This is a genomic window from Flavonifractor sp. An306, from assembly GCF_002159455.1.
In the GTDB taxonomy this organism is placed as follows: domain Bacteria; phylum Bacillota; class Clostridia; order Oscillospirales; family Oscillospiraceae; genus Flavonifractor.
In genome coordinates this window covers 1-56,399 of the sequence record NZ_NFIQ01000021.1, presented here as the reverse complement: position 1 = coordinate 56,399, position 56,399 = coordinate 1, and the positions used below count along the sequence as shown (strand labels likewise).

Annotated in this window: 49 protein-coding genes and 1 pseudogene; 22 read left to right on the top strand and 28 right to left on the bottom strand. The window is 64.4% G+C overall.

The genetic code is table 11. From position 1 onward, the window contains the following. The 4 genes from mutL to miaB all read right to left on the bottom strand — a co-directional run. Positions 1–1,176, bottom strand: a 1,176-nt coding sequence (gene mutL, locus B5F88_RS07280; RefSeq protein ID WP_242959677.1) for a DNA mismatch repair endonuclease MutL, incomplete at its 3' end; no start/stop codon positions are given. Positions 1,177–1,335: 159 nt separating this feature from the next. Beyond that, positions 1,336–2,034: a type II CAAX endopeptidase family protein gene (locus B5F88_RS07275; RefSeq protein WP_242959675.1), complete on the bottom strand. Its 699-nt coding sequence runs from the start codon at positions 2,032–2,034 to the stop codon at positions 1,336–1,338. Positions 2,035–2,067: 33 nt separating this feature from the next. Beyond that, positions 2,068–4,668, bottom strand: a complete 2,601-nt coding sequence (mutS, locus tag B5F88_RS07270; protein ID WP_087343622.1) for a DNA mismatch repair protein MutS — start codon at positions 4,666–4,668, stop codon at positions 2,068–2,070. A gap of 41 nt (positions 4,669–4,709) precedes the next feature. Then, on the bottom strand, positions 4,710–6,116 hold the full coding sequence (gene miaB, locus B5F88_RS07265; protein WP_087343619.1) for a tRNA (N6-isopentenyl adenosine(37)-C2)-methylthiotransferase MiaB: 1,407 nt from the start codon (positions 6,114–6,116) through the stop codon (positions 4,710–4,712). A 153-nt stretch (positions 6,117–6,269) separates the two neighbouring features. Between miaB and B5F88_RS07260 the strand changes: the two genes are divergently transcribed. The 6 genes from B5F88_RS07260 to B5F88_RS07235 are packed head-to-tail and all read left to right on the top strand — an operon-like array spanning position 6,270 to position 11,762. After that, positions 6,270–7,337 (top strand): alanine racemase, encoded by a 1,068-nt coding sequence (locus tag B5F88_RS07260; protein WP_087343615.1) that lies wholly within the window; start codon positions 6,270–6,272, stop codon positions 7,335–7,337. Between the two features lie 26 nt (positions 7,338–7,363). Beyond that, positions 7,364–7,807 carry a D-aminoacyl-tRNA deacylase gene (dtd, locus tag B5F88_RS07255; RefSeq protein WP_087343612.1) on the top strand — a complete coding sequence of 148 codons (444 nt, stop codon included), beginning with the start codon at positions 7,364–7,366 and terminating at the stop codon, positions 7,805–7,807. A 17-nt stretch (positions 7,808–7,824) separates the two neighbouring features. Further along, on the top strand, positions 7,825–8,430 hold the full coding sequence (locus B5F88_RS07250) for an MBL fold metallo-hydrolase (protein WP_087343610.1): 606 nt from the start codon (positions 7,825–7,827) through the stop codon (positions 8,428–8,430). 29 nt (positions 8,431–8,459) lie between these two features. Then, complete coding sequence (gene hemZ, locus B5F88_RS07245; RefSeq protein ID WP_087343607.1) at positions 8,460–9,947, top strand: coproporphyrinogen dehydrogenase HemZ; 1,488 nt, start codon at positions 8,460–8,462, stop codon at positions 9,945–9,947. A gap of 3 nt (positions 9,948–9,950) precedes the next feature. After that, positions 9,951–10,898, top strand: coding sequence for a nucleoside kinase (locus B5F88_RS07240; RefSeq protein WP_087343604.1), 948 nt, complete (start codon positions 9,951–9,953; stop codon positions 10,896–10,898). A 33-nt stretch (positions 10,899–10,931) separates the two neighbouring features. After that, positions 10,932–11,762 (top strand): Mrp/NBP35 family ATP-binding protein, encoded by an 831-nt coding sequence (locus B5F88_RS07235; RefSeq protein ID WP_087343601.1) that lies wholly within the window; start codon positions 10,932–10,934, stop codon positions 11,760–11,762. Positions 11,763–11,973: 211 nt separating this feature from the next. Here the strand turns inward: B5F88_RS07235 and B5F88_RS07230 are convergent, their stop codons facing one another. Beyond that, on the bottom strand, positions 11,974–12,306 hold the full coding sequence (locus tag B5F88_RS07230) for an AzlD domain-containing protein (protein WP_087343599.1): 333 nt from the start codon (positions 12,304–12,306) through the stop codon (positions 11,974–11,976). Further along, entirely contained in the window at positions 12,300–13,010 is a 711-nt protein-coding gene (locus tag B5F88_RS07225; RefSeq protein ID WP_087343634.1) for an AzlC family ABC transporter permease, read from the bottom strand. Before B5F88_RS07225 ends, B5F88_RS07230 begins: the two co-directional genes overlap by 7 nt. A gap of 161 nt (positions 13,011–13,171) precedes the next feature. Between B5F88_RS07225 and B5F88_RS07220 the strand changes: the two genes are divergently transcribed. The 3 genes from B5F88_RS07220 to mnmA are packed head-to-tail and all read left to right on the top strand — an operon-like array spanning position 13,172 to position 16,893. Further along, on the top strand, positions 13,172–14,065 hold the full coding sequence (locus B5F88_RS07220) for a YegS/Rv2252/BmrU family lipid kinase (protein WP_087343596.1): 894 nt from the start codon (positions 13,172–13,174) through the stop codon (positions 14,063–14,065). A gap of 8 nt (positions 14,066–14,073) precedes the next feature. Next, the gene (mnmG, locus tag B5F88_RS07215) at positions 14,074–15,879 is read left to right on the top strand and encodes a tRNA uridine-5-carboxymethylaminomethyl(34) synthesis enzyme MnmG (RefSeq protein WP_087343592.1); all 1,806 of its coding nucleotides are present in this window, start codon (positions 14,074–14,076) and stop codon (positions 15,877–15,879) included. A 9-nt stretch (positions 15,880–15,888) separates the two neighbouring features. Further along, entirely contained in the window at positions 15,889–16,893 is a 1,005-nt protein-coding gene (gene mnmA, locus B5F88_RS07210) for a tRNA 2-thiouridine(34) synthase MnmA (protein WP_087343589.1), read from the top strand. A gap of 55 nt (positions 16,894–16,948) precedes the next feature. On the opposite strand, the gene B5F88_RS07205 is transcribed toward mnmA, so the two are convergent. The 4 genes from B5F88_RS07205 to B5F88_RS07190 form a co-directional block, all read right to left on the bottom strand. Next, positions 16,949–17,722 carry a hypothetical protein gene (locus B5F88_RS07205; RefSeq protein ID WP_087343587.1) on the bottom strand — a complete coding sequence of 258 codons (774 nt, stop codon included), beginning with the start codon at positions 17,720–17,722 and terminating at the stop codon, positions 16,949–16,951. Between the two features lie 271 nt (positions 17,723–17,993). Beyond that, complete coding sequence (locus tag B5F88_RS07200) at positions 17,994–19,250, bottom strand: competence/damage-inducible protein A (RefSeq protein WP_087343584.1); 1,257 nt, start codon at positions 19,248–19,250, stop codon at positions 17,994–17,996. A 37-nt stretch (positions 19,251–19,287) separates the two neighbouring features. Continuing rightward, positions 19,288–20,454: a tRNA uracil 4-sulfurtransferase ThiI gene (gene thiI / locus B5F88_RS07195; RefSeq protein ID WP_087343582.1), complete on the bottom strand. Its 1,167-nt coding sequence runs from the start codon at positions 20,452–20,454 to the stop codon at positions 19,288–19,290. 50 nt (positions 20,455–20,504) lie between these two features. Next, positions 20,505–22,022, bottom strand: coding sequence for a YifB family Mg chelatase-like AAA ATPase (locus B5F88_RS07190; RefSeq protein WP_087343579.1), 1,518 nt, complete (start codon positions 22,020–22,022; stop codon positions 20,505–20,507). Between the two features lie 445 nt (positions 22,023–22,467). Here B5F88_RS07190 and nifJ point away from each other — a divergent pair, with 445 nt between their 5' ends. Continuing rightward, positions 22,468–26,034, top strand: a complete 3,567-nt coding sequence (nifJ, locus tag B5F88_RS07185; RefSeq protein ID WP_087343574.1) for a pyruvate:ferredoxin (flavodoxin) oxidoreductase — start codon at positions 22,468–22,470, stop codon at positions 26,032–26,034. A 58-nt stretch (positions 26,035–26,092) separates the two neighbouring features. On the opposite strand, the gene B5F88_RS07180 is transcribed toward nifJ, so the two are convergent. Beyond that, the gene (locus tag B5F88_RS07180) at positions 26,093–27,022 is read right to left on the bottom strand and encodes an AEC family transporter (RefSeq protein WP_242959673.1); all 930 of its coding nucleotides are present in this window, start codon (positions 27,020–27,022) and stop codon (positions 26,093–26,095) included. A 138-nt stretch (positions 27,023–27,160) separates the two neighbouring features. On the opposite strand from B5F88_RS07180, the gene B5F88_RS07175 reads away from it, so the two are divergent. Beyond that, a complete protein-coding gene (locus tag B5F88_RS07175; RefSeq protein WP_087343571.1) occupies positions 27,161–28,915 on the top strand; it encodes an ABC transporter ATP-binding protein in 1,755 nt (584 codons plus the stop codon). A gap of 33 nt (positions 28,916–28,948) precedes the next feature. On the opposite strand, the gene B5F88_RS07170 is transcribed toward B5F88_RS07175, so the two are convergent. Continuing rightward, entirely contained in the window at positions 28,949–29,932 is a 984-nt protein-coding gene (locus tag B5F88_RS07170) for an MBL fold metallo-hydrolase (RefSeq protein ID WP_087343568.1), read from the bottom strand. 92 nt (positions 29,933–30,024) lie between these two features. Between B5F88_RS07170 and B5F88_RS07165 the strand changes: the two genes are divergently transcribed. Together B5F88_RS07165 and B5F88_RS07160 are read left to right on the top strand one after the other, a co-directional pair. Then, positions 30,025–30,822 carry a YlmH/Sll1252 family protein gene (locus B5F88_RS07165; RefSeq protein ID WP_087343565.1) on the top strand — a complete coding sequence of 266 codons (798 nt, stop codon included), beginning with the start codon at positions 30,025–30,027 and terminating at the stop codon, positions 30,820–30,822. Continuing rightward, positions 30,822–31,028: a DUF896 domain-containing protein gene (locus B5F88_RS07160; RefSeq protein ID WP_087343562.1), complete on the top strand. Its 207-nt coding sequence runs from the start codon at positions 30,822–30,824 to the stop codon at positions 31,026–31,028. Before B5F88_RS07165 ends, B5F88_RS07160 begins: the two co-directional genes overlap by 1 nt. 54 nt (positions 31,029–31,082) lie before the next feature. On the opposite strand, the gene B5F88_RS07155 is transcribed toward B5F88_RS07160, so the two are convergent. Together B5F88_RS07155 and B5F88_RS07150 are read right to left on the bottom strand one after the other, a co-directional pair. After that, positions 31,083–32,414 carry a trypsin-like peptidase domain-containing protein gene (locus B5F88_RS07155; protein ID WP_087343558.1) on the bottom strand — a complete coding sequence of 444 codons (1,332 nt, stop codon included), beginning with the start codon at positions 32,412–32,414 and terminating at the stop codon, positions 31,083–31,085. Between the two features lie 99 nt (positions 32,415–32,513). After that, complete coding sequence (locus B5F88_RS07150) at positions 32,514–33,341, bottom strand: MerR family transcriptional regulator (RefSeq protein WP_162612137.1); 828 nt, start codon at positions 33,339–33,341, stop codon at positions 32,514–32,516. 77 nt (positions 33,342–33,418) lie between these two features. Here B5F88_RS07150 and B5F88_RS07145 point away from each other — a divergent pair, with 77 nt between their 5' ends. Then, entirely contained in the window at positions 33,419–34,765 is a 1,347-nt protein-coding gene (locus B5F88_RS07145; protein ID WP_087343553.1) for an MATE family efflux transporter, read from the top strand. 50 nt (positions 34,766–34,815) lie between these two features. Here the strand turns inward: B5F88_RS07145 and B5F88_RS07140 are convergent, their stop codons facing one another. The 5 genes from B5F88_RS07140 to B5F88_RS07120 all read right to left on the bottom strand — a co-directional run bounded on the left by B5F88_RS07140 (position 34,816) and on the right by B5F88_RS07120 (position 39,043). Next, the gene (locus B5F88_RS07140) at positions 34,816–35,385 is read right to left on the bottom strand and encodes a polymer-forming cytoskeletal protein (RefSeq protein WP_087343550.1); all 570 of its coding nucleotides are present in this window, start codon (positions 35,383–35,385) and stop codon (positions 34,816–34,818) included. A gap of 157 nt (positions 35,386–35,542) precedes the next feature. After that, on the bottom strand, positions 35,543–35,824 hold the full coding sequence (locus B5F88_RS07135) for a DUF1294 domain-containing protein (RefSeq protein ID WP_204246212.1): 282 nt from the start codon (positions 35,822–35,824) through the stop codon (positions 35,543–35,545). After that, positions 35,818–36,453, bottom strand: a complete 636-nt coding sequence (locus B5F88_RS07130; protein ID WP_242959671.1) for a hypothetical protein — start codon at positions 36,451–36,453, stop codon at positions 35,818–35,820. The genes B5F88_RS07135 and B5F88_RS07130 overlap by 7 nt, the downstream gene beginning before the upstream one ends. Position 36,454: 1 nt before the next feature. Beyond that, the gene (ychF, locus tag B5F88_RS07125; RefSeq protein ID WP_087343547.1) at positions 36,455–37,564 is read right to left on the bottom strand and encodes a redox-regulated ATPase YchF; all 1,110 of its coding nucleotides are present in this window, start codon (positions 37,562–37,564) and stop codon (positions 36,455–36,457) included. A 123-nt stretch (positions 37,565–37,687) separates the two neighbouring features. After that, entirely contained in the window at positions 37,688–39,043 is a 1,356-nt protein-coding gene (locus B5F88_RS07120) for an MATE family efflux transporter (protein WP_204246211.1), read from the bottom strand. Positions 39,044–39,350: 307 nt separating this feature from the next. Here B5F88_RS07120 and B5F88_RS07115 point away from each other — a divergent pair, with 307 nt between their 5' ends. From B5F88_RS07115 to B5F88_RS07105, 3 genes are all read left to right on the top strand, one after another. Beyond that, complete coding sequence (locus B5F88_RS07115) at positions 39,351–39,683, top strand: hypothetical protein (protein WP_087343541.1); 333 nt, start codon at positions 39,351–39,353, stop codon at positions 39,681–39,683. Between the two features lie 311 nt (positions 39,684–39,994). Then, positions 39,995–41,161: an alpha/beta fold hydrolase gene (locus tag B5F88_RS07110; RefSeq protein WP_162612135.1), complete on the top strand. Its 1,167-nt coding sequence runs from the start codon at positions 39,995–39,997 to the stop codon at positions 41,159–41,161. Further along, complete coding sequence (locus tag B5F88_RS07105; RefSeq protein ID WP_087343535.1) at positions 41,095–42,078, top strand: hypothetical protein; 984 nt, start codon at positions 41,095–41,097, stop codon at positions 42,076–42,078. The genes B5F88_RS07110 and B5F88_RS07105 overlap by 67 nt, the downstream gene beginning before the upstream one ends. Before the next feature lie 62 nt (positions 42,079–42,140). Here B5F88_RS07105 and B5F88_RS07100 read toward each other — a convergent pair whose 3' ends face one another. Both B5F88_RS07100 and spoIIID read right to left on the bottom strand, forming a co-directional pair. Further along, positions 42,141–45,569 carry an S-layer homology domain-containing protein gene (locus B5F88_RS07100; RefSeq protein ID WP_162612134.1) on the bottom strand — a complete coding sequence of 1,143 codons (3,429 nt, stop codon included), beginning with the start codon at positions 45,567–45,569 and terminating at the stop codon, positions 42,141–42,143. A 226-nt stretch (positions 45,570–45,795) separates the two neighbouring features. Continuing rightward, a complete protein-coding gene (spoIIID, locus tag B5F88_RS07095; RefSeq protein ID WP_087343529.1) occupies positions 45,796–46,044 on the bottom strand; it encodes a sporulation transcriptional regulator SpoIIID in 249 nt (82 codons plus the stop codon). Between the two features lie 124 nt (positions 46,045–46,168). On the opposite strand from spoIIID, the gene B5F88_RS07090 reads away from it, so the two are divergent. From B5F88_RS07090 to asrC, 4 genes are all read left to right on the top strand, one after another. Beyond that, positions 46,169–47,050, top strand: a complete 882-nt coding sequence (locus tag B5F88_RS07090) for a LysR family transcriptional regulator (RefSeq protein ID WP_087343528.1) — start codon at positions 46,169–46,171, stop codon at positions 47,048–47,050. Positions 47,051–47,232: 182 nt separating this feature from the next. After that, positions 47,233–48,270 carry an anaerobic sulfite reductase subunit AsrA gene (asrA, locus tag B5F88_RS07085; protein ID WP_087343525.1) on the top strand — a complete coding sequence of 346 codons (1,038 nt, stop codon included), beginning with the start codon at positions 47,233–47,235 and terminating at the stop codon, positions 48,268–48,270. 15 nt (positions 48,271–48,285) lie between these two features. Next, on the top strand, positions 48,286–49,077 hold the full coding sequence (gene asrB, locus B5F88_RS07080) for an anaerobic sulfite reductase subunit AsrB (protein WP_087343523.1): 792 nt from the start codon (positions 48,286–48,288) through the stop codon (positions 49,075–49,077). An 18-nt stretch (positions 49,078–49,095) separates the two neighbouring features. Continuing rightward, complete coding sequence (asrC, locus tag B5F88_RS07075; protein WP_087343520.1) at positions 49,096–50,163, top strand: sulfite reductase subunit C; 1,068 nt, start codon at positions 49,096–49,098, stop codon at positions 50,161–50,163. Between the two features lie 48 nt (positions 50,164–50,211). Here the strand turns inward: asrC and B5F88_RS07070 are convergent, their stop codons facing one another. Then, a complete protein-coding gene (locus B5F88_RS07070) occupies positions 50,212–51,081 on the bottom strand; it encodes a DegV family protein (RefSeq protein ID WP_087343517.1) in 870 nt (289 codons plus the stop codon). Next, positions 51,078–51,554 (bottom strand): MarR family transcriptional regulator, encoded by a 477-nt coding sequence (locus tag B5F88_RS07065; RefSeq protein ID WP_087343515.1) that lies wholly within the window; start codon positions 51,552–51,554, stop codon positions 51,078–51,080. The genes B5F88_RS07070 and B5F88_RS07065 overlap by 4 nt, the downstream gene beginning before the upstream one ends. A gap of 161 nt (positions 51,555–51,715) precedes the next feature. Between B5F88_RS07065 and B5F88_RS07060 the strand changes: the two genes are divergently transcribed. After that, complete coding sequence (locus B5F88_RS07060) at positions 51,716–52,876, top strand: stage II sporulation protein P (protein WP_087343512.1); 1,161 nt, start codon at positions 51,716–51,718, stop codon at positions 52,874–52,876. A 44-nt stretch (positions 52,877–52,920) separates the two neighbouring features. On the opposite strand, the gene B5F88_RS07055 is transcribed toward B5F88_RS07060, so the two are convergent. The 5 genes and pseudogenes from B5F88_RS07055 to B5F88_RS20635 form a co-directional block, all read right to left on the bottom strand. Beyond that, complete coding sequence (locus B5F88_RS07055; RefSeq protein WP_087343509.1) at positions 52,921–53,673, bottom strand: exodeoxyribonuclease III; 753 nt, start codon at positions 53,671–53,673, stop codon at positions 52,921–52,923. After that, on the bottom strand, positions 53,670–54,128 hold the full coding sequence (locus B5F88_RS07050) for a methylated-DNA--[protein]-cysteine S-methyltransferase (protein ID WP_087343506.1): 459 nt from the start codon (positions 54,126–54,128) through the stop codon (positions 53,670–53,672). The genes B5F88_RS07055 and B5F88_RS07050 overlap by 4 nt, the downstream gene beginning before the upstream one ends. 4 nt (positions 54,129–54,132) lie before the next feature. Beyond that, entirely contained in the window at positions 54,133–54,744 is a 612-nt protein-coding gene (gene lexA, locus B5F88_RS07045) for a transcriptional repressor LexA (RefSeq protein ID WP_087343502.1), read from the bottom strand. Between the two features lie 126 nt (positions 54,745–54,870). Next, the gene (locus B5F88_RS07040) at positions 54,871–56,139 is read right to left on the bottom strand and encodes a GHKL domain-containing protein (RefSeq protein WP_087343499.1); all 1,269 of its coding nucleotides are present in this window, start codon (positions 56,137–56,139) and stop codon (positions 54,871–54,873) included. Positions 56,140–56,164: 25 nt separating this feature from the next. Next, positions 56,165–56,399, bottom strand: a pseudogene (locus tag B5F88_RS20635) (helicase); the annotation flags it as partial.

Below are 56,399 nucleotides of genomic sequence, written 5' to 3'. Positions count from 1 at the left end.
GGGGACGGAAACCGCCGCAGGCCGGGCCGCGGGTCTGCTCACAGCGGGGGGAACATAGGGGGCCGCCGTTCTGGTGGCAGCTGTATCCCGCAGGGGCAGGGTAGTCTGGTTGGGGGTCACCGTATCCACGGCCTGTTTGGGGATCAGCCGGGGAGCGGGGGACTCCGCCACGGCAGAGGGCCGGGTGCGGTCGGCCTCCAGGGTGGACTTGACGGCGTAATACACCGCGTCAAATACCTTTTTGTCGCTGCCAAACTTGACCTCCTGCTTGGTGGGGTGGACGTTCACGTCCACCGCGTTGAGCCTGGTGGTCAGGTGGAGAACGCAGCCGGGGAATTTGCCCACCATCTTCTGGTTGGCATAGGCCTCCTCCAGGGCGGCCATCATGGTGCGGCTTTTCACATACCGGCCGTTGACGAAAAAGTGCTGGTAGCCCCGGCTGCCCCGGCAGCAGGTGGGCAGGGAGACAAAGCCGGTTACGCTCATGTCCTCCCCGGAGCCCTTCACCGGGGTGAAGCCCAGGGCCATGTCCCGGCCCAGCACGGCGTACAGGGCGGACTTGAGCTGGCCGTCGCCGGGGGTGAGCAGCTCCTGTTTGCCGTCCCGGAGGAATTTCACCCCCACCTCCGGGTGGGACAGGGCCACCCGCTGGACCATGGCGAAGCAGGCCGCCCCCTCGGCGGAGTCCTTCTTCATGAATTTCAGCCGGGCAGGGGTGTTGTAAAACAGGTCCTGCACCACCATGGTGGTGCCCAGGGGGCAGCCCGCCTCCTCCTGGCTCACCACCACGCCCCCCTCCAGGGACAGGGCGCAGCCCAGCTCATGGGCCTGGGTGCGGGTGAGCAGCTCCACCCGGGATACGGCGGAGATGGCCGCCAGGGCCTCCCCCCGGAAGCCCAGGGTGCCGATGGCCTCCAGGTCATATTCCGTGCGCAGCTTGCTGGTGGCGTGGCGGAGGAAGGCGGTGGCGGCCTCCTCCGGGGCGATGCCGCAGCCGTTGTCGGTGACCCGGATGAGCGCCATGCCGCCGTGCTGGATCTCCACCGTCAGCTTGTCCGCCCCGGCGTCGATGGCGTTCTCCATCAGCTCCTTCACCACGCTGGCGGGCCGCTCCACCACCTCGCCGGCGGCGATCAGGTCGGCCACATGGGAGTCTAGTTGTTGAATGTGGGGCATAGAAGTACCAACTTTCTACCGGGAAAATGGGGCCCCCGCGGGAACCCAGCACAGCGGTTCCCGTGGGGAGAGGAGGCACAGCGGAACGAGAGAGCGTTCCCGTTTACGGGGACGCGAGGGATGTGGAGCATAAACCTACCAACTTTCTAACCGGGGGCCTTACAGGGCCCGTACCAGGGTAACGGCGTTGATGACCATGTGCAGGGCGATGGGGCTCCAGATGGAGCCGCCGTTGTCGTAGCACCAGGTCAGGGCCAGGGACATGGGCAGATACTCCACCATCAGCAGCAGGTAGCGGAAATCCACCGTGCCGTAGGCGTAGACAAACTGCCACACGCAGTACAGGGCGTACACCAGAGTGGAGAGGAGATAGCCCAGAATCCGGCTGTACCGGCGGCTGGTGCCGAAGAGCAGGCCCCGGAACAGGGGCTCCTCCACCACCGGCATGAGCACCACCAGGATCACCACCGTGGCCAGGGGAGCCAGGGCGTACTGCTCCGGGTAGCTGAGCAGGTTGGGGTTTTCCACCGGCAGGGGGATCAGCCACACCAGAAAGGAGAGCACCGCCCACCCCGCAAGGCCGGTGCCGAAGGCGAACAGGTTCTCCGGCAGCCAGTCCAGCAGCAGATGAAAGCCGTGCTTCAAAAAGGTCCAGAACACCAGGAACACCAGGGTGGCCGACAGCAGGTAGTAGACCACGTTGGCCTCGGCCACCGGCAGCTCCCCGTGGAAGGAGCGCTGGACCCAGCCCATCACCCAGGGAAACAGGAGGACGTACAGGGCAAAAAATACCCAGCCCCGGCCCATTTCGGCCTGGGTCAGCTGGGGCCGCCAGGGGCGGCGCTGCCGGTTGTTCATCACGTTTCCCTCCTTGTCCCGTGGGGTGGGTCCTTATACCATCTGTTTGAGCTCAAAGAGCAGATTCATGGCCTCGATGGGGGTAAGGGTGTTCAGGTCCACCAGCTGCAGCCGCCGGGTGACCTCGCTGCCCCCCATGTCGGCCAGGGTCACCTGGTCGGAGACCGGAACCGCCGGGGCCGCGGGCGCCGCCAGGCCCCCCGCCTCCAGCTCGGCCAGGATCTGCCGGGCCCGGGAGATGACCTTGCCCGGCACCCCGGCCAGCTTGGCCACCTCGATGCCGTAGCTCTGGTCGGCGCCCCCCCGGACGATCTTGCGCAGAAAGAGGATGTCGTCCCCCTTCTTCTTGGCGGCAATATGATAATTTTCCACCCCGGGGATGGCCCCCTCCAGGGCGGTAATCTCGTGGTAGTGGGTGGCGAACAGGGTCTTGGCCCCCAGCTTCTTCTTGTCGGCGCAGTACTCCAGCACCGCCCGGGCGATGGCCATGCCGTCGTAGGTGGAGGTGCCCCGGCCGATCTCGTCCAGAATGAGCAGGCTCTTGGACGTGGCGTTTTTCAAAAGCTCCGCCACCTCGGTCATCTCCACCATGAAGGTGGACTGGCCGGCGCTCAGGTCGTCGCTGGCCCCGATGCGGGTGAACACCCGGTCCACCACCCCCACCCGGGCGGAGCGGGCGGGGACGAAGGAGCCCATCTGGGCCATGAGGACGATGAGGGCCACCTGCCGCATGTAGGTGGACTTGCCCGCCATGTTGGGGCCGGTGATGATGGCCACCGTGTGCGCCCCGCCGTCCATGTGGGTGTCGTTGGGGACAAAGAGGCTGTGCTTGAGCACCTTCTCCACCACCGGGTGGCGGCCCTCCACAATTTCCAGGCAGTCGGACTGGTCCACCTGGGGGCGGCAGTAGCCGTTTTCGGCGGCCACGTTGGCGAAGGAGGTGAGCACGTCCACCTGGGCGGCGGCAGCGGCGGAGTGCTGGATGGCCCCCACCAGGGCGGCCGCCTGCTCCCGCACCTGGCAGAAGAGCTGGAACTCCAGGGCGCAGACCCGGTCCTGGGCGGAGAGGATCTCGTGCTCCAGGTCTTTTAATTCCTGGGTAATAAACCGCTCACAGTTGGTCAGGGTCTGCTTGCGGATATAGGTGTCGGGCACCTGGTCGTAGTAGGACTTGGACACCTCGATGTAGTAGCCGAACACCTTGTTGAAGCCCACCTTCAGGCTCTTGATGCCGGTCTTTTCCTTCTCCCGGGCCTCGATGCCCGCCACCAGGTCCTTGCCGCCCGTGAGGATGCTCCGCAGCCGGTCCACCTCGGCGTCGTAGCCCAGGCGGATGAAGCCGCCCTCCCGGACGGAGAAGGGGGGCTCGTCCACAATGGCGGAGGAGATGAGCTCCCGCAGCTGGGGCAGGTCGTCCAGGGCCCGGCACAGGGCGGACAGCAGCGACGACGCCGAGCCCTCCAGCAGCTCCCGCAGCCGGGGCAGCCTGCCCAGGCCCGCCGCCAGGGACACCAGATCCCGGCCCCCGGCGGTGCCGTAGACAATGCGGCCGATGAGCCGCTCCAGGTCGGTGACCTCCCGCAGGGTGGCACTCAGCTCCTCCCGGCGGATGGGGTCGCCCACCAGCTCCTCCACCGCCCCCAGCCGCTTGCCGATGGCCACGGGGGAGAGGAGGGGCCGCTCCATCCACGCCCGGATCAGCCGGTGGCCCATGGGGGTGCGGGTCTTGTCCAGCACCCACAGCAGGCTGCCCTTCTTCTCCTTGGAGCGCAGAGTCTCGGTGAGCTCCAGGTTGCGCCGGGCGGTGAGGTCCAGCTCCATGTACTGCCCGGCGGCCAGCCAGGTCAGGGTGGTGATGTGGGACAGGTCGGTTTTCTGGGTCTCGTACAGGTAGCTCAGAAGGCCGCCCGCCGCCTGGACCGCCCCCTCCGCCCCCTGGGGGACAGCCTCCAGCCCGGAGGTAAACTGCTGTTCGGCGGCGGCACGGGCGGCATCCGCCCGGAACCGGGCCTCCCCTCCGTTTTCACAGCGGCAGTCCAGCTTCTGGGTCAAAAAATCCACCAGGGCGGTGTCGCTGTAGGCCCCGTCGGACAGCATGGCCTCCCGGGGCCCGATCCGGCCCAGCTCGTTGTACAGGCGCTCCTCCCCCTCCGCTCCGGCGGGGAAGAAGGCGGCGGAGAGCTCGCCGGTGGACACGTCGCACACGCACAGGCCGGTGCCGGCAGAGTCCCGGTAGATGGCGCAGATGAAGTTGTTCCGCCCCTCCTCCAGCATGGAGGCGTTCATCACCGTGCCGGGGGTGACGATGCGGATGATGTCCCGGTCCACCAGCCCCTTGGCGGCGGCCGGGTCCTCCATCTGCTCGCAGATGGCGATTTTGTACCCCTTGGCGATGAGCCGGGCGATATAGGCGTCGGCGGAGTGGTAGGGCACCCCGCACATGGGGGTGCGCTCTTCCGCCGGCTTGTTCCGGTCCCGGGTGGTGAGGGTGAGGTCCAGCTCGGCGGACACCAGCTTGGCGTCCTCCTGGAACATCTCGTAAAAATCCCCCAGCCGGAAAAACAGGATGCAGTCCGGGTGGAGCTGCTTCATCTTCACATATTGCTTCATCATGGGGGTCAGTTCCGACGGCATAGCGGTTCTCCTGTTCTAAGCATTGAAATGGGGGGCGGCCCTTATTCCGCCGGCTCCCCGGTGAGGGACCACTTGTTGGCCCCGGTGATCTTCACGTTTACAAACTGGCCGATCAGGGACTCATCCCCCGTCAGCCGCACCAGCCGGTTGCTGGGGGTGCGGGCGGTGAGGCCCTTGTCGTCGGCGCCGTCCACCAGGCAGCGCACCGTCCTGCCGATATAGGCAGCGTGCTTTTCCTCGGAAATCTGGTCCTGCCGCTCCACCAGCCGCTGGAACCAGGCCGCCTTCTCCTCCTTGGAGACCGGGTCCTCCATCTTGGCGGCGGGGGTACCCACCCGGGGGGAGTAGATAAAGGTGAACAGGGCGTCAAAGCGCACCTCGTCCAGCAAGGTCATGGTCTGCTCAAAATCCTCGGCCCTTTCCCCGGGAAATCCCACGATCACGTCGGAGGTGATCACCACGTCGGGGATGGCCTCCCGCAGCCGGCGCACCTTGTCCAGATAGCCAGCACGGTCATATACCCGGTTCATGGCCTTGAGCACCCGGTCGCTGCCCGCCTGGAAGGGCAGGTGAAAGCAGGGGGCGATCTTGGGGGAGGAGGCCATGGTGTCAAAGAGCTTCTGGGAGGCGTCCTTGGGGTGGCTGGTCATGAAGCGCAGCAGAAAGTCCCCGGGGATCTCAGCGGCCGCCTTCAACAGGTCGGCAAAGTCCATGGGCTCCTCCAGGTCCTTGCCGTAGGAGTTGACGTTCTGGCCCAGCAGGGTGATGTCCTTGTATCCCTCTTCCGCCAGGCCCCGGATCTCCTCCAGGATCACCTCCGGCCGGCGGGAGCGCTCCCGGCCCCGGACGTAGGGCACGATGCAGTAGGTGCAGAAGTTGTTGCAGCCGTACATGATGGACACCCAGGCCTTCACCCTGTCCTGCCGGGCCACCGGGATGCCCTCGGCGATGGAGCCGGGCTCGTCGGTGATGTCGAAGATCCGCCCCCGGCGGGTCACCAGCCGGTGCAGCAGCTCGGGGAACCGCCACAGGGCATGGGGGCCGAACACCAGGTCCACCTGGCGGTAGCTCTCCTTGATCTTCTGGGCCCGGTGGGGCTCCTGGGCCATGCAGCCGCACACGCAGATGAGCTGGCCGGGCTTGGCCCGCTTGGTGTGGACCAGGGCCCCCACGTTGCCCAGCACCCGCATCTCGGCGTGCTCCCGGATGGCGCAGGTGTTGATGAGGATCAGGTCAGCCTGGGCCTCGCTGTCGGTAAATTCATATCCCATCTCCCGCAGGTAGCCCCGCAGCCGCTCGGAGTCGGCCTCGTTCTGCTGGCAGCCGTAGGTGTCCACAAAGGCCAGCGGCGGGGTGGGCCGGGCGGCGTTGCGCTCGTGGATCTTCTGGCAGAATTCCCGCTGCCGCTCCACTTCCTGGGGGGTGATGATTGTGGTCTGTTGGTTCAAAGCAGTTCCTCCAAATGATAGGGTCTTAATTTAAAATGATACCACTTTTCCCGGGAAAACACAAGCGGCAAGCCCTTTTCATTGACGGAAACTTTGCCAGCGTATATAATAGAGGCACTTGGAATTTCCCAATGGAGAAAGGCGGCGGACGGCTTGAAAACACTGGTCATCGAGCGGGACGCGCTCAAACACAATATCTCGGTGGTAAAGGAGCGGGCGGGGGAGGCCGTGATCTACGCCGTGCTCACCGGAGACGGCCAGGGGGCCGGTCTGGTGGAGCTGGCCCGGGTCCTCCGGGAGGAGGGCATCGGCCGCTTCGCCGTCAGCGAGGTGGCGGAGGCCGCCGCCCTGCGCAAGGCGGGCTTTGTGGAGGAGGAGATCCTCATGCTCCGCCCCACCACCGACCGGGAGGAGCTGGAGCAGTTCCTGGACCTGAACGTGGTGTGTACCATCGGCTCGGTGGACACCGGCCTGGCCCTCAACGCCGTGGCGGAGGGCCGCTCCACCGTGGCCGAGGCCCACATCCAGATTGACACCGGCATGGGTTTTGGCGGCTTTCTGGCGGAGGAGCCGGAAAAAATCCTCTCAGTGTACCGCAACCTGCCCAACGTGGCGGTGTCCGGCCTGTGTACCCAGCTGCACACCTTAAAGCCCAACGGCAAGGATCTGGACGGCCAGCTGGCCGACTTCACCCAGGCGGTGGACGCCATCCGCGCCGCCGGGTTTGAGACCGGCATCGTCCATGCCGCCGGGTCCTACGCCCTGCTCCACTGCGCCCAGGCCCGTCTGGACGGGGTGCGGGCGGGCTCGGCCCTGCTGGGCCGGTGCCGCCGGCGGCGGGGGGACAACCTGCGCCGGGTGGGCTACGGCGAGGTGGGCATTGAGGAGACCCGGTGGCTACCCAAGGGCCACACCGTGGGGGGCGACCACCCTAAGGCCCTCAAGCGGCCCGTCCGGGTGGCGGTGCTGCCGGTGGGCTACCAGAACGGCTTTGGCCTGGTGCGCCCCCGCACCGACGGCCTGTTTGTGGCCTTCCGCCGGTGGCTGGCCCGGCGGAAGCGCACCGTCCGGATCAACGGCCAGAAGGCCCGGGTGCTGGGTGGCATCGGCGCCATCGAGACCATCGTGGACGTCACCGACCTGAAGTGCTCCGCCGGAGACAAGGCGGTGTTTGACATCGACCCCCTGTTCGCCAGGGGTTTTATGCGGGAATACCGCTGAGAACGCTGAGAAAGGAATGTTACGCTATGCGCGCGGTTGTAACCAGAGTGAAAAACGCCTCCGTCACCATTGACGGCAAGGTGAACGGGGAGATCGGCCAGGGCTTTCTGGTACTGCTGGGGGTGGCCCCCACCGACACCGAGGCCCAGGCGGTGAAAATGGCCGACAAGGTGTGCGGCCTGCGGATCTTCGAGGACGAGAACGAGAAGATGAACCTGAATCTGGAGGCGGTGGGGGGGAGCCTGCTGGTGGTGAGCCAGTTCACCCTGTACGCCGACACCAAATCCCGCCGCCCTGGCTTCACCGGGGCTGCCAAGCCGGACATCGCCATTCCCCTGTATGAGAAGTTCATGGCCGAGTGCGCCGCCAGGGGCTTTACCGTCCAGCACGGCGAGTTCGGCGCCGACATGCAGGTTTTTTCCCAGAACGACGGCCCGGTGACCATTCTGCTGGACACCGATCAGATGTGAGAAAGGGGTAAATTCCCATGAAAATTTCCGTGCTGCAGGTGGGGCCCATCGGCACCAACTGCTATCTGCTGGAGGACGAGAGCACCAACGCCGCCGCCGTCATCGACCCCGGCGGGGAGGGGGCCCGCATCCTGGACCGGGCCAAGGCCGACGGGGTGGAGATCAAGCTGATCCTGCTGACCCACGCCCACTTTGACCACACCGGCGGGGTGGCCGAGCTGTGCAGGGCCCTGCCCGGCGTGCCGGTGTACCTCCATCCCGCCGACGCCCAGCTGCTGGGCACCCAGGTGTTCCCCGCCATCGGGGTGGACACCGTGCCCTACGGGGAGGGGGACACCCTCACCCTGGGAAGCCTGACCATCTCGGTGCTCCACACCCCCGGCCACACCCCCGGCGGGGTGTGCCTGCAGGCGGGAGAGGCCCTGTTCACCGGGGACACCCTGTTCCAGGGCTCCATGGGCCGCACCGACTTCCCCGGCGGCTCCTACGAGCAGCTGATGGCCTCCCTCAAGCGGCTGGGCCAGCTGCCCGGGGACTACCACGTGCTCCCCGGCCACATGGGGGCCTCCACCCTGGAGACCGAGCGGAAAACCAACTACTATATGCGGGAGGCCATGGCCTGACCATTTCCCAGGAAAGGATTTTCCACGCCATGAAACTCTATTTTCACGGCCACGACTACAAATACGCCGCCGAGCAGATGTTATTGACCCTCTTTCAAGATCAGCGGCCGGAGTACCCCGCCGGGCGGCCGCAGGAAGGGGAGGACCACCTGATTCTCTCCCTCAGCCTGGGGAACCAGTGGGCCACCGCCACCGCCGCCCTCACCTGGCGGGGGCAATCCTGCCGGAAAACCCGGCGGTGCCCCCTGCCCCGGTCGGAGGACAAGGTGGCCCGGGACCGGGCCTTTCAGCAGATTTTAAAGCTGGCCTTTTACCAGGCGGGCACCGCCCTGCTGGGCTATGAGCCCCCCTGGGGGGCCCTCACCGGGGTGCGGCCGGTGAAGATCCCCACCAAGGCCATGCTGGCCGGAGCCACCCCCGCCCAGGCGGAGCGGGTGCTGAAGGACACCTATCACGTCTCCCCCCTCCGGCGGGCGCTGGCCATGGACTGCGCCAAAGCCTCCCTGGCGGCCTCGGCCTCCTTGCAGCCAAAGGAGGTGTCCCTCTATGTGGGCATCCCCTTCTGTCCCACCCGGTGCGCCTACTGCTCCTTTGTCTCCGCCGACGTGGGCCGGTCCCTGAAGCTCATCGACCCCTTTCTGGAGGCCCTGTCCCGGGAGATCGCCGCCACCGGCAGGGTGCTGGAGGAGGCGGGGCTAAAGGTGCGCACCATCTACTTCGGAGGCGGCACCCCCACTACCCTGACGGCCCAGCAGCTGGACCGGGTGATGGGGGAGCTTTCCGACCGCATGGACCTGTCCGGCTGCACCGAGTACACGGTGGAGGCCGGCCGGCCGGACACCATCACCCGGGAAAAGCTGGCGGTGCTGGCAAAGCGGGGGTGCGGCCGGGTGTCGGTGAATCCCCAGACCATGGAGGACCATGTGCTCTCCGCCATGGGCCGCGCCCACCGCTCGGCCGACATTCTGGAGGCCTTCCGCCTGGTGCGGGAGAGCGGTATCCCCTGCGTCAACATGGACCTGATCGCCGGACTGCCCGCCGACACGCCGGACGGCTTCCGCGCCTCCCTGGACCGGGTGCTGGAGCTGGCCCCGGAGAATATCACCGTCCACACCCTGGCCCTGAAAAAGGGCTCCCGGCTCATGGAGGAGGGCTCCGCCATCCCCTCCGGGGGCGACGTGGCCGCCATGCTGGATTACGCCTGGGCCGCCCTGCGCTCGGCGGGGCAGGCGCCCTACTACCTGTACCGGCAGAAGTATATGTCCGGCTCCTTTGAGAACGTGGGCTGGTGCCTGCCGGGCACCGAGAGCCTGTACAACATCTGCATGATGGAGGAGCTGCACACCATCTTGTCTCTGGGGGGCGGCGGCATGACCAAGCTGGTGGACCCGGCGGCCGGGCGCATTGTCCGCATCGCCAACCCCAAGTACCCCAAGGAATATTTGGAGCGGATCGACGCCGTGTGCGCCGAAAAGGCCCAGGCGGTCCGCTTCTACCAGTCAGAACAGGAGGGATAACGTATGCCCTATCAGCTCAGCGACATCAACCGGGGCCTGGAGACCGACCCCAAGGGCTTTCTGGAGCAGTGTGACGCCGCCTATCAGAGCCGCATCGACGCCGCCGTGGACCGCATCCTGGAGCGGATGAAGGTCAGCCCCATCGTGCTGCTGTCCGGCCCCTCCGGCTCGGGCAAGACCACCACCGCCCTCAAGCTGGAGCAGGAGCTGAAGCGGCGTGGGGTGAACACCCACACCATCTCCATGGACAACTACTTCAAGACCCTCAACCGCAAGACCGCCCCCCGGACGCCGGAGGGGGACATCGACTTCGAGTCTCCCACGCTGCTGGACATGGAGCTGCTGGACGACACCTTCACCAGGCTCTCCCGGGGGGACTGGGTGATCGTGCCCAAGTTTGAGTTCGCCCGGCAGATGCGCAACGACAGCCGGGGCACCCCCCTGAAGCTGGACAAGAACGAGATCGCCATTTTCGAGGGTATTCACGCCCTCAACGACGACATCTTCAGCCGCCATCCCGAGGCCACGGGGCTGTACATCTCCGCCCGCTCCAACGTGCTGGAGGGGGAGGAGATGCGCTTCAAGGGCACCTGGATGCGCATTTCCCGCCGGGCGGTGCGGGACTACAACTTCCGGGGCACCGACCTGCTGGAAACCCTGATGATGTGGTATAATGTGCGCCGGGGGGAGAAAATGTACATATCCCCCTTCAAAAACCGGGCCAACATCATCATCGACTCCTCCCTGCCCTACGAGCCGGCGGTGTTCGCCAACTACGCCGACGTTCTGGGCAAGGCGGTGGACCAGGTGCCTGGGGACAACCCCCGGTACAAGGAGTTCCACGACCTGGTGGATTCCTTCCGGTACTTCGCCCCCCTGGACCCGGCGCTGGTGTCCGGGGAGTCCCTGATCCGGGAGTTCATCGGCGGGGGCAGCTATCACTATTCCTGAAAACCCACCATTTACGAAAGAAGGCAGAACGACATGTCAGAATGTACCCACAACTGCTCCACCTGCGGGGAGAGCTGCGCCGAGCGCACCGCTCCCCAGGACCTCCAGGTGCCGGTGAACGGCCTGTCCCACGTGGGCAAGGTCATCGCCGTGGTCAGCGGCAAGGGGGGCGTGGGCAAGAGCCTGGTGACCTCCTCCCTGGCGGTGGCCATGCGCCGGCTGGGCAAGAAGGTGGGCGTGCTGGACGCCGACATCACCGGCCCCTCCATCCCCACCGCCTTCGGCATCCACACCCGGGCCGAGGGCAGCGAGCTGGGCATCTACCCCGCCGAGACCCGCACCGGCATTGAGATCATGAGCCTGAACCTGCTCACCGAGCACGAGACCGACCCGGTGGTGTGGCGGGGCCCCGTCATTGCCGGGGCGGTGAAGCAGTTCTGGACCGACGTTATCTGGGGGGACGTGGACTATCTGTTTGTGGATATGCCCCCCGGAACCGGCGACGTGCCCCTCACCGTGTTCCAGTCCCTGCCGGTGGACGGCATCGTGGTGGTCACCTCTCCCCAGGACCTGGTGAGCATGATCGTCACCAAGGCGGTGAAGATGGCCGAGATGATGCACATTCCTGTGCTGGGCCTGGTGGAGAACTACTCCTACTTCCAGTGCCCCGACTGCGGCAAGCGCCACGCCATCTTCGGCGAGAGCCGCATTGAGCAGGTGGCCAAAGAGCTGGGGCTGAAGGTGCTGGCCCAGCTGCCCATCGACCCGGCGGTGGCCGCCGCCTGCGACAGCGGCCGCATTGAGGAGCTGGAGCACAACTATTTGACCCAGGTAGCCCAGGCTCTGGCGGAGCAGGAAGGATAAGGGACGGATTTTCACAAATCGTTCACATTCGGTTCAAAACAGGTTCACAGCCGGGCTTTAGGATAAAACCGTGGTCAAAAAGACCACACTCCCTCTCTTTCCTCTCTTCTTTCAATTCCGGAAACACAGGCCCGCGTAGGCGGCGGGCCTGTGTTTCTGCATTTGGGCAAAAAAAGGGCGGGCGGCCCACCGGCCGCCCGCCCTTTTTTCGTTACGCGAACACCGTCTGTACCAGTACCATGTACAGGATGGTGCCGCCGAAGATGCTCAGCAGGTTGTTGTGCTTCCACAGGTGGAGGGCCACCACCGCCGCCACCGAGATGAGCTGGGGGGCCCAGCCCCCCAGGGAGAGGAAGGACAGGTCCTTCAGGCAGTAGATGATGAGCATGGCGATGATGGCGGGGGGGAGCACCCGGCCCAGGTAGAGCACCAGCTTGGGGGGCGAGGAGCCCCGGTCAAAGAGCAGGAAGGGGAGGGCCCGGGTGAGAAAGGTGACGACGGCCATCACTGCGATGGCGGCGATGGCTCCGGCGGTAGTCAGCATGATTTCTCCTCCTTTTCCTCCAGCCGGTCCCGCAGCACCAGCAGCACCACCACGATGACGGCCAGGGAGACGATCAGCATCTGCTGCTGGCCGAAGACCTGCCCCAGGATCATCAGGCATACAATGGTGACGATGCCGCCCAGCAGGGCGGGCAGGTGCCTGGCGTAGGCCTTCCACTGGTCCACGGCGATGACCACGAACAGGGCGGTCATGGCGAAGTCGATGCCCTCGGTGCTGATGGGGAGCACCGCCCCCGCCACCGCGCCGATCACCGAGCCCAGAATCCAGTAGCTCTGGTCCAGCAGGGCGATGGCGAAATAGAAGTTCTTGGGATTCACCCCCACCGGGGCCTGGGCGGAGGACAGCAGGGCATAGGTCTCGTCGGTAAGGGAAAAGATCATATAGAACTTCCGCCAGCCCATGCCCCGGAACTTCTCCAGCATGGACAGCCCGTACACCAGATGGCGGAAGTTGATGAGCAGGGTCATGAGAGCCACGGTACCCAAAGAGGCGGCGGCCGCCAGCAGGCTCACCCCCAGGTACTGCCCCGACCCGGCGTAGATGGTGAGGCTCATGAAAAAGGCCCAGATAAAATTATATCCGATGTCCTGGAGCATGAAGCCGAAGGCCATGCCGATGGCCAGATAGCCCATGAGCACCGGCACCGTCACCGGAAAGGCGGCGGCAAGCGCTTTGCGGTCCATGTTCATCCACTTCTTTCTCTGTTTGGTCGGTGTTCCATTTTACACACTTTAGCTGGGAAAAGCAATACCGGCGGCACAATTTTGTCCCCCTACACAGTGCGCATTGTATTTTCCAGAAAAATCTGTATAATACTCAATAAACCATTCTGAGGAGCGAACCTATGGACAAACTTCTGTTTCTCTACAATCTCCACGCGGGAAAGGGGATGCTGCGGGGCAAGCTGGCCCCGATCCTGGACGCGCTGACCGAACACTGGGACGTGACGGTTCACCCCACCCGGGGCCCCGGAGACGCCACTGACACCGCCCGGGCGCGGGCGGGGGAGTTCAAACGCATCGTATGCTCTGGCGGCGACGGCACCCTCCACGAGGTGGTCAACGGCCTGATGGCCCTGCCGGAGGGGGAGCGGCCGGAGGTGGGGTACATCCCGGCGGGCACCACCAACGACTTCGCCAAAAACCTGAGCCTGCCCGGCACCCTGAACGAGGCCGCCGCGGTGGCGGCGGCGGGGGCGCCCCGGCCGGTGGATATCGGCACCTTCAACGACCAGAGTTTTCTCTATGTGGCCGCCTTCGGAGCCTTTACCGACGTGGCCTACAACACCCCCCAGCAGGCCAAGAATCTGCTGGGCCACCTGGCCTACGTGATGGAGGGGGCCACCCGGCTGGGCTCCATCCAGCCCCACCCCATGACGGTGGAGTACGACGGAGGCACGGTGTCCGACGGCTTCTGCTACGGCATGGTGTCCAACACCATTTCGGTGGGGGGCTTCAAGGGCACTCCCGCCCAGCCGGTTGCCCTGGACGACGGGCTGTTTGAGGTGGCCCTGGTGCGCCAGCCCCAGAACCCCCTCCAGCTCCAGGGCATCTTCAAGGCCCTGGCCAACATGGCCGACGACGAGGGCGGGCTGGTCACCTGCTTCCGCACCAGCAAGCTGCGCATCGTCAGCCAGGAGCCTCTGGACTGGACCCTGGACGGGGAGTTCGGCGGCACCCACCGGCAGGCGGAGATTATCAACCGCAAGCGGGCGGTGACCATTGTACACGGAGCGTAAGAGAGAAGATGGACTATCAAGCGGGACGTTATGACGTGGCGGTGATCGGCGCCGGCCACGCTGGAATTGAGGCGGCCCTGGCCGCCGCCCGGCTGGGCCTCAGGACCCTGTGCTTTACCGTCAATCTGGACGCGGTGGGCAACATGCCCTGCAACCCGGCCATCGGAGGCACCGGCAAGGGCCATCTGGTGCGGGAGCTGGACGCCCTGGGGGGCGAGATGGCCAAGGCCGCCGACCGGGCCTGCATCCAGTACCGGCTCCTGAACCGGGGCAAGGGCCCGGCGGTGTGGTCCCTCCGGGCCCAGGCCGACCGGCGGCGGTACCAGGAGGTGATGAAGCACACCCTGGAAAAGCAGGAGAACCTGTGGGTAAAGCAGGCGGAGGTCACCGACATTCTGACAGAGGACGGACATGTATCCGCCGTGCGCACCGTCTATGGGGCGGTATACCAGGTGAAGGCCGCCATTATCGCCTCGGGCACCTACCTGGGGGGCCGCACCATCGTGGGGGAGGTGGCCCGGGACTCCGGGCCCGACGGCCTGGCCGCCGCCAACGCCCTCACCGATTGTCTGAAAAAGCTGGGGCTGTCCCTCCGCCGGTTCAAAACGGGCACGCCCCCCCGGGTCAACGCCCGCAGCGTGGATTTCTCCCAAATGGAGCTCCAGCCGGGGGACGAGAAGGTGCTGCCCTTCTCCTTTGAGACCAAAATCCCCCCGGAAAATCAGGCGGTGTGCTGGCTGACCTACACCAATGAACAGACCCACGCCGTGATCCGGGCCAACCTGGACCGCTCCCCCCTGTACGACGGCACCATCGAGGGGGTGGGCCCCCGGTACTGCCCCTCCATTGAGACCAAGCTGGTCCGCTTCCCCGACAAGGACCGGCACCAGCTCTTTGTGGAGCCCATGGGGCTCAACACCGAGGAGCTGTACATCCAGGGCTTTTCCTCCTCTCTGCCGGAGGACGTGCAGGTGGCCATGCTCCGCACCATCCCCGGCCTGGAGGAGGCCGAGATGACCCGCCCGGCCTACGCCATCGAGTACGACTGCGTGGACCCCACCCAGCTTCTGCCCACCCTGGAGCACAAAAAAGTGCCCGGCCTGTACGGGGCCGGGCAGTTCAACGGCTCCTCCGGGTATGAGGAGGCCGCCGTCCAGGGCTTTGTGGCGGGGGTAAACGCCGCGCTGAAGATTCTGGGCCGGGAGCCGCTGATCCTGCGCCGGGATCAGGGGTATATCGGGGTACTCATCGACGACCTGGTGAGCAAGGGCACCGACGAGCCCTACCGGATGATGACCTCCCGCACCGAGTACCGGCTGCTCCACCGGCAGGACAACGCCGACCGGCGGCTGTGCCCCATCGGCCACGCCATCGGGCTGGTGAGCGACCAGCGGCTGGCGGAGGTGGAGGCCAAGTATGCCGCCGTGGACCGGGAAATCAAGCGCCTGGAGCACACCGGCACCAGAGACGGGCGGCTGTGCGATCTGCTGCGCCGTCCGGAAAACAGCTACGACAGCCTGGCCGGCGTGGACCCGGGGCGGCCGGAGTTATCCACAGAGATCACCCAGGCGGTGGAAATCGCGGTGAAATACCAGGGGTACATCGACCGGCAGCTGCGCCAGGTGGCGGAGCAGCGGAAGATGGAGGACAGGCCCCTGCCCCCCGACCTGGACTACCTCCACATGGAGGGCCTGCGGCTGGAGGCCCGGCAGAAGCTGGATCAGATCCGGCCGCTGAACCTGGGACAGGCCAGCCGCATTTCCGGGGTCAGCCCGGCGGATATCGCCGTGCTGCTGGTATTTTTGGAGAAGTAAGGAGCAGATATGGAACCCATTGTTTTGGGCCTGTCCGGCGGGGTGGACTCCGCCGTGGCGGCCACCCTTTTGCAGCGGCAGGGCTTTGCCGTCACCGGCCTCTATCTGGACATCGGCCTGGGGGGCTCCGGCAGGGAGGACGCCGCCGCCGTGGCGGACCGGCTGGGCATCCCCCTGAAAATCGCCGACATCCGGCAGGAGCTGGAGCGGGAGGTCTGCGCCCCCTTTGCCGCCGGGTATCTGGCGGGCCGCACGCCGCTGCCCTGCGCCATGTGCAACCCGGCGGTGAAGTTCCCCGCCCTGTTTCGTCTGGCGGAGGAGATGGGGGCCAATTATGTTTCCACCGGCCACTACGCCAATGTGGACAACGGCGTGCTGAAAAAGGGAAGGCCCGCCAACGACCAGTCCTATATGCTGGCCCGGCTCACCAGGGCCCAATTGCAAAAAGTAATCTTTCCCCTGGGAATGTACGAAAAGCGGGAGGTGCGGCAGCTGGCCCGGGAGTTCGGCATCCCGGTGGCCAACAAGCCCGACTCCATGGAAATCTGCTTCATTCCCAGCGGGGATTACGCCGCCTGGCTGGAGGAGCATGGGTTTTCCACACCTGTGGGAAACTATGTGGATAACTGTGGAAAGGTGCTGGGGCAGCATAAAGGGATTCACCATTACACCCTGGGTCAGGGGAGAGGACTGGGGGTATCTGGGCCCCACCGGTACTATGTGTCGGCCATCCGGCCGGAGACAAATGAGGTGGTGCTCTCCGACGGGTCCGACCTGGGCCGGGAGGTGGTGTATGGCGCCCAGCCCAACTGGCTCGCCATTGACGGCCTGACCGGGCCCATGGAGGTGACGGTGCGGCTGCGCCACTCCCGGACGGAGCAGGAGGCCGTTTTGTCCTCCGATGGGGAGGGGATCCGGCTGGACATGAAAACCCCCGCCCGGGCCCCCACACCGGGGCAGCTGGCGGTATTCTACCAGGGGGACGCCGTAGTGGGGTCGGCCTGGATCCTGTAGCAAAACAGAAAAATGGGGCCCATTGCCGTTCAGGCAATGGGCCCCATCTGCTTTCTTACAGCGTGAGCTGTCCGTTCTGTCTGTAGAGCTGATTGGAAATATCCCGGCTCTTGTCGCGGAATTCCCACCAGGTACGCTCCAGAAGCTCCTTGAGCACATATTCCTTGGGCCGGTCGCCGGCCTGGGTGTTTTGGGAGGGGCGGTCATATTTGTAAAAGTAGCTGCTGTCGTCACGGCGCTTGAGCTCGCTGTTCAGCGCGGAGTAGCTGTCCCCGTAGGTCTGCGACAGCTCCTCCACCGCCCCCAGCACCCGGTCAATCTCGCCATAGATATCCTGGGCGTTGGGGTCAATGCGCCAAAAATCCGTGCCCTTTCCAGAAAGGGGGTTGGATTGGCCCAACGCCGCCGAGACCGCTTTATTGGTCAGGTCATAGTCCGCCAGATCCTGAGCAATGGACAAATACCCGTTGACTTCGGCTGCGCCCTTCCGCAAAAAGGTATCCCTGGTCTCTTTGACCAGGTCCAGCATGGCCTGTACCTGCTCCAGGCTCATCTGCTCCGGCAGAGCCGTCTTGCCGTCCAGCATATCCTGATATTCCTGTATGGTCTGGTCAAAGGCGGAGAGCTGATCCTGGTACTCGGTCACCGCCTGCCAGGCGCTGTCGGCCTGGACCTTCATAATCTGCATGAACGACGCATACACTTCCAGAACCCCGGTGGGCAGATTTTCCAGAACGGAGTTCTGCGTCTCCAGAACCGAGGAAAGCCGCAGCTCCACACGGTCCCGGAGGGTGGTCTGATTTTGAGCCTCCTGGAAATTCTCCGCCACCCGGCCAAGCACATCCTGGGCCGGCCAGTTCTTTCTTAACACTTCACTCTGCGAACCGTTTACCTGTATGGACGGGTTACCGCCCCAAGCTCCCTGGGCAAACGGAGTCAGATTGGACACAAACACCGTGTTCACCCCTTCTCATTGATCCTTGGAAATGGAAGATTCTCTCTGTTTATACCATCGGCATATTTGAGAGAAAATTAACGCTTACAGCCCGAAATACATAAAAAGGGCCTGATACAGTTCACCTGCATCAGGCCCCGTTTCGTTATTTCAACTCCAGACCGTTCAGATACCGCCGCGCCAGATCAAAGCCGTGGCTGGCGGCGATGTGGCGGATGCGCTGGCGGCCCATGGACAGGTGGACCTGCCGCACCCAGGTGCCCTCTGGGGTGGCCAGGGCGATGAACACCAGCCCCACCGGGTTGCCCCGCTCGTCAGGGTCGGGGCCCGCCACGCCAGTGGTGGAGATGGCCAGGTCGCAGCACAGCACCCGCCGGGCGCCCTCCGCCATGGCCCGGGCCACCGGCTCGCTCACTGCGCCGTACTGGTCCAGCAGGGCCTGGTCCACCCCCAGGACAGTGTGCTTCACCTCAGTGGCGTAGCTCACCACGCCCCCTCGGAAGGCGGCGGAGGCTCCGGGCAGGTCGGTAAACCGCTTGGCCACCAGCCCGCCGGTGCAGCTCTCGGCGGTGCCCAGGGTGAGACCCTTCTCCTTCAGGCCGTCCAGTACCACCCGCTCCAGGTTGGGCACGTCCACCCCGTACACCAGGGGCCCGAAGTGGGCCTTCAGCTCGGCCTCCACCGGGTCGATGAGGGCGTGGGCCGCCCCCTCGGTGTCCGCCTTGGCGGTGATACGCAGCTCGCACTCCCCCTCCTTGGCGTAGGGGGCCAGGGTGGGGTTGGTCATGGCGTTCATTTTATCCCGCAGCTGGGCCTCCATGGCCGACTCCCCGATGCCGATCAGCTTCAGGGTGCGGGAGGCGATCACCCCGTCGGACAGCTCCTTCAGGTAGGGCACTACCCGGTGGGTAAACATGGCCTTGCACTCCCGGGGCGGGCCGGGCAGCATGATCACCCGCACGCCGTCGGCCTCAAAGGCCACGCCGGGGGCGGTGCCCCAATCATTCTCCAGCACAGTGCAGCCCTCGGGCAGCATGGCCTGCTGGTAGTTGTTCTCGGTCATGGGCCGGTCGGGGTGGAGGTTGCGGAAATAGGCCTCAATCCGTTGGGCGGAGGGCTCATGAAACACCAGCTTTTTGCCAAAGCACGCCGCCAGCACGTTTTTGGTCAGATCGTCGCAGGTGGGGCCCAGGCCGCCAGTGGTGAGGATGATATCCGCCCGGGTTTTGGCGGTCTCCACGGCGGCCCTCAGCCGCTCCGGATTGTCCCCCACCACGGTGTGGTAGTAGACGTTGATGCCCAGGGCGGACAGGCCCTGAGAGAGCATCTGGGCGTCGGTGTTGGCGATGTTGCCCAGCAGAAGCTCGGTGCCCACGGCGATGAGCTCGGCGGTATGAGACATGGGAATGCACTTCCTTTGTTGGATTGGGGAATCGGGGTTACACCTGCACCCGCTCGATGCCGTCCACGGCGGCCTTTACCAGGCCCTCCACGTCCAGGGCGGCCTCGGCGGCCTCCAGCTCCCCCAGCACCGGGCGCAGCCGGGGGTGGCGGGGGGTGAACACGGTGCAGCAGTCCTCGTAGGGGAGGATGGAGGTCTCAAAGGTGTTGATCTTGCGGGCAATGCGGACGATCTCCTCCTTGTCCATGCCCACCACGGGGCGCAGGATCGGCAGGGAGCAGACGGCGGTGGTGGCCCGCATGGCCTCCATGGTCTGGCTGGCCACCTGGCCCAGGCTCTCGCCGGTGACGATGGCTCCGGCGCCACACCGGGCGGCCACCGCCTCGGCAATGCGCATCATGAAGCGGCGCATGAGGACGGTAAACAGCTCCTCGGGGCACTTGCGCCTCAACTCCTCCTGGATGGTGGTGAAGGGCACCACATGGACGGTGAGCCGCCCGCACCAGGGGGTGAGCAGCTTGGCCAGATCCAGCACCTTCTGCTTGGCCTCCTCGGAGGTGTAGGGGTAGGAGAAGAAGTGGACCATTTCCAGGGCAATGCCCCGCTTGGCGATCATCCAGGAGGCCACCGGGGAGTCGATGCCGCCGGAGAGCAGACTCACCGCACGGCCTCCCACCCCCACCGGCAGGCCGCCGGCTCCCGGCTCCGGATCGGCGTGGACGTAGGCGGCGTAATCCCGCACCTCCAGATACACCGTCAGCTCCGGGTGGTGGACGTCCACCTTCAGGTTGGGGTACTTCTCGTCCAGCTCGCCCCCCACGTACTGGGACAGCTGGATGGAGGTCATGGGAAAGCTCTTGTCCGCCCGCTTGGACTCCACCTTAAAGGTACGGGCGGCGGCCAGCTTGTCCCCCAGGTACTCAATGGCGGTACGGAGCATGGCGTCGGCGTCCTTCTCGCAGGAGCGGGCCCGGCTGAGCCCCACCACGCCGAACAGCTTGGTCATGGCCTCCCAGGCCCCGTCCATATCACACTGGTCGTTCTTGGGCTCCACGTACATGGTGGACTGCTTGGAGTACACCTTGAAGTCCCCGTGGGGCCGCAGGCGGCGCTTGGCGTTGGCGATCAGCCGGTCCTCAAAGGTCCGCCGGTTCAGGCCCTTCAGCACCAGTTCCCCCAGCTTCAGCAAAATAATCTCGTTCAATGTTCGTTCTCCTTATCTATGTTTTGATAGATATTTCATTATACGCCGGCTCAGCGCCGCAGGTGGGCGCTCTCCCGGTACTGGATGGCCTCGGCCAGGTGGTCCACCCCGATGCCCGCCGCCCCGTCCAGGTCGGCGATGGTGCGGGCCACCCGCAGGATCCGGTCGTAGCTGCGGGCGGTGAGGCCCAGCCGGTCAAAGGCCCCCTGGACGAGGGCCGAGCCCGCTCCGTCCAGGGCGCAGAATTCCGCCAGCTCCCTGGGGCCCATCTGGGCGTTGCACGCCGGGCCGTCGGCGCCGAAGCGGGCGGCCTGGATGGCCCGGGCGGCATCCACCCTGGCCTTGATGGCGGCGGAGGACTCCCCCTGGCTCCGGCGGGAGAGCTCCTCAAATTCCAGGGGCGGCACCTCCACATACAGGTCGATGCGGTCCAGCAGGGGCCCCGACAGCTTGCCCAGGTACTTTTCCACCGCCTGGTGGGTGCAGCGGCACCGGCTGCCGTAGCCGTACCAGCCGCACTTGCAGGGGTTCATGGCGCACACCAGCATGAACCGGGCGGGGAATTTCTCGCTGCCCGCCGCCCGGCTGATCACCACCTGGCCCTCCTCCAGGGGCTGGCGCAGGGTCTCCAGCACGTCCTTGTGGAACTCGGGCAGCTCGTCCAGAAAGAGCACCCCGTTGTGGGCCAGGGAGATCTCCCCCGGCCGGGGGATGGGGGAGCCGCCGCCGGCCATGCCGGTGGCCGAGATGGAGTGATGGGGGGCGCGGAAGGGCCGCTTGAGCAGCAGGGGATGCTGGGCGTCGGTGAGGCCCAGCACCGAGTGGACGGCGGTGGCCTCCATGGCCTCCCGCCGGGAGAGGTCGGGGAGGATGGACGGCAGCCGCCGGGCCAGCATGGACTTGCCCGACCCCGGCGGGCCCACCATGGCCAGATTGTGCCCGCCGGCGGCGGCGATCTCCAAGGCCCGCTTGGCGTTGTCCTGGCCCTTCACGTCGGCAAAGTCGGGGGAGTTCAGCTCCTCCGCCCCGGGGATCCAGACCTGGGCGGGGGAGAGGGGGGCCTCCCCCCGCAGGTGGGCGGCCAGCTGGCCCACGTCCTCCACCGGGTACACCGTCAGTCCCCCGGCCAGGGTGGCCTCGGCGGCGGAGGGGGCGGGCACATATAAGGTGGTGATCCCCGCCGCTTTGGCGGCCAGGGCCATGGGCAGCATGCCGGGCACCGGCCGCAGCCTGCCCGACAGGGACAGCTCCCCCACAAAGGCGCTGCCCGGCTCCGGCGGCTTGAGCTGGCCCCCGGCGGCCAGCACCCCCACCAGGATGGGCAGATCGTACATGGTGCCCCCCTTTTTCCGGTCGGCGGGGGCCAGATTTACCGTAATGCGGGACACCGGAAAGGTGAAGCCGCAGTTTTTGACGGCAGAGCGCACCCGGTCCCGGGCCTCCTTCACCGCCGCGTCTGGCAGGCCCACAATCTCAAAGGCGGGCAGGCCGGCGGACAGATCGCACTCCGCCCGCACCTCGTAGCCCGACACCCCGGACAATCCCAGAGAGCGCACCTCGCACAGCACAACATCACCGCCCTTTTTCCAGTATACCGCTTCCTGATGGTTGATTATACCACACTTGCGCTCCGGTGGAAAGGGCCTGACCGGCGGCCCCGGAGGGCCCTTGTCCGGCCGCAGCTGACCCTGTGATCAGGGGAACTTCTTAAACTGGCTGTTTCAGTACCTCTGGTTTTATTTTTATTCGCTCCCCACCCCCCTTGTTTGGCCCATTTTTGTGGCAAAAGGCACAAATTCCACCTGGCTTTTGGAACAGAACAGAAAATTTTTGTTTTAAAGTAAGAATGGATTTACAAACGGGAGGGATGGTGATAAAATGAAGGCGTTTTAGGAGTATATTCCTGTAAACAAATGGGAACTGCCAGGGTAATGGGAATCAGGCCCGGTCTGTTGTGGGGACGGGGACAGATTCCCATTGCCCTGGAATAACGAACAAGGAGGAATCGTTTCTATGGCGAGAAAGCTGAAAACCATGGACGGCAACACCGCTGCCGCTCATGTGTCCTACGCCTTCACCGAGGTCGCGGGCATCTACCCCATCACCCCGTCCAGCCCCATGGCCGACAATGTGGACCAGTGGGCCGCTCAGGGCCGCAAGAACATCTTCGGCACCACCGTCAACGTGGTGGAGATGCAGTCTGAGGCCGGCGCCGCCGGTACCGTCCACGGCTCCCTGGCCGCTGGCGCTCTGACCACCACCTACACCGCCTCTCAGGGCCTGCTGCTCATGATCCCCAACATGTACAAGCTGGCCGGCGAGCTGATGCCCTGCGTGTTCCACGTGTCCGCCCGTACCGTGGCCACCCACGCCCTGAACATCTTCGGCGACCACTCCGACGTCATGGCCTGCCGCCAGACCGGCTTTGCCATGCTGTGCGAGTCCAACCCCCAGGAGGTCATGGACCTGGGCGCCGTGGCCCACCTGGCCGCCATCAAGGGCCGCGTCCCCTTCCTGAACTTCTTCGACGGCTTCCGTACCTCCCACGAGATCCAGAAGATCGCCATCTGGGACAACGACGACCTGGCCGATATGGTGGACATGGACGCTGTGGAGGCCTTCCGCAAGCGCTCCCTCAACCCCGAGCGGCCCGTCATGCGCGGCTCCCACGAGAACGGCGACATCTTCTTCCAGCACCGTGAGGCCGCCAACAAGTACTACGACGCCATCCCCGGCATCGTGGAAGAGTACATGGGCAAGGTCAACGCCAAGCTGGGCACCAACTACCAGCTGTTCAACTACTACGGCGCTCCCGACGCCGACCGGGTCATCGTGGCCATGGGCTCCATCTGCGACGTGGCCGAAGAGGTCATCGACTACCTCAACGCCCACGGCGAGAAGGTGGGCCTGGTGAAGGTCCGCCTGTACCGACCCTTCCGCGCCGACAAGCTGCTGGAGGCCATTCCCGCCACCGCCACCAAGATCGCCGTGCTGGACCGCACCAAGGAGCCCGGCGCCCAGGGCGACCCCCTGTACCTGGACGTGGTCACCGCCTTTGCCAACGCCGGCCGTCAGGCCACCATCATCGGCGGCCGCTACGGCCTGGGCTCCAAGGACACCCCGCCCAGCAACGTGTTCGCCGTGTATGAGGAGCTGACCAAGCCCCAGCCCAAGCGGCAGTTCACCGTGGGCATCGTGGACGACGTGACCTTCACCTCCCTGGAGGAGAAGCCCGCCCCCAACACCGCCGCCCCCGGCACCATCGAGTGCAAGTTCTGGGGTCTGGGCGGCGACGGCACCGTGGGCGCCAACAAGAACTCCATCAAGATCATCGGCGACCACACCGACAAGTACGTGCAGGCCTACTTCCAGTATGACTCCAAGAAGACCGGCGGCGTGACCATCAGCCACCTGCGCTTCGGCGACGAGCCCATCCGCGCCCCCTACTACATCAACAAGGCCGACTTCGTGGCCTGCCACGTGCCCGCTTACATCGTCAAGGGCTTCCCCATGGTCCGGGACGTGAAGGACGGCGGCGTGTTCCTCATCAACTGCCAGTGGAGCGACGAGGAGCTGGATCACCACATGCCCGCCGTGGCCAAGCGCTACATCGCCGAGCACAACATCCAGGTCTACACCATCAACGCCATCGACCTGGCCATCGAGATCGGCATGGGCAAGCGCACCAACACCATCCTGCAGTCCGCCTTCTTCAAGCTGGCCAAGGTCATGCCTGAGGCCGAGGCCATCGGCTACATGAAGGACGCCGCCACCCACTCCTACCTGAAGAAGGGCCAGGACGTGGTGGATATGAACCACAAGGCCATCGACATGGGCGCCACCGCCTTCCACAAGTTCGAGGTCCCCGCCTCCTGGGCCACCGCCGAGGACAAGGCTCAGACCGAGCACCTGGAGGGCAACGCCGCTACCGTGAAGATGGTGAAGGAGATCATGGAGCCCGTGGGCCGCATGGACGGCGACAGCCTGCCTGTTTCCGCCTTCGCCAACGGCCACGAGGACGGCACCTTCTGCCAGGGCGCCGCCGCCTACGAGAAGCGTGGCGTGGCCGTCAACGTGCCCAAGTGGGATTCCACCAAGTGCATCCAGTGTAACCAGTGCTCCTACGTCTGCCCCCACGCCACCATCCGTCCCTTCGCTCTCACCGAGGAGGAGGCCAAGAACGCCCCCGCTCAGTCCAAGATCGTGGACATCAAGGCCGGCAAGGGCAAGGGCGTGTACAAGTTCGCTCTGGCCGTCAGCCCCCTGGACTGCATGGGCTGCTCCGTGTGCGTGAGCACCTGCCCGGTGAAGGCTCTGACCATGGTGCCTCAGGAGTCCCAGGCCGCCCAGCAGGAGGTCTTCAACTACATGGTGGCCAAGGTGGCCCCCAAGGCCGACGTGGAGGACACCACCACCGTCAAGGGCAGCCAGTTCAAGCAGCCCCTGCTGGAGTTCTCCGGCTCCTGCGCCGGCTGCGCCGAGACCGCCTATGCCCGCCTGATCACCCAGGTGTGCGGCGAGCGGATGTTCGTCTCCAACGCCACCGGCTGCTCCTCCATCTGGGGCGGTCCCGCCGCTACCTCTCCCTACACCGTCAACAAGGAGGGCAAGGGTCCCGCCTGGGCCAACTCCCTGTTTGAGGATAACGCCGAGCACGGTCTGGGCCTGTACCTGGGCCAGAAGGCCATCCGCGAGCGCCTGGCCGACCAGACCCGCAAGCTCATCGCCATCGACTATGTGGACGAGGGCATCGCCGCCGCCGCTCAGAAGTGGCTGGACACCATGGACGACGGCGTGGCCAACGGTGAGGCTGCCAAGGCCTACATCGCCGCCATGGAGGGCCACAAGGCTCAGGGCGACGGCTGCACCTGCGAGGCCTGCACCCTGGTGCGCGAGATCCTGAAGGAGAAGGAGTACCTGAACAAGAAGTCCGTGTGGATCTTCGGCGGCGACGGCTGGGCCTACGACATCGGTTACGGCGGCCTGGACCACGTCATCGCCTCCGGTGAGGACGTCAACATCTTCGTGTTCGACACCGAGGTGTACTCCAACACCGGCGGACAGGCCTCCAAGTCCTCCAACATCGGCCAGGTGGCTCAGTTCGCCGCCGCCGGTAAGACCCAGCCCAAGAAGAGCCTGGCTGAGATCGCCATGCAGTACGGCTACGTCTACGTGGCTCAGATCGCCATGGGCGCCAACCCCAACCAGACCCTGAAGGCCATCACCGAGGCTGAGAGCTATCACGGCCCCTCCCTGGTCATCGGCTACGCCCCCTGCGAGATGCACTCCATCAAGGGCGGCATGGCCAACTGCCAGGTGGAGATGAAGAAGGCTGTGGACTGCGGCTACTGGAACCTGTTCCGGTACAACCCCGCTCTGAAGGCCGAGGGCAAGAACCCCTTCACCCTGGACTCCAAGGCCCCCGCCGGCGGCTATCAGGAGTTCCTGATGAACGAGGCCCGCTACGCCTCCCTGACCCGCGCCTTCCCCGAGCGCGCCAAGGAGCTCTTCGCCCGCAACGAAGAGGCCGCCAAGGAGCGGTACGAGCACCTCACCCGTCTGGTGGAGCTGTACAAGTAAGTGCAAACACCAAGACCCCCGGGCATTGCCCGGGGGTCTTTCCGTTTTTGCTATTGGGTTACGCCCCGCTCCACATACCGGCCAGCACGGCAAAGCAGGGCAGGGTGAGGATGCAGCACAGGGTGGTGAGGGTAACCAGCTGGGCGGCGGTGCCGGCGTCCCGGCGGTACTGCTGGGCGAAGATGGAGGTATAGCCCGCGGTGGGGGTGGCGGCCAGGATCACCAGGGTGGTGTACATCACCGGCTCCAGCCCCAGCGGCAGGAGCACCAGGGCCGTCACCAGGGGCAGGCCGATGAGCTTGAGCAGGGCGGCCAGGTAGAGCCGGGGGTTGCGGAAGGTGGCCCCCAGGTCGGCCCCCGCCATCTGGGCGCCGATGACCACCATGGCCAGGGGGGTGTTCATGCTGCCCAGGAAGGAGGCGCCGTCGGCCAGCACGGAGGGCAGGCGGAGGTCCAGCAAAAACAGCCCTACCCCCGCCGCCGAGCCGATGATCCCCGGGTTGAGGAACATCTTTTTGACGGAAAAGCCCTCCTTGCCGCCCATAAGCAGCACGCCGTGGCTCCAGGCAAAGAGGGTGAAGGCCACCTGGCCCACAATGGCGAACACCATGCCCTCCTCGCCCAGCACCGCCTGGATCAGGGGCAGGCCCATGAAGCCGATGTTGCCGTACATGGCGCCGTAGCGCAGCACCGTCCGGGTGTCCGGCCCCTGCCGGTGGAAAAACAAACAGGCCAGCAGGGCGGAGAGCAGGTACAGCCCCAGGGACAGCGCCATGCACAGCCCCATGACCTTCATCAGCCGGGGGCTGCGGGGCATCTGCAGGGTGTCTATCATCAGGCAGGGCACCACCACGTACAGCAGCAGAAAGGTGACCTGGGACAGGGTCTCCCGGCTGAATTTGCCCGCCTTGGTCAGGGTATAGCCCACGGCCATCATTAAAAACAGGGTCCCCACCTGAGAGGCCACCAGCAGAAAATTGTCCGCCACGCCGCATTCCTCCTCCGCTTCTCCTAGACAAACGTAGTTCCATTATACCTGTTCCCCGGGAAATTGCAAACCGGTTGACAAAGCCGCCCCCCTGCGGCTATACTGAATTGCTGGTCTTACATGGAAGGAGGGGGCGTCATGGCCGGTCATGCCGGACGGCAAAAGGGATACCTGAAGCTGTTTGCCTCCTATTACAAGCCCCATTGGAAGCTGTTTTTATTGGATATGGTGTGCGCGCTGTGCATCTGCATTGTGGACCTGCTCTTCCCCATGGTGTCCCGCTGGTCCATGCAGACCCTGCTGCCCCAGAAGCTGTTCGCCGCCTTTTTCGGGGTGATGGCCGCCCTGATCGGGGCCTACGTGCTCAAAGGCGGGCTGTACTACATCGTCACCTACTGGGGCCACCTGCTGGGTGTACGGATGGAGGCGGACATCCGGAGGGACCTGTTTGCCCACATGCAGGACCTGTCCTTCTCCTTCTATGACAAGAACCGCACCGGCCAGTTGATGAGCCGGGTCACCGGGGACCTGTTTGAGATCACCGAGCTGGCCCACCACGGCCCGGAGGATTTGTTCATCTCGTCGGTGACCATCCTGGGGGCCTTCTGCATCATGCTCACCGTCCAGTGGCGGCTGGCCCTGGTGGTGTTCGCCGTTATCCCCATTTTCATCCTCTTTACCGCCCTTACCCGGAAAAAGATGATGCGGGCCTCCATTGAGGTAAAGGCCAAGCTGGCGGGGATCAACGGGGAGGTGGAGTCCTCCATCTCCGGTATGCGCACCGCCAAGGCCTTCGCCAACGAGCAGGCCGAGAGCGCCAAATTCAACGCCGCCAACGACCAGTTCCGGGGGGCCAAGCGGGGCTACTACCGGACCATGGCCTTCTACCAGTCGGGGATGGAGTTCTTTATGGGTATCCTGTCTGCCCTGGTCATCGCCTACGGCGGCTACCTCATCATGATGGGGCAGATGGACTTCATCGACCTGACCACCTTCGCCCTGTACGTCACCACCTTCATTACCCCCATCCGCAAGCTGTCCGCCTTTGTGGAGCAGTTCATGCAGGGCATGGCGGGCTTCAAGCGGTTTGTGGAGCTGATGGGGGTGGAGCCCGACATCCAGGACGCCCCCGACGCCAAGCCTCTGGAGCATGTGAAGGGGGACATTCTGGTGGACGACGTGACCTTCCGGTACGACTCTTCCCCGGAGCCGGTGCTGGACCACGTCACCCTCCACGTCCGCCCCGGCGAGACGGTGGCGGTGGTGGGTCCCTCCGGCGGGGGCAAGTCCACCCTGTGCCAGCTGATCCCCCGGTTCTACGACGTCACCGGCGGCCGGGTGCTGGTGGACGGCCAGGACGTGCGCGCCCTCCAGCAGCGCTCCCTGCGGGAGCACATCGGCATCGTGCAGCAGGACGTGTTCCTCTTCGCCGGCACCATCTACGACAACATCCGCTACGGCCGCCCCGACGCCACCGAGGCGGAGGTGGTGGAGGCCGCCCGCCGGGCGGAGATCTATGACGACATCATGCAGATGCCCGACGGCTTCCAGACCCAGGTGGGGGAGCGGGGGGTGATGCTCTCCGGCGGGCAGAAGCAGCGGGTGTCCATCGCCCGGATCTTCCTCAAGGACCCGCCCATCCTCATCCTGGACGAGGCCACCTCCGCCTTGGACAGCGTCACCGAGGCCCGCATCCAGTCCGCCTTTGAGGAGCTGGCCCGGGGCCGCACCACCCTCATCATCGCCCACCGCCTCTCCACCATCCGCTCCGCCGGACACATCATCGTCATCGACGGCTGCGGCATCGCCGAGGAGGGCACCCATGAGGAGCTGATGGCCAAGGGGGGCGAATACGCCCGGTTATACAGCCTCCAAAAATCGGTTTCCGTATAAAAAAACGGGGAGCGGCGGTCCGCTCCCCGTTTCTTATACCGCCTGATAGCGGTTCTGTCCGTCCTCCACCCGGCAGGTGACCCGGCCCTGGACCATCAGCCGGTCCAGGTGGGACATGCACTCTCCCACGGCAAACCACTTCTGGGCCACCGGGAACTCCGCCCAGTTCCTGGCCCGGATCTTCCAGGTCATGTACCCCGCCAGCTCATAGGCCCCGGCGCCGGGGTGATTTTTCACCGCCTGGAAGGCCTCCTCCAGCCGCTGGCAGTGGTGCTCCTTCAGCTGGTCCACCCGGGCTGCCAGATCCCCGGCGGCCCGGTGGCCGGGGAGGCAGCGGACGGGGGCATAGGCGCGGATGGCGTCCAGGCTGTCCAGATAGGACCCCAGGGCGTCGGGCATCTCGGGCCAGGAGGTGATGTTGGGGGTGATGTCAAAGAGCACGTGGTCTCCGGTGAGCATCAGCCCCTCCTTCTCCAGCCAGAAGCACATCTGGCCGGGGGTATGGCCGGGCATCAGCAGGGCTTTGAGCTGAAAGCCCCCCGCCTCCAGCACCTGGCCGTCGGACAGGCTCTCATAGCGGCCTCCCTCCGGCGGAGCCATGGAGCGGGCGGGATTGGTGTGCTCCATATCCGCCAGCAGCTCGGCCGGAAAGCCCTCGGCGGCAAATCTGCGGGTGGTATTCTCCCACCGCTGGGCCCGCTGCTGCTTGGTGCAGTCCAGCATGGGCCGGTCCAGACTGCTGACGTAGATGACCCCCCGCTCCCCGGCGGCCTCGGGGGCCAGGCCGGCGTGATCGGAGTGGAGGTGGGTGAGCAGCACGTCCACGTCGCCGGGTCCCAGGCCCAGCTCGGCCAGCTGGGCGAAAAGGGCCTGGCGGCAGGGCTCCTGCCGGAAGCCGGTGTCCACCAGCAGGGGGCGGTCTGTTCCCCGGATGAGGTAGGCGTTGAGCTCCTTCAGGGGGTTGCCCGGCAGGGGCACAGGGATGCGGTACAAATTGGGTATAATCTGTTCTGGCATGGGTCAATCTTCTCCTTTTTTCTTTTTTTTGAAACGATTATATCCTATTTCGCCGGGATATGCTATACTGTTCTTCGATAAGGAGGGAGTCCATGACCAAAACCGAACTGCTGAACAAGCTGGCCCGGGACGGGGAGGAGCGGCTGCTGCTGGCCCGCACCCTGGACAAGCTGGAGCTGGCCCAGAACCGGGGCGTGCCCAGCCACACCGGCTTTCTCTCCCCCCATGAGCGGGCCGCGGTGGAGGGTCTGCTCCGGGCCTGCGGCTACCCCCGCCACCTGTTTTCCGGCGGCTTTACTGACGCCGAGCGGACGGTGTGCGCCTTTCTCCCCGACTGGCTGGAGGGGGCGGACTGGCTGGCCGGAGCCGGGTATAACCCCATCCGGGCGGTCCGGTGCAGCTGGACCGGCGGCAAGCTGACCCACCGGGACTTTCTGGGGTCCATCCTGGGCCTGGGACTGGACCGGGAGAAGGTGGGGGACCTGCTGGTGGGGGAGGGCAGCTGCGACGTGCTGACCCTGGAGGACGTGGCCGACTTTCTGCTGCTCCACCTGGATCAGGCGGGCCGGGTGAAGCTGAAGGTGCGCGCCATCCCCCTGGAGGAGCTGAGCCCGCCGCCGGTGCAGGTGAAGGCCGTCCGGGACACGGTGAGCTCCCTGCGGCTGGACGCGGTGGCCGCCTCCGGCTTCTCCCTGTCCAGAGGGAAGGCCGCCGACCTGATCTCCTCCGGCAAGGTGCAGCTCAACCATCAGGAGTGCCTCAAGCCCGACCGGCCGGTGGCCGAGGGGGACGTGATCAGCTGCCGGGGGCTGGGCAAGTGCGTGGTAAAAGAGGTGGGCGGCCCGTCCAAAAAAGGGCGTATCATGATTGGATTGGAGCGGTATATCTAATGGACGAGAAAAAGATCGCGCGCATCAACGAGCTGGCCAAAAAGGCCAAGAGCGAGGAGGGCCTCACCCCGGAGGAGATGGTGGAGCGGGACCTGCTGCGGCAGGAGTATATCGCCGCCTACCGGGACAACCTGGTGGCCCAGCTGGAAAGCACCGTCATTGTGGAGCCCGACGGCACCCGGCACAAGCTGGGCAAAAAGCCGTAACAACAAAAAATATCCGCCCTCCGGCTTCGCCGGAGGGCGGAGTTTTTATCTCATTTACCAGCCGAAGGGGAAGTTGTAGTAGTAGTTCCCGCCCTGCTGGGGCTGTTGCTGCTGCTGGCTCTGCTGCTGGGAGTTGTACTCCTCCTGGAGCTGCTCCATGGCCGCCTGGGTGGTCTGGTTATCCTCGTCCAGGGTGACGGTCACATCCACGCTCTCCCCGTCCCGGTAAACGGTGAAGGTGACCTTGTCGCCGGCCTTGCGGTCCTGGACGGCGGACTTGAGGGAGTCGCTGCCCTCCACGGTCTGGCCGTCCACGGCGGTGATGATGTCTCCCACCTGCAGGCCGCCCTTGTCGGCGCCGGAGTCCTCCAGAACGGCCAGCACCTCGGCGCCGGCGGGCACGCCGTAGCGCTGGGCGGCCTCATTGACGTCGCTCATCAGGATGCCCACGTTGGGCTTGCCGGTGACATAGCCGTTCTCCATGATGGAGGTCACCATGTCCTTCACGTCGTTGATGGGGATGGCGAAGCCCAGGCCCTCCACCGAGGCCTCCGAGCTGGAGCTGGAGGACAGCTTGGCGGAGACAATGCCGATGACCTGGCCGTACTCATTGAACAGGGGGCCGCCGGAGTTGCCGGAGTTGATGGCGGTATCGGTCTGGAGCATGTTCATCACGGTGCCGTCGCTCATGGTGACGGAGCGGTCCTTGGCGGAGACGTAGCCGCCGGTAAAGGTGAAGGTCAGCTCGCCCAGGGGGTTGCCGATGGCGTACACGCTCTCGCCCACGTTGAGGGAGTCGGAGTCGCCCAGCACCACGGTCTGCAGGTTGCCCACGTCCACCTTCAGCACGGCGATGTCGTTGTCCTCCTCGCCGCCCACCAGGGTGGCGTCATAGCTCTTGCCGTCGGCAAAGAACACGGTGATATCGCTGACGCCGTCGATGACGTGGTAGTTGGTCAGAATGTAGCTGGTGGTGGAGTTGGAGCTGATCACGAAGCCGGAACCGGACACGGCGTTCTTCACGGTATAGCCCCACACGTTGGTGTCCACATTGCCGTTGACGCCCACCACGGCGCCCAGGTTGGCGGCGTAAATCTCCTCGGGGGTGAGGACGGTCTGGCCGTCCACATTGGCCAGGGAGACGGCGGTGGTGTTGCCGGTGCCCTGGTAGATGACGCTGGAGCCGCCGGCCAGCCGGCTGGCCGCCCACATGCTGCCGCCGCCCACCAGGCCGCCCACCAGGGCGCAGCACAGGCCCAGGGCCACAAACTTGGTCGCGGCGCGGTTCTTTTTCTTGGGGGGCTCACTTCCATGGACGTGGAACTGATCGGTCTCTATGATGGGCTCCCGCTCCTCAGGGGGTCTGTTATAATCGCTGTAATACATGACGCTTCGCTCCTCTTTAACGGGTTTCAATTCCTTTTTGGAACGAGTTTAGGATAACCGCAAATTGTGTATAAAACATGAAGAAAATTTGCATGTTTTTTAAATTTCCCCCAAAACTGCCACGGACAGTTTCAGCAGATACTGGTCGTACCCCTTGCAGCACAGCTCGTCCAGCAGCACGTCCTCCAGCACCCAGGGGCCCAGCTGGAGCCCCCGTTCCCCGGCGTGGGCGAACAGGCGGGCGTACCCCTCCCGCACGGTGTCAAAGCTGCCGGCGTGGCAGTAGACCAGGTACCGCCCCGCCGGGGCGGTGAACAGCTCCACCCCCGCCGGAGGCTGATCCACCTGGGTGTAGCAGCTGGTGTACCCGTCCCAGTCCCCCCGCCGGGCGGCGGCGGTGGGCATGAGGGCCCCCAGGGCATAGGGGCTGTCCACCCCATGGGCGTCGCAGTACTCCAGGTGGCGGGCCATCACGTGGGCAAACTTCTCCTGGTCGGTGATGCCGGCGGCGGGGGTGACCACGTACCACCGGTCCGGCTGGTCCTCCAGCTCCACCCGGCCGGGAGTGAGGGCCATGGCCCGGCGGGTGAGCTCCGCCTTGCGTCCCATCAGCCGCCGGATCCGCTCCAGCCCCGCCAGTTTCCGGGTCAGGGCGGCCTGCTCCCGGTCCAGCAGCTCCAGCAGCGCCGCCGGGCTGCGCCGGTCCAGGTAGGAGCGGATCTCCGCCAGAGGCATCCCCAGCTCCTTCAGGGCGGCGATCACATGAAATACCTCGATCTGGGCCGGGGCATAATAGCGGTAACCGTTTTCCCCCCGGAGGGCGGGGGAAAAAATGCCGATCTCGTCATAGTGAAACAGGGTGTGCCGCTTGACCCCGCACAGCCGGGCAAACTCCCCGGTGGTAAAGCCCATTTTTTTCTGGGACATTTCGCCGCCTCCTCTTGACTTTCGGGTTACCCGATAGTTTATCATAGGCGGAGCACAAGAGGAAGGGGGAATTTTGGATGAAAAACCGGCTGGACCAGGACTTTACCCTGGGCGGGCTGCTGCGCTTCGCGCTGCCCACCACCATTATGATGCTGGTCACCTCTTTCTATACCATTGTGGACGGGGTGCTCACCTCCCGTCTGGTGGGGGAGAACGCCCTGGCCGCCATCAACATCGCCTATCCCGCCATCAGCGCCATGCTGGCGGTGGGGATCATGCTGGGCACCGGCGGCAGCGCCGTGGTAGGCCACCGGATGGGGGCGGGGGACATGACGGGCGCCCGGCGCACCTTCGGCTTTCTGGCCCTGGCGGCGGTGTGCGCCGGGGGGCTGTTCGCCCTGGTGGGGGGCCTGTGGCCGGAGGAGCTGGCCCGGCTGCTGGGGGCCAGCGACCTGCTGGAAAAGGACGCCGCCATCTATCTGCGCATCCAGCTGCTCTTCGCCCCTATGGCCATGCTGCAGCTGCTGTTTGAGAGCTTTTTCGTCACCGCCGGCCGGCCCGGCCTGGGGCTGGGGCTGACCATTGCCGCGGGGATCACCAACGGGGTGCTGGACTGGGTGTACATGGGCCCGCTGGGGCTGGGCATCGCCGGGGCGGCCATCGCCACCGTCACCGGCTTCTGCATCCCGGCGGGGTGCGGCGCTCTCTTTTTCCTGCTGCGGCGGCAGGGCCTGCGGTTCGCCAAGCCGGAGCTCCGGTGGCGGCTGCTGGGCCGGGCCTGCTTCAACGGCTCGTCGGAGATGGTCACCAACCTGTCCACCGCCGTCACCACCTTCTGCTTCAACGCCATCATGCTCTCCCTGCTGGGGGAGACGGGGGTGGCCGCCATCACCATCCTGCTCTACGCCCAGTTTTTGCTGGTGTCCCTGTTTCTGGGCTTCTCCATGGGGGTGGCGCCGGTGTTCAGCTTCAACCACGGAGCGGAGCGGTATGACCGGCTGCGCTCGGTCTTTTCCCACTGCGCCCGGTTCATCCTGCTGGGGGCGGCGGCCATCTTTGCCCTGGCCCAGCTGCTGGCCCCCGTCATCGTGGGGGTTTTCTCCCCGCCGGGGTCCCAGGTGTTCGACCTGGCCCTGGGGGGCTTCCGGCTGTTCGCCCCCGCCTTTCTGTTCGCCGGGGTGAATATTTTTGCCTCCGCCCTCTTCACCGCCCTGGGGGACGGGCGGCGGTCGGCGCTGATCTCCTTCGCCCGCACCTTCGGCTTTATCATGACGGGGCTGCTGCTGCTGCCCCGGCTGCTGGGGGTGACCGGGGTGTGGTTGGCGGTGCCGGCGGCGGAGGCCCTGAGCTGCCTGCTCTCGGCAGGCCTGCTGTGGCGCAACCGGCGGATGTACGGCTGGGGCGCCCCGCCCGCTTCCACGTAAAAAAACACCTTACCCGTTTGCGCCGGCTACAAACGGGTAAGGTGTTTGTTTTATTTGTTTTTCTTGCCGTTGGCGGCAGCCTTTTCCGGCTGCGCGCTCTCGACCGTGTCGTCCGTGTCCCAGCCGCCGGGATAATTGGGGCCAAACTCCAATTCCGGCACCGGGGGAGCCTTGGGCTCGGCAGGGGGCTGGTGGTCCTTGGGTCTCTCCATCATGGTGGTGCGGCCGTTGAGCCTGCCGCCGTCCTCAATGACCAGGGACACCGTCTCAATGTCGCCCTGGATATGACCGGTCCGCTCCAGGCACAGATGGTCTTTCACCGTTGCGTTGCCCTCAATATTGCCCGCGACCCGCAGCACATTCACCGCCACAGGCCCTTTCACCGTACCGGAAACCGCCACCGTGAGGGCTCCATCCAGGGAAATTTCACCCTCCACTATGCCTTCCACCCGCACGGTCCCTTTTCCCTTCAGCGTACCGGTGAGGGTCATCCCCTTGCTGATCACCGTATCCGCTTTCACCTGCGGAGCATATGCCGAGGTCTGACTGGATGACTTTGCAAAAGACGGTGTCCGTTCCTCCATAGTTTCCTCCTCTTCCAATTCCAGCTCCGGAGCCATTTCTGTCTCTTCTCCGAATTCGTTTGGTCCACCCTTTAATGTTTTAAAAAATCCCAATCATTCCACCTCCATTACACCGGCCCAAACATATGTCAGATTATAGCGAATCCTCGGAAAAATAGCAAGACTTTCCCCGAAAAATGGAAACGGGCGGCCCTTACGGCCGCCCGTTGCACATCCAAAAAAGCCACGTGGCCAAAACCAGCTGGGCAATGAGGATCGCCGGCAGGCCCCACTTGAAATACCAGTGGCGGGTCTTGTGGTGAAACAGCCGCATCCCCAGAATGGCGCCGGGGGAGCCCCCCAGAACGGCCACCAGGAAAAAGGTCTTTTCCGGCACCCGCCAGGCCCCCCGGCGGGCCCGACCCTTGTCCGCGCCCATGAGGGCAAAGTCCAGAATACTGAGGGCCAGCACCCACAGCCCGATCCACTTCAGCATCCGTCCACCCCCAGGGCGGCCACCAGGCCGCCCCTTTTTTTGCTGGTCTCATACCACAGCCGCAGGTTGATTTCCAGCTCCTCGCCGCTGTCCAGAATGGAGACCTTGTCCCCGTCCAGGGCCACGATGGTGACCCAGTGCCACCAGTCCAGCCGCTTTTCCAGGCCGTTGTGGAGGTTGAGAAAGGCCACCGGGCAGTCCCGCTCCAGACTGGCCGCCACAAAGGCGGCGGCCTGCTCGTAGGGCGGGCGCTTGGTGCGGGCGGCGGGAACGGGGAACAGGGCGGGGGAGAGCTCCAGCCCCACCGACCTGGCGTAGGCCGCCATGCCCTCCACCATCAGCTCCGGCTTGTTCAGGCCGTGGAACACCGGGGTGACATACTCCCACACCCGGCCCATCAGGGCGGTGAAGGCCTCCCGGCCGGTCACATCCTCCCGGCACAGGGGGGACAGTTCGGGGTGGGTCCGGGAGACGTAGGCGAAGATCACCGAGGCGGCGGTGGGTCCGCACCCCGCCAGCCGCTGCCAGCGGTCGGGATACCACTCCTGATCCGCCCCGCGGGTCACAGCTCCCTCCGGGCCCAGGATATCCAGCCGCTCCGGCTGGGAGAGAGACGCCCGGTACGCCATCTTATACGTTGAACCGGAACAGGACGATGTCCCCGTCCTTCATCACGTACTCCTTGCCCTCGGAGCGGACCAGCCCCTTCTCCTTGGCGGCGTTCATGGAGCCGCAGGCCATCAGGTCGTCGAAGTTGACCACCTCGGCCCGGATGAAGCCCCGCTCGAAGTCGGTGTGGATCTTGCCGGCGGCCTGGGGAGCCTTGGTGCCCTTCTTGATGGTCCAGGCCCGGCACTCGTCCTCGCCAGAGGTGAGGAAGGAGATCAGGCCCAGCAGGGCATAGCTGGCCTGGATGAGCCGGTCCAGGCCGGACTGGGCGATGCCCAGATCGTCCAGGAACATTTTCTTCTCGTCGCCGTCCAGCTCGGCGATCTCGGCCTCCAGCTTGGCGCACACAGGGATCACCTGGGCCCCCTCTCTGGCGGCCAGCTCCTCCACAATCTTGTAGTAGGCATTGCTGTGGCAGTCGGCAAAGCCGTCCTCGTCCAGGTTGGCGGCGTAGATGATGGGCTTGAGGGAGAGCAGCTCGGCGGTGGCGATGATGGCGGCGTCGTCCTCGTCGCAGTCAAAGGACCGGGCGGAGTTGCCGTCGTTGAGCCACCCCTTCAGGGCGGTGAACACCTCCACCTCCCGCAGGTACTTCTTGTCCCCCTTGGCGGCCTTCTGGGCCTTGTCGATGCGCCGCTCCACCATCTCCACGTCGGCCATGATCAGCTCGATGTCGATGACTCCGATATCCCCGGCGGGGTCCACCGGCACGTTGGTGCTGGTGTCAGCCACCACGTGCATGATGTTCTCGTCGTCAAAGCAGCGGACCACGTGGACGATGGCGTCGCACTCCCGGATGTTGGCCAAAAACTTGTTGCCCAGGCCCTGGCCCTGGCTGGCCCCCTTGACCAGGCCGGCGATGTCCACGAACTCCACCACGGCGGGGGTGGTCTTTTTGGGGTGGTACATCTCGCTCAGCGCGTCCAGCCGGCTGTCGGGCACGGCCACCACGCCCACGTTGGGGTCGATGGTGCAGAAGGGGTAGTTGGCGCTCTCGGCGCCGGCGTTGGTAATGGCGTTGAACAGGGTGCTCTTGCCCACGTTGGGCAGACCCACGATACCTAATTTCATCTATCCACACAGCTCCTTTATTTCCAATGCGGCAAAACGGTCGCTCACATAACTTTGTATTATAACATAGGATTTTGTGTTCCTCAATAGCCTTCCGGCAGTAAAATCCCCACGTTTTCCCCATTACAGGGTTTGCTTGGGGGGCTCCAGCCACCTGCCGAAACAGTAGTAGAGCAGCATGGCCAGGGAGGTGGTGGCCCAGGTGATGGGATAGCTGGCCTCCACCATCACAATACTGTGGTTGAGGGGCACGGCCAGGAAGATCCACGCCAGCCGCAGCCCGCATACCCCGAACACGGTGATGAGGGTGGGCACCAGGGACTTGCCCGCCCCCCGGATGGCTCCCGAGAGCAGCTCGATGAGGATATAGGTGATGTAGCTGGGGGCCAGGAAACGGACCATGCCCACCCCGATCTCCAGCACGTCGTGGTCGGGGGTAAACACGGTGAGGATGGGCCGGGCGAAGAGCACCATGATGGCGCTGATGCCCAGGGTGATCACCGCGCTCATGGCCACCGACACCCGCACGCCCTTTTTCAGCCGGTCGTATTTGCCCGCGCCGTAGTTCTGCCCGGCGAAGGTGGTGATGGACTGGGCCATGGCGGTAATGGTCATCCAGAAGATGATGTCCATTTTGCCGTAGGCGGTCCAGGCCGCCACAGCGTCGGTGCCGAAGGAGTTGATGGAGGTCTGAATGACGATATTGGAGATGTTGTACATCACCGACTGCAGTGCGGTGGGGATGCCCACCTGCAAAATGGCCCGCAGCGGCTGGGGATGGATGGTCATGGATCTGGGAAACAGCTGGAAGGGCATCCCCTGGGCCCGCACCAGAGAGAGGACCACCAGCACGGCGGAGAGCAGCTGGGAGGCCACCGTGGCAATGGCCACCCCCAGCACCCCCAGCTGGAACCCCACCACCAGCAGCAGGTCCAGCACAATGTTGCACAGGGAGGCGGCAATCAGAAAGTACAGCGGCCGCCGGGAATCTCCCACCGCCCGCAGCACGGCGGTGCCCATGTTGTACACCAGGTTGGGGATCATCCCCAGGAAATACACCTGCAGATAGAGAATGGCGCCGGGCAGGGCGTCGGGGGTGGTATTCATGGCCCGCAGGCTCCAGGGGGTGAGCAGAAAGCCCGTCACCGTGAAAAAGGCCCCGGCCAGAACCGAGAGAAACATGGCGGTGTGGACGCTCTTGTGGACATCCTCTCCCATGCGGGCGCCGTAGCGCTGGGCGATCGCCACCACCGCGCCGCTGGCAAGGCCGGTAAAAATGCCCACCGTCAGGTTGACAATGACGCCGGTGGACCCCACCGCCGCCAGGGCGGTCTTGCCCACAAACCGGCCCACCACCACCGTGTCCACCGTGTTGTAAAGCTGTTGAAAAAAGGTGCCGAACCACAGGGGAAAAAAGAAGGCCAGCAGTTGTTTCCAGATCACGCCCTGGGTAATGTCGCCGGTCTGTCCCAGCCGCACGGAAATCCCTCCTGAACAGAAAAATGGCGCGGTCCCAGCAGGGGCCGCACCAAGATTCTACACGGTTTTCCCGGGAAAGGCAAGGGGGTTCTCTTTAAACGGGCTCGGCCCCGGAAAAGGGTCTTTTCTCCACAAACTGCCCCTTGCAAAACTCGAACATATGTTGTATACTCTACTCGAACATAAGTTCTGTCAAATGGATGGAACTTTTCCACGTTCCAGAGCGTCTATGTGGATAACAGGATCTTTGGTCCGTTCTATTGGACCCCATTTGCGGGACAATGGGCACAGAACAGGAGGGAGCGCCATGGAGACCATTTACTATCATCTGAACGCCACCCGGATCACCCAGGGCGGGAACCGGAAGGTGTCCGGCGGGGAGGAGCTCCGCTGCGTGGTGCTGCCCAAAAAGGTCAGGCCCGCCCCGGCGGAGGGAAAGGTGTTGGACTTTACGGCTTACCGCCAGGCGCTGGAGCCGGAGTCCGCCCCGCCGGCGGAGGAGCTGCCCCGGCAGACCCGGCAGACGGAGGAGCCCGTCCCCAAAGGCCGCCCGTCCCCCTGGCTGGTGGCGGAGGTGTGCGCCTCGGCGGCGGTGGTGCTGTGTACCGTGCTCACCGCGCTGGGGGTGCTGCTGCACTGAGCCCGCCTGGATTTTGTTTCAAAAACGCAGCGTGCTGCGTTTTTGAAACAAGCGAAAACCCTGATATTCCAATGACTTCCGCCGCCGGCGTTTCAAAAATGAAACACCGGCGGCGGGCCTTTTTTTGCCGCTTTTTGGCAAACCCCTGGGGCCGTAGGTTTTCCTGTTTTTTCCGTCGGTTGGTAAAGTTGGCACGAAAATTGCAAAGTTTTTACATTTTTTGCAGGGATGGTCCTTGACCCCAGGGTATGGGAGCCCTGGGGTCCCAACGCCGCCCCCCGGCTGGGGGGCAAAAAAGGAAGTGTGCAAAGATGTTAGAGAAAATCAAATGGGCCCCGCTGGTGCTGGCAATCACCGTGCTGCTGATAATCGTCACCGCCGCGGTGGGACACAACATCCAAACCAGCGGCGGCGCCGTGCGGACGGAGGAATTTACCTTCACCACCGACGTGGGCGCCACCAGCCACGCCAAGCTCTATATTCCCCAGACCGCCACGGCGGAGAACCCCGCCCCCGCCATTCTGCTCTGCCACGGCTACACCGCCTCCATGGACGCCATGGAGCCCAACGCCATTGAGCTCTCCCGCCGGGGCTATGTGGTCATGTGCCTGGACCTGTACGGCCACGGAGAGAGCACCCTGCCCCCCTCCGGCTACAGCCAGGCAGAAATGGGCGGGGTGGAGGACTACGCCCCCGACCTGGGCACCTATTCCGCGCTGCAGCAGTTCGCCCAGTACGACTTTGTGGACCTGACCAAGATCGGCATGCTGGGCCACTCCATGGGCACCGCCGCCATTCAGGAGGGGGCCTACCTGGCCTATGCCAAGTGGACCGCCGCCTATAACGCCGCGCTGGCCGAGGCCACCGCCGCCGGACAGGACGAGGCCACGGCGGCCGCCACCGCCTACGCCGCCGCCATGTCCTCCGGCATTGTGCTGCCCTCCTCCATGGTGCTCACCGGCTACAACTACAACGTGCGCAACGTCAACGACCTGACCTACAACGGGGTCACCGCCGACAACGGTGTGTTCCCCCTGTACGCCGCCCCCGTCAATATCTGCACCATTGAGGGCACCTTTGACGAGTTCTCCGAGCTGCTGTGGGGGGTGAAGGACGCCAGCCAGTACACCACCAGCTTCAAGTTCGCCTACGGCACCGGCGGGGCCACCAACGTGCCCTCCGGCACCTACTTCATGTACGGCGACGCCGCCGCCACCCCCCTGACCCGGGAGCAGGCCGTGGAGGCCGCCGCCTCCGCCGCCGTCACCATGGCTCCGATCCGGGCGGCCTACACCTTTGATGGCACCCACTCGGACACCTACTACGACCAGACCGCCATCTCCTACGGCATCGACTTCTTCGACATCACCCTCCGGGGCGGCCAGGCCACCATTGATCCCACCCAGCAGGTGTGGCACGGCCGGGCGGCCTGCTCTCCGCCCTGGTGGCCTTCGTGGCCCTGGCCCTCACCCTGCTGAAGGTCCCCTTCTTCGCCACCCTGGTGCGGCCGGAGCCCAAGTCCATCACCACCTGCGACACCCCTGCCCACGGCCTGCGCTACGCCATCATCTATCTTGTCTGCCTGCTGCCCGCCCCGCTGCTGTACTACTGGCTGGTGGGCTACCCCTACTACATGCAGCCCCAGTGGTTCAAATTTTTGACCAAGTTCTGGCCCAATGAGATCTTCAACATGACCCCGGTAAACTCCCTGCTGCTGTTCAACGTGGTGGTGGGCGTGATCCTGCTGGCGGTCTATGTGCTGGTGTTCCTGCTCATCGCCCGGAAGGCGGGCTGCGGCTGGGTCAACACCGGCCTGAAGCTGCCGGTGGCCCAGGTGTGCAAGGCCCTGCTGCTGGCGGTGGTGTCCTTCGGCCTGGTGTACGCCCTGGTGTACGCCTGCTCCGGCCTGTCGGGCACCGAGTTCTCCTTCTTCAAGTTCCACCTGATGCCCATGGACGGGGCCCACTGGCGCTCCTTCTTCGTGTACCTGCCGGTGTGGCTGTTCTTCTTCCTGCTGGTCAGCGTGATCTTCAACAGCTTCACCCGCATCAACAACGCCCCCGCCTGGCTCAACTATGTGCTCATCGCCGTGGCCTCCTGCGGCGGGCTGGCGGTGATGTTCGCCTACGACTACGGCAAGCTCTTCGCCACCGGCGTGCGGGGCATCGAGTACATCCCCGGCACCACCTCCGCCGAGTGGCTGGCCACCATCGGCATGACCTTCCCCACCGCCCTGGCGGGCATCATGCTGTTCTCCCTGCTGTTCATCCTGCCCCTGGCGGCCATCGCCAGCCGGGTGCTGTTCAAAAAGAGCGGCTCGGCCTGGCTGGGCGGGTTCCTCCTCTCCTTCGTGGTGCTGGCCTTCACCATGAGCGAAATGGTAATCAACGTGTGATCCGCCCCGTTCCCCCAAATGCAGAGGCGCCCGCGCATCCGCGCGGGCGCCTTTTTTTGCCGTTACCAGGTTACATACGCCTCACAAAACCGCATGAGCAGGACGGCGGCCTCCGCCCGGGTGGTGTCGCCCTGGGGTGTAAGGGTGGAACCGTCGCCGGTGCCGGTGATCAGGCCCGCGCCGCAGGCCCACTGGAGGGCGGGGATGGCCCATTCGCTCACCTGGGCGGCGTCGGTATAGGACAGAATGTTGGTATTCTCTCCCACCGACACGTCATACCCCTGCTTCTGGGCAAACCGGTACAGCATGACGGCCAGCTGCTCCCGGGTGATGGGGTCATTGGTGCCGAACAGGCCGTTGCCGTAGCCCCCCACAATGCCCTCGGACGCCGCCCAGCGGACGGCCTCACTGTACCATTGGCCCTGCTCCACGTCGGCATAGTCCATGACATAGTCCACCTGGGGGCTGCCCGCCATACGCCACAGGATCGCGGCCACCATGGACCGGCTGGTGGTGGTGCCGGGGGAGAAGTCGGTGGCGCTGGTGCCGGTCATCAGGCCCTTTTCATAGACATAGCGCACCCCGTCATAATACCAGGCGGTCTCGTCCACGTCTGCAAAGGGCAGGGGCTGTTCCGGCTCCTCCGGGATGGGGGCAAAGACGGCCTGCACAGTGACCGGGCCGCCGGGCATGGTGGAGGTAAATTTGCCCTCCCCCTGGCCGGTCAGCTTCAGCTGGTTGCCCTGGCTGTCGGTGACGGTCAGGGTGTCCAGCTGGTAGCCCTGCTCTGGCATAACGGTGATGGTCACAGTGCTGCCCTTGGCGGCGTTCTTGGGGGATACTGTCACTGTACCATGGTCCGCCTCTGTTACAGTTGCGGAATATGTGGGAGTACCTCCGCCCCCGCCGGAACTGGAACCGCCGGAGCTGCCGCCGCCCCGCTGCTCCACCACAAAGCGCAGCGCCACGTCGGCGCCCACGCTGTAGGTGCCGGACTGGCCGGCAAGGGCCAGGGTTTCGCTGTAAGTCCCCGGAGCCAGCCCGGTTTTGGGCCGGACAGTAAAGGCGGCGGTCTGGCCCACGGCAAGCTCAGCGCTGGAAAGAGCACCCACTGTAAAGCTGGCGGTGTCCACGGGCTGGGTCAGGGTTACCGGCTGGTTGCCGGTGTTCCTGATGGTCACAGTCTGTTCCGCCGGGGCGGCATAGCCCTCGGTCACCGTTCCAAAGTCCACGTTTGTGTCGGCGGAAATCCCATAGACCGGCGGGATATATTCGGGTATCTTGATTTGCAGCGTATCGCTGACATTCCCCACCGCGTCCTTTGCCACCATGTAAAGATCCTTCGCGCCCGCACCCGAAAGGGTCGTAAGGAAAATGGTATTCGCGCCGCTGGCGCAGGAAGTCCCCGTCCCGGTGGTGTCGATGGTCGGGGCGGTCTCGCCGCTTTCTACAACTTCGTAGTAATAGTCGCCCGCCTCGTCGCTGGTAAACTTCACCGTGGCGTTGGTTTCGCTGGTACGGGTCGCGCCGCCGCCGCGCAAAGTCGGGGCGATGGTGTCCTCAACGGTCAGGGAAACCACTGCAAAGGCGCTGGCGTAGTCGGTCTTATAGTCGCCGTTGTACTGCTCGCTGAACACATTCAGGGTATAGGTTCCGTCTGCAAGCGAGTCGGGAATTTTAAGATTGACTGTACCGTTTGCGCTGGTCGGCTGCGCCACTCTGCCATAATACTGTGGGCCGCTGTTATCCGCAAGGATGACGGAGATATATTCCTTTGTCCCGGTGGCCGCCCCGGTGTAATGCAGCGTAATGGTATCGCCGGGGTTGCCGCTGGCAGTTGATTCTGTTACAGCAAACTTGCGGCTATTATCTAACAGCGTCAATTTCCACTCGTCTCCGTCATAATCGCCTACCGCCGTCAATCCGCTGTCCATGCCGCTTGCGGATTTGCCGCCTGCGGCGGCAGATGTGAAGAGGACAGCGTTCAGATCTAAATTAAAAGCGGGACGAGCCGCATAGTCATAGCCCATGTCGCCGTAGATCACAGCACCATAGTAGTCGATTACGCCCGCACAGGGCGGAGCGGAGGAATTGAGACGTGAACGGAGCCACCAATCACCGCCTCTCGTGCCATAGTTGGCAACTCGCGCCGCGTCATTGGTAAAGCCATATTCGCTCTTTTCCGCTTCTTCTGCGGACAGGAAAAATACCTTGTCCCCATTTAGGATATCTTCATACATCCAAAACACAAATTTACCTATACTGCTTATAAACTCCTCGTCGCTTTTCGTGGTGCCAAGTACCGCGCTCTGTTCACCTGCGGAAAAATTACTGCTGTAAAAGTTCCGGCACCACGTCTGCGCTTCACTGCCTTGCCAATCGAGGTTATACCCGCTTGATCTATCGAAATATACGTCTCCGTAATCCCCGCTTCCCAACAAATCTTCGGACAAGAGAAATAGACCTGTTTCGCCGTTGTTGGCCTGGTCATCCAGTACCCGCCATTTGATGGGACCGGAAGTCGTATTTTCATTCGGCGCCGTCCAGTTTCCAAAATAGATATAGTCATAGCCGTTTGTGCTGTCCCAGCCCGAAATCCCGCTTGTCCCCAGCATGATGGTTTTCCTGCTCTCCCCTGGCAGAGCCCCATAGATGACGGCGGCGATCTTGTTATGGCCGGCCTGGTTGGGGTGGAAGTCCAGGCTGGCGTTTTGCAAATCCGACATACTGAACGCGGCGTTGGTGAGCTGCCCCCCATCGTCCCGGAACGCCGTATACACGTCGGCCACAAGCAGCCCCTTTTCTCCCGCCACCTTGGTGAGCCGTTCATTCAGATGCACCACGCCGGTTTCAAAGGCGGCGACGATACCTTGGGCGCTCTGGTCGGTAATATGGCGGTACGGATTATATTGGGTGGCGATCACAATGGGCGCCGACGGATTCTCCCGCCGGATCTGGTCGATGATCCCGCCCAGGTTCGCTTCAAAGGTATCCAGGGCGGCCGTTTCCGCGCTGGAGCCGTCAAACCCGCCGATATACGAGATGACCTGCATCAGCATCAGCTGATTCCCCAGCTGGGACAAATCCATCAGGGCGGCTTTCAGGGACTCCAGTGTAATGGGCTTGGTGGGATTTTTGGCATTATACGAATCCACCAGATACCCATACAGGGCGTTCATCAGGTCGTTGCCGCCGATGGTGATGGTGATGAGACTGGCTCCGGCAATGTCGCCGCCCAGACCGGGCAGCCTGTCTTTCAGCGTCTGCGTCGTCTCGCCCTCAGCGGCGCGGTTGGTGAGGGAAGCGTATCCCCCCATGGCCTGCACCTGCCCGGCAAATGGGCTGGAGACGGCGGTATTGCCCGGCGCATACCCCGTGGTGATGCTGTCTCCCAGGGCCAGATAGCTGCCCCCGGCTGCCAGAGCCGTCACCGGCAGCAGGGTCAGGCACAGGGCCAGAACGCAAAGGATACTTACCAATCGTTTTTTCACCGTCAACTACCTCCTCTGTGTTGGGAAGAAACTGTGATCCCGGCGGACAAGCGGGTACCTCTCTTGCCTCTGAACGGTGGTCAGATGGAATGATTATACCACAGCCGCTCCCCGTTGCCATCGCTCCTTTTGAGGCAAAAAAGAACAGGGTATGCGGCGCTCCGCATACCCTGCCTCCCGTTGGGTTTTGCCCCGTGGGGGCGGAAAATGCCTGTATCTCTGCGCATCAAACCCCTTTATATTTCCGCCGGGTGGCAATGCCCCCCCGGATGTGCCGCTCGGCCTTGTTCTCCTCCAGCACCCCCTTCACCTGGAGGTAGAGGGTGCGGTTGAAGGCGGGCAGCCGCTCGCTCAGGTCCTTGTGTACCGTGGATTTGCTGACGCCGAACTTCTTGGCCGCGCCGCGCACCGTCGCTTTGTTCTCTATGATGTAAAGCGCCAGCCGGCAGGCGCGCTCCTCGATGTTCCCTTTCACACAGCAACACTCCCCGCAATGATTCTCACGGGGCATCTATATGCAAAACCTCCGCCGGAGATTCCCCTTTTCCAGGGGCGGAAAGTGGAGTATACTATAGAAAACAGGGAAGGGGGGGAGGCCTGTGCTGGACTTTCGGATGGACACCTTTCTGGAGGTGTGCCGGTGCAGAAACTACACCCGGGCGGCGGAACATCTGAACATCACCCAGCCGGCGGTGACCCAGCATATCCAATATCTGCAGAACTACTACGGGGCCCGGCTGTTCGTCTATCACAACAAGCAGCTTACCCTCACCCCGGAGGGAGAGCTGCTGCGCAGCGCCGCCCTCACCATGCGCCACGACGAGGAGAAGCTCAAGCGGGACATGGGGGATCTGAAGGCGGGCCGGCGGTCGATCCGCTTCGGGGCCACCCTCACCATCGGGGAGTATCTGCTGCCGGAGCGGCTGGCCGCCTATATAAAGCGCAACCCCACCACCCACATCCACATGATGGTGGAGGACACCAAAAAGCTGCTGCAGCGGCTCAATGAGGGGGAGCTGGACTTCGCCGTGGTGGAGGGCTACTTCCACAAGAGCGAGTATGACTACATCCTCTGGTCCCATGAGCCCTACATCTGCGTCCGTGGGGCGGACTACCCCCTGCCCGACGGGCCCCTCCACCTGAGGGACCTGTTCTCCCACAACCTGCTGCTGCGCAACGACGGCTCCGGCACCCGGGACGTGCTGGTGAAAGCCCTGGAGGGGATGAACCACCATTTGTCCGACTTCCGCCACCTCACCGAGGTCAGCGATCTGCTGGTCATCAAGGAGCTGGTGAAGGGGGGCTGCGGCGTCACCTTCCTCTACCGCAAGGCGGTGGAGCGGGAGCTGGCCGACGGCTCCATCCAACAGGTGGAGCTGGCCGATTTCCAGGTCTCCCACGAGTTCACCTTCCTGTGGCGGAAAAACAGCGTGTTTGAGCAGGAATTCCGACAGGTTTTTCAGGAATTATGCGGAATATAACCTTTTTTTGCAGAAATCCGCAACCAAAAAACCCTCTATACCGTCCTCTGTGGCGGAATAGGGGGTTTTTTCTTATGGCATTAGAAAAGATTATGGATGCATAACAAATCAGAAGTTTTCTTTTGGGGCAAAACAATGTTATTTTATTCACAGAGTCTAATTGAATTAAGGAGGTACGGAGCATGGGTTTCTCCCTCACCGCCGCTCAGGCCGACGCCGTGCTGAGCGCGCTGAAACAGGACTACCGGGTGTACGCCCCCAAGCGGTTCCCCAAGCAGGGCCGCTATTCCGACACCGACGTGGTGAAGTACGCCGAGGTGGACCGCTTTGCCGACATTGTGTGGGATGTGAAGTCGGACTACCCCGCCAAGGAGGTCATCACCCCCATCCAGCAGGCCATCTTCTATTTCACCGAGGATGAGTACCGGGCCAGCAAGGCCAAGGAAAAGCCCATCCTCCTGCTGGCCCGCCCCTGCGACATCAACGCCCAGCAAATCCAGGCCAAAATCTACGCCGGCAACGGCGGGTATGAGGATCTGTACTACAAGCGGGTACGGGACCTGGTGAAGTTCGCCGTCATGGAGTGCAACGGCGGGGACGACACCTGCTTCTGCGTGTCCATGGGGTCCAACAAGACCGACGACTATGCCCTGGCCCTGAAGTTCTCCCCCGACGGGGTGCAGGTGCAGGTCACCGACGACGCCTTCGCCCGCTACTTTGAAGGTATGCCCGAGACCGGCTACACCCCCGCCTTTGTGGAGGAGAACCAGCTGAAGGTCACCGTCCCCGATCTGGAGGACAAGGCGGTGCGACTGGCCCTGAAGAGCCATCCCATGTGGAAGGAGTTCAACAGCCGCTGCATCTCCTGCGGGGCCTGCACGGTGGCCTGCTCCACCTGCACCTGCTTCACCACCCGGGACGTGATCTACGGCGACAATCCCGAAGTGGGGGAGCGCCGCCGGGTCACCGCCTCCTGCCAGATCGCCGGCTTTGACCAGATGGCCGGCCAGAAGGAGTTCCGCTCCACCGCCGGGGACCGGATGCGCTACAAGGTGCTCCACAAGTTCCACGACTACAAGGCCCGCTTTGGCGACCGGCACATGTGCGTGGGCTGCGGCCGGTGTACCCACCGCTGCCCGGAGCTCATCTCCATCTCCGCCACCGTCAATAAAGTAAGCGCCGCCGTGGAGGAGATCAAGGCCTCCATGGCCAACCAGTAAGGGAGGGCAGCCGTTATGATGAATCCCGTGCAGCCTCAGGCCTGTACCATCCTGAGCGTGAAAAAAGAGAGCGTCCACGAGTGGACCTTCCGGGTGGCCACCGACGCCAAGCCCGCTCACGGCCAGTTCATGCAGCTGTCCATCCCCATGATCGGCGAGGCCCCCATTTCGGTCTCCGCCCAGGGGGACGGCTGGCTGGAGTTCACCATCCGCTCGGTGGGCAAGGTCACCAACGTGATCTTCCAGAAAGAGGCGGGGGACACCCTCTTCCTCCGGGGCCCCTACGGCAAGGGCTGGCCGGTGGAGCAGTTCCAGGGCAAGCACCTGGTGGTGATCACCGGCGGCACCGGCCTGGCTCCCGTCCGCTCTCTCCTGAATATGCTGGCGGAAAACCCGGACTATGTGAAGTCCGTCCACCTGATCTCCGGCTTCAAGAACGAGGAGGGCATCGTGTTCCACAGCGAGCTGGAGGCCTGGAAGGACAAGTTCTCCACCATCTACGCTCTGGACAACGACGCCAAGGAGGGCTGGCGCACCGGCCTGGTGACCACCTTCGTCAAGGAGCTCCCCTTCGCCTCCTTTGACGGCAACTACGCCGTTGTGGTGGTGGGTCCGCCCCCCATGATGAAGTTCACCGGCCTGGAGCTGATGAACAACGGGGTGGACGCCGGCAAGGTGTGGATGAGCTTTGAGCGCAAGATGTCCTGCGCCGTGGGCAAGTGCGGCCACTGCCGCATCGACGAGGTGTACGTGTGCCTGGACGGCCCCGTGTTCCCCTACACCGTGGCCCGTGACCTGGTGGACTGAGAGAGGAGTGGGTGAAGGATGAATCACGATATCAACGTCAAAAAGCTGCGCCTGAACTGCTTCCGGCAGTCCAAGGTGCCCGGGGAGTTCATGCTCCAGATGCGGGTGCCCGGCGGCATGGTGGACGCCAAATACCTCTCCTATGTGGAGCACATCGCCAACACCTGGGGGGACGGCAACTTCCACTTCGGCACCCGCCAGACCTTCGACATCACCGGCATCAAGTATGAGAACATCCCGGCGGTAAACGAGTACCTGGAGAGCTACATCAAGGAAGTGGACGCCGAGCTGTGCGGCGTGGACATGGACACCGTGGCCCACGAGCCCCAGCCCTGGGACCCCAAGGCGGGCTATCCCACCATCGGCGCCCGGAACATCACCGCCTGCGTGGGCAACTACCACTGCATCTGCGGCAACTGCAACACCTTTGAGCTGGCCCGGAAGATCGAGCCCATCATCTTCCCCAGCCATTACCACATCAAGATCAACATTGCCGGCTGCCCCAACGACTGCAACAAGGCCCACCTGTGCGACTTCGGCATCATCGGCGTGGCCCGGATGACCTACCACCCCGAGCGGTGCATCGCCTGCGGCGCCTGCGTCCGGGCCTGCGAGCACGGGGCCACCCGGGTGCTCTCCGCCAACAAGGCGGTGGGCAAGGTGGAGAAGGACCCCTGCTGCTGCGTGGGCTGCGGCGAGTGCGTGCGGGTGTGCCCCACCTCCGCCTGGACCCGGCAGGAGACCAAGTTCTACCGGGTGATCCTGGGCGGCCGCACCGGCCGTCAGACCCCCCGCACCGGCAAGATGTTCCTCAACTGGGCCACCGAGGACGTGATTCTGGGCGTGCTGAAGAACTGGCAAAAATTCTCCGCCTGGGTCATGGACTACAAGCCCGAGTACCTCCACGGCGGCCACCTCATCGACCGGGCGGGGTACAAGAAGTTCAAGGAGATCCTGCTGGAGGGGGTGGAGCTCAACCCCGAGTGTCTGGTGGCCGAGGACATCTTCTGGCACGAGACCGAGTACCGCTCCAACTTCAACGTCAAGCCCCTGTCCATGCACCACACCGCCGGACCCCGGGAGTAATAAAAAAACCTGTCTGCCGCGTCAGCGGCAGACAGGTTTTTTCTGTATTCAGGGCTTCAGGGCCTTGGTGACGGTCACCGCCAGGGCGCCGGGGCCGATGTGGCAGGCCACCGACAGGGAGAGGGGATCCATGTGGATGGGGTAGCCGGGGAACTCCTCCTCCAGCTCGGCCAGCCACTCCTGGGCGTCCTCCCGCTTGCCGGTGAAGGCGGCGGCGATGTGGAGCTCCTCCGGGCCGGACAGGCCGGCAAACTGGGTGTCCATGGTCTTGTGGATGGCGTCCAGCATGGTCTTTTTGGCCGCCTTCCAGCCTCTGGCCTTGGCAAAGGAGTCCAGCTTCTCCCCCTGGATCCGCAGCACCGGCTTCAGGCCCAGCACCGTGCCGATGGCCGCCGCCGCCGGGGTGCAGCGGCCGCCCTTTTTCAGGTACTTCAGGGTGTCCACCGTGATGTAGATGTCCGACTCGAACTTGGTCTCCTCCAGGCGGCGCTTGATCTCCGCCGCCCCCACCCCGGCCTGGGCCAGGGCCTTGGCGTCCAGCACCGACTGCCGCTGAGTCACTGAGATGCGCTGGTTGTTCACCACGAACACCTTGTCCTCATAGTCCTGGGACAGCATCTCCGCCGTCTCCCAGGAGGAGCTCAGGCCGCTGGACATGGGGATGTACACCACCTGGTCGTGGTCCTTCAGCATCTGCTCCCACAGCTCGATGACGTCGCCGGGGGCGGGCTGGGTGGTCTTTACGTCGGCGTCCTCCGCCAGACGCTGGTAAAACTGCTCCTGGCTCAGGGTGATATCCTCCAGAAACAGCTCGTCATTGATGTAAAACGGCATGGGCAGCACATAGATGCCCAGCTCCCTGGCCTGGGCCTGGGTAATGCCGCTGTTGCTGTCGGTGGCAATGGCAATGGCGCTCATACATATCCCTCCATTTGACTTTTCTCCCGGACCGGGCCCCGGCCCATGACCTGAGCCAGCTTATCCGCCGCCCGGGTCAGGGCGGCCGCCTCGTCCTCCGTCAGGCAGGACAGGGCGTTTTCCATCAGGGTTCTGCGAAAGGCGGCGTAGCCCTCGCTGGCCTTCCGGCCCAGCTCGGTGGGCTGCAGCCGCACCACCCGCCGGTCCCGCTCGTCCCGGCGGCGGGTCAGGTATCCCTTTTTCTCCAGCAGCTTGGCCGCCGAGGTCAGCGTCCCCGCCGTCACCCGCCGGGCGGCCGCGATGGCGGTGGAGCGGTTGTCCAGCCCCCCGTCCACCGCCTGGCAGACGGTCTCCAGCAGCCGGGCCTCCTGGGGCGACAGGTCCGCCCCATGGAAAAAGGCTGCCTCCGCCCGCTGGAAGCGGTCGAACAAGTCGGTCAAAAACCGGTTCAGCGTCTCTCTGCCCTGTTCCACGGCGCTCCCTCCTTGATTTGCTGTTAAGCATTATACTCCCGCCGCGTCAAATGTCAAGATAGTTTGATGGTCAAAGTTTTTCCATCCGGCGGGAGGACAGGCTCATATCCGCCGCCCCCGCCGCATACATATGACTATCAAACTACAAAGGATGATGTGTTATGCGGCAAAAGATCCAATGGGGAAGGCTGCTGCGCCGGGCGGCGGCTCTGTTTCTGGCCACTCTGGCGGTGTGGGTGCTCCCGCTGTGCACCGGGGCGGGGGCGGCCTCCGCCCTGCGGGAGCTGGGGGAGAACCCCCAGTTCGTGGCGGCAGCCCTGCAGGCCGAGCTGGGCCTGCCGTCGGAGGAGGGGCCCCTGGCTGCCCTGGACGGCTGGGGGCGGCTGGCTGTGGGGCAGTCCCCGCTGCTGCTGGCCAACGGAGGGGGAGCGGGGGAGACCGGGCAGGAGGAGGAGGTCCTGGATCTGCCCGCCGGGCAGCCCGCCCGGGACCTGGACGACATCACCGCCCTGCCCGAGACCACCGCCGCCCCGTCGGACATTGTGGCCCAGACCCTGCTCCCCACCAGCCCGGAGGGGTACGACGTGGCGGGGGGCCTGTACCTCTACAACCGCACCAGCCTGGACGTGGATCTGGCGGCAGCCGCCGCCGCCATGGTGCCCATCACCCTGCCGGAGGAGGGACCCCAGATCCTCATTATCCACACCCACGGCTCGGAGGCCTACACCCCAGACGGCACCGACGTGTACACTCCCTCGGACAACAACACCCGCACCCTGGACACCAACTACAACATGGTGCGGGTAGGCACCGAGATGGAAAAGGTCTTTACCGAGATGGGCCTGGGGGTGGTACACGACACCACACTGTACGACTACCCCCAGTACAACGGGGCCTATGACCGCTCGGCCCAGGCGGTCAAGGCCTACCTGGAGCAATACCCCACCATCCGCATCGTGCTGGACGTCCACCGGGACGCCCTCATCGGGGAGGACGGCACGGTGTACAAGGCGGTGACCACCGTGGACGGCACCTCCACCGCCCAGGTGATGCTGGTGCTGGGGTCCAGCGAGGGGGGCGAGCACCCCAACTGGATGGAAAACCTCACCCTGGCCTGCAAGATCCAGAACGGCATGAACACCCTGTATCCCACCCTGGCCCGGCCCATGACCATGCGCTCCTCCCGGTACAACCAGCAGCTTTGCTCCGGCTCCCTGCTGGTGGAGGTGGGCACCCACGGCAACACCCTGCAGGAGGCCCTGGCGGGGGCCCGGCTCTTCGCCCGTGCCGCCGGGCAGGTGCTGCTGGGGCTGGAGGAATAAAAACGGGGCCCGCGGAACTGTGTTCCGCGGGCCCCCGTTTTCTTTTACTTCAGGATCAGCTCCACCGGGCAGTGGTCGCTGCCGGTGACGTCGGACCGGATCACCTGGTCCTCCACCCGGGGCAGCAGCCGGTCGGACAGGATAAAGTAGTCGATGCGCCACCCGGCGTTGTTCTTCCGGGCGTTGAACCGGTAGCTCCACCAGGTATAGGCCCCCTCCTTGTCGGGGTAGAGGGAGCGGAAGCTGTCGGCAAAGCCGCTGGACAGCAGCTCGGTCATCTTGCCCCGCTCCTGGTCGGAGAAGCCGGCGTTGCCCCGGTTGCTCTTGGGGTTTTTCAGGTCGATCTCCTCATGGGCCACGTTCAGGTCCCCGCACAGCACCACCGGCTTTTTTTCATCCAGCGCCATGAGGTAGGCCCGGAAGTCGTCCTCCCACTTCATCCGGTAGTCGATGCGGGCCAGCTCGTTCTGGGCGTTGGGGGTATAGCAGCACACCAGGAAAAAGTCCTCATACTCCACGGTGATCACACGGCCCTCGGTGTCGTGCTCCGGGATGCCGATGCCGCAGGTCACGCTCAGGGGCTTGATGCGGGTAAACACCGCCGTGCCCGAATAGCCCTTCTTCTCGGCGCTGTTCCAGTAGAGTTCATAGCCGGGCAGCTCCAGCTCAATCTGGTGGGGCTGGAGCTTGGTCTCCTGCAGGCACACCACATCGGCGTCCACACTGTGGAAAAAGTCCAGAAAGCCCTTGTTCAGACAGGCCCGCAGGCCGTTGACGTTCCAGGTTACCAATTTCATGGGTTGTTTCTCTCCAGTTCCAGCAAAAATTGTTTCAGCTCCAGCCCCCCGGCGTAGCCGGTGAGAGAGCCGTCCGCCCCCACCACCCGGTGGCAGGGCAGGAAAATGGGCAGGGGGTTTCTGCCGTTGGCCTGGCCCACCGCCTGAAAGCCCTTCGGCCGGTCCACCCGCCGGGCCAGTTCCTTGTAGCTGATGGTCGCCCCGTAGGGGATCTCCGCCAGGGAGCTCCACACCCGCCGCTGAAAGGGGGTGCCCTGGGGGGCCAGGGGCAGGTCGAACACCCGCCGCTTTCCCTGGAAATACTCCAGCAGCTGGGCCCGGCCCCGGGCCAGCAGCGGCGTCTCCGCTCCCGCCGCCTCCACGGGCCGGCAGGGGAGGTACAGGGCGGTGAGACACTCCCCCTCGCACTCCAGGGCCATGGGCCCCACGGGGGTGTCAAACAGAACCCGATCCATGGCCTCAGTACCGCCGCATCACGGCGGTGACCTTGCCCAGGATGGTGCAGCCGTCCCCGTCGATGGGCTCATAGTCCGGGTTCTCCGGCATAAGCCAGGTGTGGCCGTCCTTCCGGCGGAGGGTCTTTACCGTGGCCTCGTCCTCAAAGAGGGCCACCACGATCTCCCCGCTGTGGGCGTCGGGCTGCTGGTGGACCACCACCAGGTCCCCGGGCAGGATGCCGGCGTACTTCATGGATTCCCCCCGCACCTCCAGGGCGAAGTACTCCCCCTCCCGGCCGCCGGTCTCAAAGGTCAGGTAGTCCTCAATGCACTCCTGGGCCAGGATGGGGGCGCCGGCGGCCACCTTGCCCACCACCGGGATCTTGTCCCGGGGAGGCTCCGGCTGGGCGGGGGCGCCGTGGGCGCCGCTCACCGTAATGGCCCGGGTCTTGCCCTCGGCCTTGGTGATCAGCCCCGCGGTCTCCAGCCCCTTCAGATGAAAGTGGACGGTGGAGGGGGACTTCAGCCCCACGTGCTCCCCGATCTCCCGAACCGAGGGGGGATACCCATGCTCCTGGGAGAAGGAGACGATATAGTCATAGATCTGCTGCTGCTTGGGGGTAAGCGCCTTCATGGCAGACCCTCCTTTGTTGTAATCATCCAGTCTGAGTATACCATATCCCGCCCCAATGCGCAAACATTTGTTCTAAGTTTCCACAAAAAGTCCCGCTCCGCGGCACACAGAGCGGGACTTTTCCACTTATTCCTCCAGATAGAGGAGTACTTCCACGGTAAACAGGGTTTCGGCCCTGTGGATGCGCATTTGACCGTGGTACTTATCCACCGTTCTCTGCACAATGCCCAGCCCCAGACCGTGTTCGCCGCCCTCCTTCCGGGTGCGGTAGCCCGCCCCGTCGGTGAGCACCAGGCCGTCATAGGAGTTGACCACCCGCAGAAAGAGCAGGCCCCGGTCGGCCCGCAGGGTGAGGGAGAGGAACTTGTCCTCACACCGGGCCAGGGCCTCCGCCGCATTGTCCATCAGGTTGCCCAGAATCACGTTCAGGTCGAACAGCTCCGCCTTCAGCCCCTCCGGCAGTCTGACCTCCACCTCCAGCCGGGCTCCGGCCCGGCGGGCCTGATCCAGCTTGTAGTTGAGGATGCTGTCAATGTCCGGGTTGCCGGTGCGGACAAGGCCGGGGCTGGCCAGCTGCTCCGAAAAGGCGTTCAGATACCCCTCCAGCTCCGCCGTCCGGCCCTGGGCGGCGCAGGTCCGCAGCATGGTCAGGCGGTCTTTCATATCCTGCCGCAGCTCTCCCATCCGGCGCTCCCGCTGGCCCAGCAGGGCCCATTCCGCCTGATAGGCCCGGTTCTGCTCGGCCAGCAGCTCCTGCTGGTAGTAGGCGGCGCTGTAGGCCTCCATCCGGTCCAGCACGTAAAAGACCAGCAGATCCACCAGCAGCAGGATGGCTGCCACCGACAGGAATACCGAGCCGTCCACGCCGGCCGTCCATTTGCTCAGCAGCAGCATGACCCCGATGGTACCCCCGGGAATGGCCACAACGCTGATCCAGTACAGCCGGGAGGCCTGGGGGATGCCCCTGGCCCTCCATTTGCGCTCCACGGTGAGGGACAGGAAAAAGATCAGCAGGCGGGACATGGGGGTGCCCAGGAGGATGATCTCCTCCTTCGATATCCGGCAGAGAAGCAGCAGGCCGTACACAGCGGTCTCGCTGAGCATGAGCAGGGCGCTCACCCCCAGGGTGCAGGCCAGCTTATAGAAGCTCCAGCCCGGATAGAGGAAAAAGGAGAGGGCCAGCAGGGCGGCCAGGGTGGTCAGAATATTGACCATGGGGATCCCCAGCAGGATATTGCTGAGGCTCGAGAGTAGCCAGACCACGCCGTAGACCAGATATTCCACCCGCCGGTCCACCTTGCTCCGGTCGCAGAACAGGCCCAGCATCCGGTAGATGGAGTTGAGCAGCATCAGGTCACAGCAGAGATGCACCACAAATGAGAGTATATCCGGCATGGACCCTCCCTTTCGTCCAAAGGTCTCAGTCGTCGCTGAGATAGTAAGGCTTCATCAGGCTGGGCTGCTCGGTGGAGTCCTTCTGCCCGTTGCTGCGCAGGGTATGCTCCATCGGACGGCCCCGGTCCCGGCCGCCCCGCCGGTTTTTCTGCCGCCCGGCGGCCTTGGGCGCCGGAGCGGGAGCGGGGGCGGGCTGGGCCTGGGCGGCGGGTTTCTTCTTTTTCCGCTGCCGCTTCTTGTGCTCCTCCCGGACCGGGGGC

What these genes read in the sequence shown, in the direction of transcription:
- hemZ (WP_087343607.1), top strand. Translation starts at nt 8,460, where the DNA reads ATGAAACTCTATTTTCACGGCCACGACTACAAATACGCCGCCGAGCAG.
- dtd (WP_087343612.1), top strand. Translation starts at nt 7,364, where the DNA reads ATGCGCGCGGTTGTAACCAGAGTGAAAAACGCCTCCGTCACCATTGAC.
- B5F88_RS07130 (WP_242959671.1), bottom strand. Translation starts at nt 36,453, where the DNA reads ATGGCGTACCGGGCGTCTCTCTCCCAGCCGGAGCGGCTGGATATCCTG.
- B5F88_RS07235 (WP_087343601.1), top strand. Translation starts at nt 10,932, where the DNA reads ATGTCAGAATGTACCCACAACTGCTCCACCTGCGGGGAGAGCTGCGCC.
- B5F88_RS07200 (WP_087343584.1), bottom strand. Translation starts at nt 19,250, where the DNA reads ATGTCTCATACCGCCGAGCTCATCGCCGTGGGCACCGAGCTTCTGCTG.
- B5F88_RS07040 (WP_087343499.1), bottom strand. Translation starts at nt 56,139, where the DNA reads ATGCCGGATATACTCTCATTTGTGGTGCATCTCTGCTGTGACCTGATG.
- B5F88_RS07160 (WP_087343562.1), top strand. Translation starts at nt 30,822, where the DNA reads ATGGACGAGAAAAAGATCGCGCGCATCAACGAGCTGGCCAAAAAGGCC.
- B5F88_RS07275 (WP_242959675.1), bottom strand. Translation starts at nt 2,034, where the DNA reads ATGAACAACCGGCAGCGCCGCCCCTGGCGGCCCCAGCTGACCCAGGCC.
- B5F88_RS07150 (WP_162612137.1), bottom strand. Translation starts at nt 33,341, where the DNA reads ATGTCCCAGAAAAAAATGGGCTTTACCACCGGGGAGTTTGCCCGGCTG.
- mutS (WP_087343622.1), bottom strand. Translation starts at nt 4,668, where the DNA reads ATGCCGTCGGAACTGACCCCCATGATGAAGCAATATGTGAAGATGAAG.
- B5F88_RS07060 (WP_087343512.1), top strand. Translation starts at nt 51,716, where the DNA reads ATGCGGCAAAAGATCCAATGGGGAAGGCTGCTGCGCCGGGCGGCGGCT.
- asrB (WP_087343523.1), top strand. Translation starts at nt 48,286, where the DNA reads ATGATGAATCCCGTGCAGCCTCAGGCCTGTACCATCCTGAGCGTGAAA.
- B5F88_RS07240 (WP_087343604.1), top strand. Translation starts at nt 9,951, where the DNA reads ATGCCCTATCAGCTCAGCGACATCAACCGGGGCCTGGAGACCGACCCC.
- nifJ (WP_087343574.1), top strand. Translation starts at nt 22,468, where the DNA reads ATGGCGAGAAAGCTGAAAACCATGGACGGCAACACCGCTGCCGCTCAT.
- B5F88_RS07250 (WP_087343610.1), top strand. Translation starts at nt 7,825, where the DNA reads ATGAAAATTTCCGTGCTGCAGGTGGGGCCCATCGGCACCAACTGCTAT.
- B5F88_RS07110 (WP_162612135.1), top strand. Translation starts at nt 39,995, where the DNA reads ATGTTAGAGAAAATCAAATGGGCCCCGCTGGTGCTGGCAATCACCGTG.
- asrA (WP_087343525.1), top strand. Translation starts at nt 47,233, where the DNA reads ATGGGTTTCTCCCTCACCGCCGCTCAGGCCGACGCCGTGCTGAGCGCG.
- lexA (WP_087343502.1), bottom strand. Translation starts at nt 54,744, where the DNA reads ATGAAGGCGCTTACCCCCAAGCAGCAGCAGATCTATGACTATATCGTC.
- B5F88_RS07055 (WP_087343509.1), bottom strand. Translation starts at nt 53,673, where the DNA reads ATGAAATTGGTAACCTGGAACGTCAACGGCCTGCGGGCCTGTCTGAAC.
- B5F88_RS07050 (WP_087343506.1), bottom strand. Translation starts at nt 54,128, where the DNA reads ATGGATCGGGTTCTGTTTGACACCCCCGTGGGGCCCATGGCCCTGGAG.
- B5F88_RS07135 (WP_204246212.1), bottom strand. Translation starts at nt 35,824, where the DNA reads ATGCTGAAGTGGATCGGGCTGTGGGTGCTGGCCCTCAGTATTCTGGAC.
- B5F88_RS07170 (WP_087343568.1), bottom strand. Translation starts at nt 29,932, where the DNA reads ATGCCAGAACAGATTATACCCAATTTGTACCGCATCCCTGTGCCCCTG.
- mnmG (WP_087343592.1), top strand. Translation starts at nt 14,074, where the DNA reads ATGGACTATCAAGCGGGACGTTATGACGTGGCGGTGATCGGCGCCGGC.
- mnmA (WP_087343589.1), top strand. Translation starts at nt 15,889, where the DNA reads ATGGAACCCATTGTTTTGGGCCTGTCCGGCGGGGTGGACTCCGCCGTG.
- B5F88_RS07230 (WP_087343599.1), bottom strand. Translation starts at nt 12,306, where the DNA reads ATGCTGACTACCGCCGGAGCCATCGCCGCCATCGCAGTGATGGCCGTC.
- B5F88_RS07155 (WP_087343558.1), bottom strand. Translation starts at nt 32,414, where the DNA reads ATGTATTACAGCGATTATAACAGACCCCCTGAGGAGCGGGAGCCCATC.
- B5F88_RS07140 (WP_087343550.1), bottom strand. Translation starts at nt 35,385, where the DNA reads ATGGCTCCGGAGCTGGAATTGGAAGAGGAGGAAACTATGGAGGAACGG.
- asrC (WP_087343520.1), top strand. Translation starts at nt 49,096, where the DNA reads ATGAATCACGATATCAACGTCAAAAAGCTGCGCCTGAACTGCTTCCGG.
- B5F88_RS07145 (WP_087343553.1), top strand. Translation starts at nt 33,419, where the DNA reads ATGAAAAACCGGCTGGACCAGGACTTTACCCTGGGCGGGCTGCTGCGC.
- B5F88_RS07225 (WP_087343634.1), bottom strand. Translation starts at nt 13,010, where the DNA reads ATGGACCGCAAAGCGCTTGCCGCCGCCTTTCCGGTGACGGTGCCGGTG.
- B5F88_RS07175 (WP_087343571.1), top strand. Translation starts at nt 27,161, where the DNA reads ATGGCCGGTCATGCCGGACGGCAAAAGGGATACCTGAAGCTGTTTGCC.
- B5F88_RS07220 (WP_087343596.1), top strand. Translation starts at nt 13,172, where the DNA reads ATGGACAAACTTCTGTTTCTCTACAATCTCCACGCGGGAAAGGGGATG.
- B5F88_RS07070 (WP_087343517.1), bottom strand. Translation starts at nt 51,081, where the DNA reads ATGAGCGCCATTGCCATTGCCACCGACAGCAACAGCGGCATTACCCAG.
- ychF (WP_087343547.1), bottom strand. Translation starts at nt 37,564, where the DNA reads ATGAAATTAGGTATCGTGGGTCTGCCCAACGTGGGCAAGAGCACCCTG.
- B5F88_RS07115 (WP_087343541.1), top strand. Translation starts at nt 39,351, where the DNA reads ATGGAGACCATTTACTATCATCTGAACGCCACCCGGATCACCCAGGGC.
- B5F88_RS07165 (WP_087343565.1), top strand. Translation starts at nt 30,025, where the DNA reads ATGACCAAAACCGAACTGCTGAACAAGCTGGCCCGGGACGGGGAGGAG.